At 70.9% G+C, this 57,223-nt stretch carries 47 protein-coding genes and 2 pseudogenes (1 of these 49 cut by a window edge); 18 read left to right on the top strand and 31 right to left on the bottom strand.

Annotated features, from left to right (window positions below):
• The 4 genes from ACA361_RS26400 to ACA361_RS26385 all read right to left on the bottom strand — a co-directional run.
• Positions 1-295 carry the 5' portion of a hypothetical protein gene (locus tag ACA361_RS26400; protein ID WP_375016085.1) on the bottom strand. Its footprint begins 86 nt before the window's first position, so 295 of the gene's 381 nt are visible here — the first part of the coding sequence; it begins with the start codon at positions 293-295; the stop codon falls past the left edge of the window.
• 214 nt (positions 296-509) lie between these two features.
• Positions 510-1,562 (bottom strand): MarR family transcriptional regulator, encoded by a 1,053-nt coding sequence (locus ACA361_RS26395; RefSeq protein ID WP_375016083.1) that lies wholly within the window; start codon positions 1,560-1,562, stop codon positions 510-512.
• 781 nt (positions 1,563-2,343) lie between these two features.
• Positions 2,344-2,940 (bottom strand): ATP-binding protein, encoded by a 597-nt coding sequence (locus ACA361_RS26390; RefSeq protein WP_375016081.1) that lies wholly within the window; start codon positions 2,938-2,940, stop codon positions 2,344-2,346.
• A 117-nt stretch (positions 2,941-3,057) separates the two neighbouring features.
• A complete protein-coding gene (locus tag ACA361_RS26385) occupies positions 3,058-3,459 on the bottom strand; it encodes an ATP-binding protein (RefSeq protein ID WP_375016076.1) in 402 nt (133 codons plus the stop codon).
• A 152-nt stretch (positions 3,460-3,611) separates the two neighbouring features.
• Here ACA361_RS26385 and ACA361_RS26380 point away from each other — a divergent pair, with 152 nt between their 5' ends.
• Complete coding sequence (locus ACA361_RS26380) at positions 3,612-4,424, top strand: Scr1 family TA system antitoxin-like transcriptional regulator (RefSeq protein WP_375016074.1); 813 nt, start codon at positions 3,612-3,614, stop codon at positions 4,422-4,424.
• On the top strand, positions 4,415-4,597 hold the full coding sequence (locus ACA361_RS26375) for a DUF397 domain-containing protein (RefSeq protein ID WP_375016073.1): 183 nt from the start codon (positions 4,415-4,417) through the stop codon (positions 4,595-4,597). The genes ACA361_RS26380 and ACA361_RS26375 overlap by 10 nt, the downstream gene beginning before the upstream one ends.
• A 112-nt stretch (positions 4,598-4,709) precedes the next feature.
• On the opposite strand, the gene ACA361_RS26370 is transcribed toward ACA361_RS26375, so the two are convergent.
• The 3 genes from ACA361_RS26370 to hisS all read right to left on the bottom strand — a co-directional run bounded on the left by ACA361_RS26370 (position 4,710) and on the right by hisS (position 8,640).
• On the bottom strand, positions 4,710-5,555 hold the full coding sequence (locus tag ACA361_RS26370; RefSeq protein ID WP_375016071.1) for a BTAD domain-containing putative transcriptional regulator: 846 nt from the start codon (positions 5,553-5,555) through the stop codon (positions 4,710-4,712).
• Positions 5,556-6,682: 1,127 nt separating this feature from the next.
• Positions 6,683-7,294, bottom strand: coding sequence for a hypothetical protein (locus ACA361_RS26365; RefSeq protein WP_375016069.1), 612 nt, complete (start codon positions 7,292-7,294; stop codon positions 6,683-6,685).
• A gap of 23 nt (positions 7,295-7,317) precedes the next feature.
• Positions 7,318-8,640 carry a histidine--tRNA ligase gene (hisS, locus tag ACA361_RS26360; protein ID WP_375016067.1) on the bottom strand — a complete coding sequence of 441 codons (1,323 nt, stop codon included), beginning with the start codon at positions 8,638-8,640 and terminating at the stop codon, positions 7,318-7,320.
• 444 nt (positions 8,641-9,084) lie between these two features.
• Between hisS and ACA361_RS26355 the strand changes: the two genes are divergently transcribed.
• The 5 genes from ACA361_RS26355 to ACA361_RS26335 all read left to right on the top strand — a co-directional run bounded on the left by ACA361_RS26355 (position 9,085) and on the right by ACA361_RS26335 (position 18,252).
• Positions 9,085-10,548 carry an ATP-binding protein gene (locus ACA361_RS26355; RefSeq protein WP_375016065.1) on the top strand — a complete coding sequence of 488 codons (1,464 nt, stop codon included), beginning with the start codon at positions 9,085-9,087 and terminating at the stop codon, positions 10,546-10,548.
• A gap of 2 nt (positions 10,549-10,550) precedes the next feature.
• The gene (locus tag ACA361_RS26350; protein WP_375016465.1) at positions 10,551-13,370 is read left to right on the top strand and encodes a Z1 domain-containing protein; all 2,820 of its coding nucleotides are present in this window, start codon (positions 10,551-10,553) and stop codon (positions 13,368-13,370) included.
• 29 nt (positions 13,371-13,399) lie between these two features.
• Complete coding sequence (locus ACA361_RS26345) at positions 13,400-14,359, top strand: PD-(D/E)XK motif protein (RefSeq protein WP_375016063.1); 960 nt, start codon at positions 13,400-13,402, stop codon at positions 14,357-14,359.
• Positions 14,356-16,092, top strand: coding sequence for an AIPR family protein (locus ACA361_RS26340; protein WP_375016062.1), 1,737 nt, complete (start codon positions 14,356-14,358; stop codon positions 16,090-16,092). The genes ACA361_RS26345 and ACA361_RS26340 overlap by 4 nt, the downstream gene beginning before the upstream one ends.
• A gap of 279 nt (positions 16,093-16,371) precedes the next feature.
• The gene (locus ACA361_RS26335) at positions 16,372-18,252 is read left to right on the top strand and encodes a DNA cytosine methyltransferase (RefSeq protein ID WP_375016060.1); all 1,881 of its coding nucleotides are present in this window, start codon (positions 16,372-16,374) and stop codon (positions 18,250-18,252) included.
• Here ACA361_RS26335 and ACA361_RS26330 read toward each other — a convergent pair.
• From ACA361_RS26330 to ACA361_RS26315, 4 genes and pseudogenes are all read right to left on the bottom strand, one after another.
• A complete protein-coding gene (locus tag ACA361_RS26330) occupies positions 18,246-18,737 on the bottom strand; it encodes a very short patch repair endonuclease (protein WP_375016058.1) in 492 nt (163 codons plus the stop codon). The two genes, ACA361_RS26335 and ACA361_RS26330, sit on opposite strands and share 7 nt — an antisense overlap.
• A 775-nt stretch (positions 18,738-19,512) precedes the next feature.
• Positions 19,513-19,866: a hypothetical protein gene (locus ACA361_RS26325; RefSeq protein WP_375016055.1), complete on the bottom strand. Its 354-nt coding sequence runs from the start codon at positions 19,864-19,866 to the stop codon at positions 19,513-19,515.
• A gap of 147 nt (positions 19,867-20,013) precedes the next feature.
• On the bottom strand, positions 20,014-20,283 hold the full coding sequence (locus tag ACA361_RS26320; RefSeq protein WP_375016054.1) for a hypothetical protein: 270 nt from the start codon (positions 20,281-20,283) through the stop codon (positions 20,014-20,016).
• Between the two features lie 146 nt (positions 20,284-20,429).
• Positions 20,430-20,956 (bottom strand): annotated as a pseudogene (locus ACA361_RS26315) (transposase family protein); the annotation flags it as partial.
• Between the two features lie 90 nt (positions 20,957-21,046).
• On the opposite strand from ACA361_RS26315, the gene ACA361_RS26310 reads away from it, so the two are divergent.
• Positions 21,047-21,574 (top strand): GNAT family N-acetyltransferase, encoded by a 528-nt coding sequence (locus ACA361_RS26310; RefSeq protein WP_375016051.1) that lies wholly within the window; start codon positions 21,047-21,049, stop codon positions 21,572-21,574.
• 153 nt (positions 21,575-21,727) lie between these two features.
• Here ACA361_RS26310 and ACA361_RS26305 read toward each other — a convergent pair whose 3' ends face one another.
• From ACA361_RS26305 to ACA361_RS26295, 3 genes are all read right to left on the bottom strand, one after another.
• Positions 21,728-22,693 carry a YbgA family protein gene (locus ACA361_RS26305; RefSeq protein ID WP_375016049.1) on the bottom strand — a complete coding sequence of 322 codons (966 nt, stop codon included), beginning with the start codon at positions 22,691-22,693 and terminating at the stop codon, positions 21,728-21,730.
• Positions 22,690-23,190 (bottom strand): RNA polymerase sigma factor, encoded by a 501-nt coding sequence (locus ACA361_RS26300; RefSeq protein WP_375016047.1) that lies wholly within the window; start codon positions 23,188-23,190, stop codon positions 22,690-22,692. The genes ACA361_RS26305 and ACA361_RS26300 overlap by 4 nt, the downstream gene beginning before the upstream one ends.
• 115 nt (positions 23,191-23,305) lie before the next feature.
• A complete protein-coding gene (locus ACA361_RS26295; RefSeq protein WP_375016045.1) occupies positions 23,306-24,244 on the bottom strand; it encodes a MerR family transcriptional regulator in 939 nt (312 codons plus the stop codon).
• A 251-nt stretch (positions 24,245-24,495) separates the two neighbouring features.
• On the opposite strand from ACA361_RS26295, the gene ACA361_RS26290 reads away from it, so the two are divergent.
• The 4 genes from ACA361_RS26290 (at position 24,496) to ACA361_RS26275 (ending at position 29,649) form a co-directional block, all read left to right on the top strand.
• On the top strand, positions 24,496-26,010 hold the full coding sequence (locus ACA361_RS26290) for an SDR family oxidoreductase (RefSeq protein WP_375016043.1): 1,515 nt from the start codon (positions 24,496-24,498) through the stop codon (positions 26,008-26,010).
• A gap of 162 nt (positions 26,011-26,172) precedes the next feature.
• Positions 26,173-27,648 carry a phytoene desaturase family protein gene (gene crtI / locus ACA361_RS26285; RefSeq protein ID WP_375016042.1) on the top strand — a complete coding sequence of 492 codons (1,476 nt, stop codon included), beginning with the start codon at positions 26,173-26,175 and terminating at the stop codon, positions 27,646-27,648.
• Positions 27,645-28,562 (top strand): phytoene/squalene synthase family protein, encoded by a 918-nt coding sequence (locus ACA361_RS26280; protein WP_375016040.1) that lies wholly within the window; start codon positions 27,645-27,647, stop codon positions 28,560-28,562. Before crtI ends, ACA361_RS26280 begins: the two co-directional genes overlap by 4 nt.
• Before the next feature lie 148 nt (positions 28,563-28,710).
• A complete protein-coding gene (locus tag ACA361_RS26275) occupies positions 28,711-29,649 on the top strand; it encodes a phosphate acyltransferase (RefSeq protein ID WP_375016463.1) in 939 nt (312 codons plus the stop codon).
• 5 nt (positions 29,650-29,654) lie between these two features.
• Here the strand turns inward: ACA361_RS26275 and ACA361_RS26270 are convergent, their stop codons facing one another.
• Positions 29,655-30,386: a spheroidene monooxygenase gene (locus ACA361_RS26270; RefSeq protein ID WP_375016038.1), complete on the bottom strand. Its 732-nt coding sequence runs from the start codon at positions 30,384-30,386 to the stop codon at positions 29,655-29,657.
• On the opposite strand from ACA361_RS26270, the gene ACA361_RS26265 reads away from it, so the two are divergent.
• Positions 30,361-30,957: a glycerol-3-phosphate acyltransferase gene (locus ACA361_RS26265; protein ID WP_375016037.1), complete on the top strand. Its 597-nt coding sequence runs from the start codon at positions 30,361-30,363 to the stop codon at positions 30,955-30,957. The two genes, ACA361_RS26270 and ACA361_RS26265, sit on opposite strands and share 26 nt — an antisense overlap.
• On the opposite strand, the gene ACA361_RS26260 is transcribed toward ACA361_RS26265, so the two are convergent.
• From ACA361_RS26260 to ACA361_RS26250, 3 genes are read right to left on the bottom strand one after another with little or no spacing between them, the layout of a single operon-like run.
• Positions 30,908-32,086 carry a glycosyltransferase gene (locus ACA361_RS26260; RefSeq protein ID WP_375016035.1) on the bottom strand — a complete coding sequence of 393 codons (1,179 nt, stop codon included), beginning with the start codon at positions 32,084-32,086 and terminating at the stop codon, positions 30,908-30,910. The genes ACA361_RS26265 and ACA361_RS26260 overlap by 50 nt on opposite strands.
• The gene (locus ACA361_RS26255; RefSeq protein WP_375016033.1) at positions 32,083-33,552 is read right to left on the bottom strand and encodes a phytoene desaturase family protein; all 1,470 of its coding nucleotides are present in this window, start codon (positions 33,550-33,552) and stop codon (positions 32,083-32,085) included. The genes ACA361_RS26260 and ACA361_RS26255 overlap by 4 nt, the downstream gene beginning before the upstream one ends.
• Positions 33,540-34,334, bottom strand: a complete 795-nt coding sequence (locus ACA361_RS26250; RefSeq protein ID WP_375016031.1) for a carotenoid biosynthesis protein — start codon at positions 34,332-34,334, stop codon at positions 33,540-33,542. The genes ACA361_RS26255 and ACA361_RS26250 overlap by 13 nt, the downstream gene beginning before the upstream one ends.
• 300 nt (positions 34,335-34,634) lie before the next feature.
• On the opposite strand from ACA361_RS26250, the gene ACA361_RS26245 reads away from it, so the two are divergent.
• Entirely contained in the window at positions 34,635-35,759 is a 1,125-nt protein-coding gene (locus ACA361_RS26245; protein WP_375016030.1) for a tryptophan dimethylallyltransferase family protein, read from the top strand.
• Positions 35,760-35,817: 58 nt separating this feature from the next.
• Entirely contained in the window at positions 35,818-37,251 is a 1,434-nt protein-coding gene (locus ACA361_RS26240; protein WP_375016028.1) for a tryptophanase, read from the top strand.
• Here the strand turns inward: ACA361_RS26240 and ACA361_RS26235 are convergent.
• The 5 genes from ACA361_RS26235 to ACA361_RS26215 form a co-directional block, all read right to left on the bottom strand.
• A complete protein-coding gene (locus tag ACA361_RS26235) occupies positions 37,215-40,349 on the bottom strand; it encodes an AAA family ATPase (protein ID WP_375016026.1) in 3,135 nt (1,044 codons plus the stop codon). The genes ACA361_RS26240 and ACA361_RS26235 overlap by 37 nt on opposite strands.
• A 129-nt stretch (positions 40,350-40,478) precedes the next feature.
• Positions 40,479-42,041 (bottom strand): alpha/beta hydrolase, encoded by a 1,563-nt coding sequence (locus ACA361_RS26230; protein WP_375016024.1) that lies wholly within the window; start codon positions 42,039-42,041, stop codon positions 40,479-40,481.
• A 151-nt stretch (positions 42,042-42,192) separates the two neighbouring features.
• Positions 42,193-43,878, bottom strand: a complete 1,686-nt coding sequence (locus tag ACA361_RS26225; protein WP_375016023.1) for a serine/threonine-protein kinase — start codon at positions 43,876-43,878, stop codon at positions 42,193-42,195.
• On the bottom strand, positions 43,871-44,449 hold the full coding sequence (locus tag ACA361_RS26220) for a hypothetical protein (RefSeq protein WP_375016021.1): 579 nt from the start codon (positions 44,447-44,449) through the stop codon (positions 43,871-43,873). Before ACA361_RS26220 ends, ACA361_RS26225 begins: the two co-directional genes overlap by 8 nt.
• A 75-nt stretch (positions 44,450-44,524) precedes the next feature.
• A complete protein-coding gene (locus ACA361_RS26215) occupies positions 44,525-45,139 on the bottom strand; it encodes a TetR family transcriptional regulator (protein ID WP_375016020.1) in 615 nt (204 codons plus the stop codon).
• Positions 45,140-45,235: 96 nt separating this feature from the next.
• Here ACA361_RS26215 and ACA361_RS26210 point away from each other — a divergent pair, with 96 nt between their 5' ends.
• Positions 45,236-46,054 (top strand): NmrA family NAD(P)-binding protein, encoded by an 819-nt coding sequence (locus tag ACA361_RS26210; RefSeq protein WP_375016018.1) that lies wholly within the window; start codon positions 45,236-45,238, stop codon positions 46,052-46,054.
• 49 nt (positions 46,055-46,103) lie between these two features.
• Here ACA361_RS26210 and ACA361_RS26205 read toward each other — a convergent pair whose 3' ends face one another.
• The gene (locus ACA361_RS26205) at positions 46,104-48,251 is read right to left on the bottom strand and encodes a serine/threonine-protein kinase (RefSeq protein WP_375016016.1); all 2,148 of its coding nucleotides are present in this window, start codon (positions 48,249-48,251) and stop codon (positions 46,104-46,106) included.
• Positions 48,252-48,262: 11 nt separating this feature from the next.
• A complete protein-coding gene (locus ACA361_RS26200) occupies positions 48,263-50,305 on the bottom strand; it encodes a PQQ-binding-like beta-propeller repeat protein (RefSeq protein ID WP_375016014.1) in 2,043 nt (680 codons plus the stop codon).
• Between the two features lie 279 nt (positions 50,306-50,584).
• Here ACA361_RS26200 and ACA361_RS26195 point away from each other — a divergent pair, with 279 nt between their 5' ends.
• Both ACA361_RS26195 and ACA361_RS26190 read left to right on the top strand, forming a co-directional pair.
• A complete protein-coding gene (locus tag ACA361_RS26195; protein ID WP_375016013.1) occupies positions 50,585-51,604 on the top strand; it encodes a hypothetical protein in 1,020 nt (339 codons plus the stop codon).
• 9 nt (positions 51,605-51,613) lie between these two features.
• On the top strand, positions 51,614-52,300 hold the full coding sequence (locus ACA361_RS26190; RefSeq protein WP_375016011.1) for an SMI1/KNR4 family protein: 687 nt from the start codon (positions 51,614-51,616) through the stop codon (positions 52,298-52,300).
• A 3-nt stretch (positions 52,301-52,303) separates the two neighbouring features.
• Here ACA361_RS26190 and ACA361_RS26185 read toward each other — a convergent pair whose 3' ends face one another.
• The 6 genes and pseudogenes from ACA361_RS26185 to ACA361_RS26160 form a co-directional block, all read right to left on the bottom strand.
• The gene (locus ACA361_RS26185; protein ID WP_375016009.1) at positions 52,304-52,837 is read right to left on the bottom strand and encodes a hypothetical protein; all 534 of its coding nucleotides are present in this window, start codon (positions 52,835-52,837) and stop codon (positions 52,304-52,306) included.
• A gap of 122 nt (positions 52,838-52,959) precedes the next feature.
• Positions 52,960-53,756 (bottom strand): IS5 family transposase gene (locus tag ACA361_RS26180; protein ID WP_375016462.1). Its coding sequence is split into 2 segments (ribosomal slippage): positions 52,960-53,418 and positions 53,421-53,756, totalling 795 coding nucleotides; the frame shifts between segments, so codons are not numbered across the junction.
• Between the two features lie 27 nt (positions 53,757-53,783).
• Positions 53,784-54,218, bottom strand: a pseudogene (locus ACA361_RS26175) (Tn3 family transposase); the annotation flags it as partial.
• Between the two features lie 360 nt (positions 54,219-54,578).
• Positions 54,579-55,811: an acyl-CoA thioesterase/bile acid-CoA:amino acid N-acyltransferase family protein gene (locus tag ACA361_RS26170; protein WP_375016007.1), complete on the bottom strand. Its 1,233-nt coding sequence runs from the start codon at positions 55,809-55,811 to the stop codon at positions 54,579-54,581.
• Between the two features lie 370 nt (positions 55,812-56,181).
• Positions 56,182-56,718 (bottom strand): hypothetical protein, encoded by a 537-nt coding sequence (locus ACA361_RS26165; RefSeq protein ID WP_375016005.1) that lies wholly within the window; start codon positions 56,716-56,718, stop codon positions 56,182-56,184.
• A gap of 96 nt (positions 56,719-56,814) precedes the next feature.
• Positions 56,815-57,223 (bottom strand): transposase (locus tag ACA361_RS26160; RefSeq protein WP_375016003.1); only part of this gene is annotated, 409 nt, incomplete at its 5' end.

Raw genomic sequence — 57,223 nt, 5'->3', positions numbered from 1 at the left:
ACTCCTGCTCGATCGGGCACGCATGACGCGGAATCACGTGATCGAGCAGCGCGCGGCGGGCGGCATCCCGCGTCCGCACCAACGCCTCGGTAGCGTCCGCGCCCTCGCCATCGATCAACGAGACGGCCCGTTGCCACCACCCGGCCACCGCGCGCGCTGACACTACGGCCACCACGGCTATGGCTTCTAGCGGGTCGCCGTTGTCCAGCGTCGCCACCAACCGCGCCTCGGCCTGACCGCGCGCGTCAGCAGCCTCGTCCGCACGGTCACGTACGTACTCCTCATACACCGGCATTCCGGTGCCTCCTGTCTGGCGTTGCGATGTGTGATCGGGGTGATCGGCCCGGCCCGTTCGCCGGGCGTTGGGGGCCACCACGGCGCCCGTGGTGGCCCACACCCTGTGTCGGATCACCGTTGGTGCCGGAGCGCCGTGGCGGCCGTTCGATGGCCGTACGGGGCCGTGACGCCGTACGGGCGGGACCGCGCCACCGGCCCGCCCGTACGTCCCGTCAGGCGCTGTCAGACGCGCCTGCGTCAGCGGCCGCACCGGCCCCGGTGCCACCGGTCGCACCGTCCGCCGGGGCGCCCGTGGTGGCGCGCGGGGCGATGCGGTAGCGGGCGGGACGATCATTGGTCAGGACGGCCTCACCGTTCTTGACCAGGGTGTCCAGGGCGTTGGCCACGGCACCGGAAGACCGGTCCAGAACCTTGGCGATCTCGCCCGGGGTGAACTCCGCGTCCGGGTAGGCGTTCAGATGCGCGATCACCTCCGGCCGCAACGGGCGCGGCGCGGCCCGGTGCCCGCCATTACCAGTGCGGCCGGTTCCGCCACCGTTGCCCGTGGTGCTGCGGGCGGGGGCGGCCTTGGACGCGCGCCGCACGTTGCCGGTCTCGGCGAACACCCGCTCCAGACCGGCCTCGGTGGCCGCCTCGTCTCCGGCCACCACCGCCGCGTACGTGGTGGTGACCGCCGCCAGAAGGTCGGCCAACGCCCGCCGGGTGTCCTCGGCGGTCCGGCGCTGCGCCAGTTCGGCCAGCACCTTGGCGCGCCGCGCCTCCTCCTCGGCCACCGCCGCGCGCAGCTCGGCCTCGGCGGCCGCGCGCCGTTCGGCCTCTTCCTGCATGATCCGCATCGCCTCGGCGATCGCGTCCGGCGACACCCCCGCACCCACGTCGCCGGTACCGTCCGTACCGGCCTCATCCGGGGTGGCGACCGGAGCCCACGTGTCGGCCATGGCACGGCCGTTGGCGCCCTTCCCGCCCTCCGTACGCGCGAGATGCCCGAGGGCCTCCAACGAACCGAGTTCCGACTTCACCACCGCGCGCGTGAGTCCGGTGGTTTCGGCGATCTTCGCCACGGTCGCACCCGGGTCGGACGCCACCACGCCCCACACCGTCACGGACGCCCCGTCCAGTCCGGCGGGGGCGGCGGGGACCGTCGCGACGGATACGACGCCGTCAGCGGCCACGGTGGGGGCGGTGGCGGTGGGGGCGGTGGCGGTGGCGTTCACGTCCACCGGGGCGGTCGCGTCAACGGCGGGGGCGGCGTTCTTCGTGGCCATTTCGTTCTCCATTTCATCGGTCGCGGCGGCGGCATTTTTGCCGCTGGGTTTTCGGTGCCGCGTTCGGTTGCGTTGTCACCACCATTTCTCCGATAGCAATGGCACTCAAGCCCCACGCTCTGGTTTTTACGTCACCCCAACGGCTGAACAGCCTCACCACATCGCCGTTCAAAACAAAACCCGCCAACCAATTTCCTAGTAAACTTGACTTCTATCGCGCTTCGGAAACGGAATGGGAAGGCGCTGGCCGCGCATCGTTCCCACGGTCCCGCCAGCACACGGGCGAGGCCCGGCACTTGTCGCGACATCAAGACCCGCCGCACTGGGGATCTGGCACTGGACACTCCATGCCGATCACCGCAGAGGAGAGCCGGCATCTGGAGGGGATGGGCGATGGGCACTTGGGCGCAGTGGGCAGCGCAGCGTGAGGAAGGCATCCGAGCCGGAAGCTCGCATCACGCCCTATTAGGAGTCACCTGTGGGGGTGAGTCGGCCCCATGGGCCGCATACCCGGCCAGCACGCTGACCTGCGGAGATCCAGGCAGGAGAGCGTCCTCTCCACAGAGAGGAGACCGAAGAGGAGACGGACCAGGAGCACGAGGAGGAGCCCGGAAACAGGGACGGACGAACCATCTCAGCTCACCTCGCATGTAGCGCAGCGGGCATCTCGGCTCATGAAGAAACCCCGCCCGTCTCCAGCGAGACGGGCGGGGCCTTGGCGCCACGGGTTCACCTATCCTGAACCCGAGGGGCCAGCCTGGTTGCATCAGGCTGGGCCCTCCTATGACGCCAGGGTGTTCTCCTCACAGCCGACCTTGTCCTCGCCGGTGTCGAGAAGGCTGACGTCGGCCCAGACGGTGTGTCCCGTCCGGACGCTGCCGTGCACGCCGATCGACACGGCGAGCTTGGAGACGATCACCAGCCCCCGCTTGCCGCACTCGAGGTCCGAGCCTGCGGGTTGCGGGCATACCGTGGGAACGCCGCCACCTCCCAGGTCGGTGACGCTGATGTAGGCCAGCTCGGCGAGGGTGACTTCCAGTCCGAACCACCCCCGGTACTCACCCGAGCGCGTGTGCCGCACGGCGTTGGTGGCCAGTTCCGCTACCACCACCGCCACATCTTCCTCGCGCGCGGTTCCGGCGAAGAGCGACGCCGCGAAGACCCGAGCCGCGGTCACCTGGTCTGGCCGTCCCGAGTACGTACGCCGCCACCGCATCGGCTCCGGCGACCACAGCCACTCAGCCGCAGAGCCCTGCCGCCATTCTCCCTGTCGCATTTTCCTGTTTCCTCCTTGTCGTCGCCGCACGCCGCCGATATCGGCCCTAATGACACGCGCGGCCCGACGACCATGAATCATCACCTTGTCCAGCGAGGTCAAGTCCAACACGACTCCACAACTCGCTACGTCGGTCGACGTTATTGGAGCAAAACCCGCCTCCGAATACCTCCCCCAGAGAGGCGAAGGCCAAGAAGGCGAGCAGGTGCTCCAGAACCGCTAAACGGCCGGGACTGGCTCCAGTTCCGCCCAGACGACCTTTCCTCCTTCCACCAGCGGGCGAGTCCCCCAGCAGGGAACGAGTTGATCCAGGAGCAGGAGTCCTCGCCCTGACTCGGCCGCGAAGTGCTCCGGCCGGACTGCGGGGAGCGCATCGCTGCGGTCCCACACCTCGACGACGGGCCGGCCGCCCAGGAGGTACGCGCGGACGATCACAGGGTCACTGTCAGCCGAGCCGTGCCGGACGGCGTTGGTGGCCAGCTCACTGACCACCGTCCTAGCGATGTAGTCCTCCAACCCCCACGCTCCGAAGGCCTTCGCCACGAAATCACGGGCCTGCTTGACCGCCTCGGGGACGGCCGGGATCACGATTGACTGCGGTGCCGCGGATGTCTCGATCATGAGGAACCTTCGGTCGGTCGACTCTCGACGACCATTCAGTCACCGGACTCATGCTCTGCGTCACAAAGCGCTGGTGACGCACGACAACCTCGCCGGGGCCAACCTCCGGTACTTGGTAGCCAGTTGACTACCGCTTGAGGGACGATGGCGCCATGGCTCCCCGTCGCAACAAGGCGAAGGTCAGTCCCACGCTGCTGGCGTTCGGCCGGCGGTTCCGCAAGTACCGCGAAGCGAAGGGTTGGTCCCAGGAGAACGTCGCCAGGCGGGCCAACGACGGGCAGGGTGTGACACCCCAGTACGTCGGCATGATCGAGACCGGGCGGACGCGCTGCACCCTCGAGTTCGTCCAGACCATGGACCGCGAGTTCGGGGCCAACGGAGTCCTGGTGGACCTGTGGGAAGACCTGGTGAAGGACGCTGCCTTCCCGGTGTGGTTCGACTGGCCCAGCATCGAAGAGACGACCGAGGAGCTGGTCTCCTACAGCCTGTCCCTAGTACACGGCCTGCTCCAGACTCCCGAGTACGCCAGCGTGCTGCTGTATGGAGATCAGGAGGCTGTGGAGGCCCGCATGCGACGGCAGGACATCCTCACCAGGAGGGATCCGCCCCCGCCGGGCTGCACATTCCTCATCGATGAGGGCGTTCTGCTGCGGGAGGTCGGCAACCCCAAGATCATGCGGGAACAGCTCGATCACCTGGTGGTCGCCTCCCAAGGCCCCGTATCGGTGCAAGTCGTACCTATGCGGGGGGACCACCTCGGTAACATCGGCTCGTTCACGATCGCCTACCTGGATGACCTGCGGGAAGTCGCCTACGTGGAGAGCGTGGCGCGCGGCTTCACCATGGAGGACAGCGAGGACCTGTCCACGATGCGGCGCGCGCTCCGAGAGATTCGCTCGCAGGCACTCCCCACGAACATGTCGATAGATCTGATTCGCAGAACGGCGGAAGAACGATGGAGCTGACCAACGCCCGTTGGCGCAAGAGCAGCCACAGTGGCGGCAACGGCGGCGAGTGTGTGGAAGTGGCCGACCTCGCCGGCGTGGTCGCCGTGCGCGACAGCAAGGACCCCGACGGCCCCAAGCTCGCTCTCGACCGGACCGTCTTCCGGGCACTCGTGACGCGCATCAAGAAGTAGTCCCCGCAGCGGCGAGGAGTAAGGCACGCCGCGGGGCCTGAGTCGCCGACGTGGGCGCCACCGGGGCGGCACGGCGCCACAGCACAGGACGCCGCCGCTTCCCCCGGGTGCATTACTGGTCGCCGCTCAGCTGTCGGTAGAGGCCGATCGTCTGTCGGTCGGGTTTGGCCGATCGTGCCTTGAGGACTTCCGACAGCTCGTCGAAGCAGTGATGGACGTCCGTGGTCCTGCCCAGCTCCGCGTACAGCTGCATCCGGGACCGGTACAGGTGCTCTGCGGTCTTCTCGATGCCCGTTGCCCTCTCGAGGTGCGCCAACGCACGTTCGCGGTCCGGTTCGGCGGCGGCCAGCTGGCTCAGTGCCCGGACCACTTCCTTCGCAACTCCGCGCGAGGCCGCTTGCGCCCAAGGATGCGGAAGCTCAGCCAGATACGGCCCGGTATACAGCTCGACTGCCGCCGCCAACTTCGCTTCCTTCTCGCCGGGGCCGGCCATGCTCGCTTCGCCCAGAAGGTCGCGGAACTCCCACACGTCGCACGTGAACAGCCCCGGATTCAAGCGGTAGCCATTGGTGGCGATGTTCTGGAGTACGTACTTGCCGTCTCCGGTCGCGCGGCCGAGAGCCTCGCAGAGGCGGGCTCGCGCATCCTTGAGCAAGTTGGGGAACCGATCCGGACTGAGCTGCACGCCAGGCCACAGCCGATCCTGCGCATGGGTTCGGGTGACCAGCGTCCTGCGGTTCTCCGCCAGCAGCCCGTACAGGGCCCGTAGATCCTCACTTCGGGCATGTGCCAGCCCGTTGGGCCCCTCGATCAAGTGCGCGCCCATCAGACGGACACGCCCAGGCAGCTGGCGCTCCGCCGTGGCCGCTTCAAGCTTCGCCCCCTCCGCCCCATCGTCGACAGCACTCATCTCGTCACGGTCGACAACGGCCAGCGGCACGCCCTTCTCCGCAGACACCTTCTGATCGGCCTGCGGGGGACAGGGGACGAGGCGAGCCCCCGGTTCGGCTTCCGAACTCGCTAGCTCTGGCTCCGAAACCGGGCCAGCTTGATCGGTGAGAACCTCGGGCCCAGTTGGAAGGCGCCGACGTCGCGCAAGGCCGCCGAACGCGAGCGAGCCCCGAGAACTGAGCAGCAGCCAGCTCCCCATCACCGCAATCAGGCCAACCACCGCGGCCCGCCCAAAGTCGGAGGCTGTCCCGTCCCTCAGCGCCGAGATCGGCCCTAGCCACTTCACTCCTGGACCGTCATCCGCCCTACTCCCATGGCTGGGAGTACGAGCCGGAGCCGGAACAGAAGGAGCCTGGACCGGCCCTGGGGACCGGGACGGCGAGGCTGAGGGCACCTCGGCCGCTTGGCCTCTGCCGCGTCGATGCGTCTCCTTCTCACGATGTCCATGCGCGTGGCCGTGAGCCGCAGGCATGCCGCGCCGGCCCTCTCCGATCGCCTTGGAACGCTTCGGTGAACGAGAACGCCTCATCCCCGATGCGTGCTGAGAGCTGCCCGAAGCACGCTTGGCAGTAGACCGGCGGGGCTGCCGGACCGAGTTCTTCGTTGCTGCGGCGTAGTTCGGTGGCCTGCCGGTCTGGTAGCTCTTCTTGGTCTCCCGGTCCAGGTTCCGGCACAGCTTGTCCCGGTCATAAATCTTGGCCGACGTATCCCCGATGTCCGGGCAGACGAGCCTGGTCCCCGTACCTGCCTCCACGGGGGGCACCGCGAGACACAGCACGGTGCCGCTGGCCACTACCCAGGAAAGCCGCTTCGCTCCAACGATGAGCTGCACCCGGACCCCAGCCCTCCCGTTCCCATCGAGGCGGCCACTGCCCGCTTCTGCGGGAAGCCGTCCCGAACCCAAGGTCACTACAGAGGGTTAGCTTCGCCAGGTCTCCTCCCGGGCGGACGAGACGACACACCTCGCACAGGCCAGCAGTGAGCAAACTCCCGGCAGAGGCGAGCGGGCGCGCTCCCTCAGCGGCTACAGGGTGTCACTATCTAGGGCGCCTGCCCCCGCGGCCCGCAGGCGAGGCAGTTCCCACCGAAGCCCACGGGCCGCATAGGACCCAGCGACGATCCCTCCCTCGACAGCTACCCGTCGAGGTAAATCAGCGCTGCGATGGTCTTCTGGCAGATGTCGCAGTGCATCGGGGCTTCTTCGGAGGCCAGGTCACATTCGACGGTGGTGAGCCGGTCGACGACCCCCGTCTCGGTCTCGGCCTTCCATGCCTGGGCCCAACGCTGGGTGTTGGCGTACAGGTCGTCGACGTAGGTGGAGGTCATCTCGTAGAACGCGCGGACGCCGTGCTGCTTCATGTAGCGCCAGTTGAACTGGAGCGACAGCAGTCCGATCGGGAAGGGGTGCTCGACGAGTCCGCGAGCCCATCGCTCGGACACGTCCTCGATGTCCAGTCGCGCGGCGCGCTCGTCAAGCAGCTGCCACATGCCGTTCTGGTCGTACTGGGCCAGGACGTCATCGAGGAGCTTGCGGGCGGCGGTCAGGTTGTCAATCTTGAGCCGGAACAGCTCATCGACCGTGGCCGTGGATTGAAAGTCGGTTCCCGTTCGGGCGGTCTCGATAGCCTGCTTGAGCTGGACGGAGTAGGCCGACTCCCACGACAGGCATTCCCCGAAGTCCGACCAGGGGTCGGGGAAACCGCGCTGCTTGATCTCAGCGAAGATGCGATCGCCTTGCACACCCATCGGTCACTGACCTCCTGACAGATCTACCCTTCCGGCGCGCACCTCCGGGTGAGGTACGCGGCAAGCTCGCTGGCGGGGACCTGCTCCTGCTCACCGGAGTCCAGGTCCTTGACCGCCACAACCCCCGCTTCCTTGTCGGCCGCCCCGTAGATGACCGCGAACCGCGCCTGCCGGTCGGCGGCCCACTTGAGCTGCTTGGCCAGCTTGCGGCTGGCCGCCAGATACACCTCGGTGCGCAGGCCCGCGTCCCGCAGTGCCGTGGCGAATCCCATCATCTCGGCGGCGGTGTCTTCCGCGATCAGCGTCAGCGCGACATCCGTCCGCTCGGTCTGCCCAGCGTCATCGCCCAACAGCCCGATGATGCGCTCCACGCCCAACGAGCCGCCGCAGGCCGGAACGTCCGGGCCGCCCAGCGCCGAGATCAGGCCGTCGTAGCGGCCGCCGGAGGCGATCGAGCCGGGCATGCCCTCGGCGACCACCTCGAAGATGACGCCGGTGTAGTAGTCCAAGCCGCGCACCAGGCTGGGCGTGAACGCGATCCGTGCCTCGCCGACCTTGGGTGTCACGAGGTCAAGCAGCCGGTCGATCTCCTCCAGCCCAGCCCGGCCGTCCTCGCTGTCCCGCAGCGCGGCCCGCATCCGCTCCACCGCGTCCTCCGCGGTCAGGTCGTTCACCAGCGCCTTGGCGATGTCGGCCGGCAACGACCGTGCCTCCACCAGTTCGGCGGCCACCTTCTCCGGGGCCAACTTGTCGAGCTTGTCCAGGGTGATCAGCACACCCCCGCCCAACTTCTCTGGGACCCCGTAGGCCTCCAGCAGCCCCGACAGCGCCCGCCGCGAGTTGACCAACACCCTGAATCCGCGCACACCAACCGCGTCCAGCGCATCGGCCAATGCGCACACGATCTCCGCATCCGCCAGCGGGGACGCCGACCCGACCACGTCCACATCACACTGGGCGAACTCGCGGAACCGCCCCCGCCCCGGCCGGTCGGCGCGCCACACCGGACCCATCACATACCGCTTGTAGGGGGTCGGGAGCTGCGAGCCGTAGTTGGCCACCACCCGGGCCAGCGGCACGGTCATGTCGTACCGGAGCGCGAGGTCGGCCTCCCCGGTCGCCTCGTGCTCACCGCGGCGCAAGATCTTGAAAATCAGCTTGTCGCCCTCGTCGCCGTACTTGCCGGTCAGCGTCTCCAGCCGCTCGAACGCCGGCGTCTGCAACGGCTCGAACCCGTACCGCTCGAACACCTCACGGATCCGCGCGAACACATGCTCACGCGTCCGCAAGGCTCCCGCGAGGAAGTCACGGGTGCCCGACGGGGGCTCGAACTGCTGGGACGCCATAGGAACTCCTGACCACCGTAACCGCGTGACGTGAGAGCGACTGTCATGGAACCGGTCCACTTCCGGACGCTCAGCGCACATGGACCATCGCCCTCCGATGGTATCTACGCTGTTGGCGGCCCTTGCGCTGAACCGCTACAACGTCGAAGCCCGCGCACACCCAACAACCGCCTTTACGGCATATCACCGGAAGGCAAGGTGGGCGACCGCCACCGACCGACTTTGCGAAGTATCGCGGTAGGGACAGAGCCCCGCTGCCGCAGGACCTGGCTCACCAAGCAACGGGAGCTCACCCCCCCCCAACGCGATCTTGTACTCAAGGAGGAAGGATCTACTTGACCCTGGGCTCCCCTTTTGCACTTCGACTTACCCCTGTCGACTGTCAGAGACTCCCTCTACCCTCGACTGTGTGCAGGAGGCACACGGGGGCTGACGGAGGTGCAGGTGCCCGAGGGAGAACGGCTCGATCCGTACGCTGGGGACCTCGTCGAGTCGTTGCGCGCCCTGGCATACGACCTGCCCACAGCGCTCGCCGATCTGATCGACAACAGCATCACAGCCAAGGCCTCGACAGTATGGATCCGCTACTGCTCCGATCCCGGACAGTCGTGGGTCGCAGTGATAGACGACGGCCACGGGATGGACGATGCGCAGCTACGGGAAGCGATGCGCTTTGCCCGCGCCCCCACCAAGGAGCGAGCCCGGGGAGACCTCGGGCGGTTCGGGCTTGGGCTGAAAACGGCCTCCCTCTCCCAGGCCCGCATGCTGACTGTCCTGTCGCGTGGCTCTTCCGGGTCTTTGGCGGCGCGCACCTGGGACATCGACGAGATCGCGAAGCGTCAGGAGTGGTACGTACGCTCCGACATCGATCCCGAGGCCAGGATGATCCTCGATCAATTGGGATTCACCGGCGCGGGCACCGTCGTCCTATGGCGCAGGCTGGACAAGCTGGACGAGGGCTCCGCGCTCCGACGCCGGATCCAGGTAGCCTCACGAGAACTCTCATTGCTGTTTCATATCTACCTGGAGCGAGGCAAACTCAAGCTGATCGTTGGCAACACCGCGCTGCAGCCGGCCGACCCCTATCTGCGAGGACACTCAGCCACCCAGGATCGAGGGTCCGAGGTACTGGAGCACGACGGTCACCGAATCGTCGTCAATCCTCTCGTCCTGCCCCACCCCTCACGGCTCAGCCCCAGAGATGTTGAGAAGGCCAGGCTGCCCGGCGGCTTTCTCGACCGGCAGGGCTTCTACATTTACAGAGAGGAACGATTGATCCTCGCTGGCGGATGGCTGGGTTTCTCTGGCATGAATAAATCCAACCACACGCGGCTCGCGCGTGTCGCGGTGACACTTCCGCCAGGAGCTGATCTGAGCTGGGAGGTGGATGTCCGCAAATCTTTTGTCCGGCCGCCCAATCAGATCTCTCAACGTTTGGCTGAACTGGCTGAGGACGTGCGGGATCGTTCGACCAGGGTGTTCACTCATCGCGGTACACCGGTCGATCCCCGGCGCACACTCGAAGGCATTGCCCCGGTATGGCAACAGGTAAGGCGGCTCGGGCGGTTGGAGTATCGGATCAACCGGGGACATCCCGTCGTTGCCGCACTTCTGACAGGAGCAGACGCCAAGAAGGTCGAGGGCCTTATGCGGCTCGTGGAGACCTACCTACCCGCGGACCTCATCATGCGCGAAGTGAGCGATCCCGTTCCCGGCGCGGAGCCGGAAAGTCTTACCGAGGAGGCTGAGCGCACCCTGGCCGGATTCCGAGAGATTCTGCAGGGCCTTCCGTCCGATCCAGTCGAACGAGCGGCGCTCGCGGACTTACTCGCCCAATCCGAACCCTTCAGCCGCTACCCAGGCCTCGTACGCGAGATCATCGATGCTGACTTGCAGAAAGAGACGTGACCATGCTGGACCTCCTCGAGGCTGCGCTCAACCTGGCCAAGCCGATGGTGCTCAAACTGGAGAAGCAGGACCGTACTCCCGAGCGGTTCGCGGAGATCGCCGAAGAGGTCGCCACCATGCTGTCAGCAGCGGGGATCGTGGATGCAAAAGAAGTGTCACGACGCCTGGAAGCTGAATTCGACGTCTGGGTTCCACAGGCCATCGTGGTCACGAACCCTGTCGACCATCTGCCATGGTTGGAGGACCGCAAAGGGCAGATCGATTTTGCTTACTGGAAGCGCTACCGCACATGGCTGGGAAACAAGTTCAAATCAAATGCACTGGAGGCACTGGACGAGACTACGGAGCAGATCCTGGGGCTATTGGAGGACCCTAAACGTTCCGGCACTTGGAAAAGCTATGGCATGGTGTATGGCCAGGTCCAGTCGGGGAAGACCGCCAACTACACCGGAGTGATCTGCAAAGCGGTAGACGCAGGCTACCGATTTGTGGTGGTGCTCACCAGCCAGCACGAGAGCCTACGGCATCAGACTCAGGCGCGTCTCGATACGGAGTTTCTCGGTTTCAACAGCAAGGTTTCGCGTGAGCGTGACACTGACGCCTCCGCCGACATCGGCGTGGGAAAGCTGCCGATGAGGACATCGACTGTCTGCATTCCCGTCACAACGCAGGCCAGTGACTTCACAACCGCCCAATTTCAGGGCTCTCCGGTCAACATTCACGAAGTAGCCGTGCTGGTGGTAGCCAAGAAGAACGCTCGCATCCTACGCAATCTGAGGGACTGGCTCACTCCTTTCACGGAGGCTGTTGGCGACCGCAAACTGGTGCACGACGTCCCCATGCTGCTCATCGACGACGAGGCCGACTACGCGTCCGTCGACACTAAACGGCCGGCCAGAGGAGGGTCTTACAGCGACCCTGAGCACGATCCGACTGCGATCAATAAGGCCATCCGCGAGCTACTCGAACTTTTCGAAAAGCGAGCCTACCTCGCCTACACCGCAACCCCGTTTGCCAACATCTTCATCTCTGACCAGACACACCACCTTACCTATGGGGCGGATCTTTTCCCCAGAAGTTTCATGATGGCTCTTGAGCCGCCATCGAACTACTGCGGCCCCGAGGTTGTTTTCGGCTTGGAAGATCCGAACGCGGCTGAAATCCGTGAACCGCTTCCCATTATCCGCAATGTGGAAGACCACCACCTATGGATGCCAGACGGGCACAGGAAGGGACACATTCCGCCGAACCAACTCCCGGACTCCCTTGTGGAGGCCATCGATGCCTTTGTATTGTCTACCGCCGTACGTCGTGTCCGTGACCGGCAGTTTGACGAGGCTGGCGGACACAACACGATGCTAATCCATGTAACACGATTCACCGATGTCCAACGAGAGGTGGCCCGCAGGATCGCCGAGCACCTCAAGGACATGGCCGCCAGCTGGGGCGAACTGGGGCAAGCTGGACGAGAGATTCAACAGCGGCTGCATGACCTGTGGATCGACGACTTCATGGAGACCTACAAGGAAATGGCCGGAAGAAGTGATCTCGACGGGCAGGTCGGGCCGCGCATCGATTGGCACCAAGTTGAAGAGCAGATAGCGGAAGTACTGGGCGAGGCTGCCTCCAACGTCAAACAGATTAACGGCACGGCGGAGGATGTACTCGATTACGAGTCCTCTACGCCGGTCACTGTGGTGGCTGTAGGAGGTGACAAACTATCGCGAGGGCTGACTCTCGAGGGTCTGACGGTCTCTTACTACCTCAGGACGTCCAGAACGTACGACACACTTCTACAGATGGGCCGTTGGTTCGGCTACCGACCGGGATACCTGGACGCGACGCGCCTGTACACGACCACTCAGCTCGTCAACTACTACGTCCACATCACGCGCGCCAACCGTGAGCTGATGGATCTCACTGCCTCGATCGCGCGCGCGAAGCTCACTCCAAAGGATGTTGGCCTAAAGGTGCTCGATGGCGGTCCTGGAAATCTGCAGGTGACCGCAAACGCCAAAATGCGGTCGTCGCGAACGATGTCGATCAGCCTTGCCGGCACCAGAGCCGAGACCCTGGTCATGCGAACTGACGGTACGGCGATGCGCACGAACGCCGATAAGCTGAACCGGCTGGTTGAGTCGATCATGCCCTTCTCCCTTGTCCCTAACGAACGCGCGGCAGGAGCCGGCAGGCGGGGCCTGCTCCGAGAAAACGTTCCGGTCGAGATCGTTCTAGAATTTCTCAACGGATTTATAGTATCTCCTCGAGTTCTCACCGCCAGCCCTGTCAATCTCATCCCCTACATCCAGCAACAGCTAGGAGAGGACGAGCTGGTTCGGTGGACAGTGGCGATAACCGGCGGCAGTTCGCGCGAACGGCTCGCATACGACGGAGTAGATATCCCGATGGTTCGTCGCAAGACGATCACCCATGCTCGGGTGCCAGACGGTGAGTGTGAGGTCGGTGTCCTTGTCAGTCCATCTCATGAGGAGATCGGTCTGCCCCCCTCGGCAGTAGAGCGCGCGTTTGCGATGACGGTCAGCGACTTCCGTGCAAGCGGCCGTGCGCAATCTCCAGCGCGAGCAAGCGGCGATTCGCTGAGAAAGATGCGGGATCCTCGCGAGGGACTCTTGATGATCTACCCGGTCGATCCAGTGATCTCAAAGATTGGCGTCGCCGCGGCAAACACCCCGGTCATCGGCTACTCCATTGCATTTCCGGATTCTACAAACGCGTCACCTGTCACCTATCGGGTAAACCAGGTATTCATGAACGAACTGATCCGGGAGCTCGACGAAACCGCTGAAACCGAGGACGACTGATGCCGTACCCAACCCCGGAGGAGCTGGAGATGTCTTTCCGCTCCGCCGAAGCCATCGCAAGCGGGCACGGCGCCGTTCGTCGCCGCTTGCTCCCGGAGCTGCCGGTGGACGTCTTCACCGAGGTCCGCCTGCCCAGCAGGGAATGGGCCTTGGTGGTACAGGGGAACGGGACATCCCCTGACCGGGACTTGGTGGTGGCGGCAGGTGTCACCTGCCGGATTCGTCATGGTCGGCTGGAGGTCGTGTCAGGACCGGAGACCGACAGAGCGATCTTCTGTATTCTGCTGGCTGATCTCGTCGAGCGCCTCGAGTCACCTGGCCCAGCTCGTACCGCAACTCTGGTTCGGCGGTTGGAATCTTGGCGGAGGATGCTCGGCCGCGGCTTCCCCGGTGTGCTTGGCATCGAGGCTAGGTTCGGCCTGTTCGGGGAACTGCTTGTCCTTCGCGAAATCATCCTTCCTGCACTCGGCCCTGCGGCCGTGGGTGCCTGGCTGGGACCGGACGGAGCGCCGCGCGACTTCCAACACCAAGACACCGCCGTCGAGGTCAAAGCAGTCGGACCACGTAATCCCGATCTCTGCCGGATCAGGAACGAGCGACAGTTGGATGCCACCGGACTCTCCAACTTGTTCCTGGTCCACCATGTCATAGGCCAGTCCACGTCCGGGAGCACCCTCGGAGAGCTACTGGACGAACTGCGGTCGCACTCCGATGTCCATGCAGACTTGGCTGAGTTCGAGAACCGCCTGCTGGAGCTGGGTTGGTTCGACAGTCACCGTTCCCAGTACCCCGAACGTTTTGTGATGGCCCGCCGCCGCTGCTATCGAGTCGCCGGTGATTTCCCTCGAATCACCTCTGGCGATACACCTCCAGGTGTGTCTCGCGTGTCATACCTTGTCGATCTGTCGGCCTGCGAGCAACACCTGGTCGACGTGGCGTTGGTCCGTGGAGCGTTCTCTCAGGGAGTCGGAGGGGTGTTGGAGCAGTGAACGCAGTCGAGGAGTTCGGCGTCGACCTTGAGAGGCAGGTCACCGAACGAGTCGAGCAAGAAGACGGCTGGTACAAGCGCGACGCATTCGTGCGGATTGTGGCTGACCACTTGCGCGAAGACGGTTCCCTGGAGGATATTCACGTCTGCTATCACCTGGCCCAGTACGGCCGAAGCCGGATAGAGGTTGCGGGCTACTATTTGAGTGACGAGGGCCATGTTTTGGACCTAGTCGCCGTGGACTATCCACTGGGAGGGCAGACAATACTCAGAAATCAGGTGGCTCAGAGCCTTCGGTGGACCCGTAATTTTGCCCAAGCATGCCGGGACGGCCGGCACCTCCAGATGGAGGAGTCCACTCCAGAGTTCGATATGGCACAGACGATCAATGCACATTGGTCGCAAATTGATAAGATTAGAATCTTTCTTTTTACAGACGGCCGCTCGACGCTGACCAGCCTCGAAAACGACGACCTCGATGGCATTTCGGTCGTCTATGAACTTTGGGATATCGAGCGCATCCGCCGTCTTGCCACCTCGGGACGCCAGGAAGAGCCCATAACTCTGAATATGCTCGAATTCGGCTCCCCGATCCCTTGTCTCCCGGCCACCAGTGACGACAGCGAGTATCATTGCCTAATGGCAGTGTTTCCCGGAAAACTTCTCGCTGACATATACGAGCGCCACGGGGCTAAGTTGCTCCAACGCAACGTTCGTGCGTTTCTTCAGGCGCGGGGGAAGGTTAACAAGGGGATCAACGAGACGATCCGCACACAGCCTGACCGATTTCTAGCGTACAATAACGGCATCTCTGCGACAGTCACCAATGTGGAAGTCGAAGAGGGGCCAGGCGGTCCCCATATTGTTCGGTTCCACGACTTCCAGATCGTCAACGGCGGACAGACCACCGCCTCACTCCACCACGCAGTCCGGCGCGACGATGCGGATCTGCGTCGAGTCCAGGTCGCCGCGAAGATCACGGTGGTTCCGCCCGGGCTTTTGGACGAGCTGGTCCCTCGGATTTCGCGCTACGCCAACTCACAGAACACCATCAACGAGGCGGATTTTGAGTCCAACAGCCCGTTTCATATCCAGCTGGAACAGCACTCACGCAGTGTCTGGGCTCCAGCGCCTGCAGGCTCTACCCGTCAGACTCACTGGTACTATGAACGGGTACGCGGCCAGTACGACGTTGCCAGATCTAGGTTCTCGGCTACGAAGCTCCGCAAGGCATTCGAGCAGGACTTCCCCAAGAGCCACAAGTTCACCAAGACTGATGCTGCCAAGTACGAAATGACCTTTCAGCAACAGCCTCATGTTGTGAGCCTGGGGGCTCAAAAATGCTTCAATGCCTGGACCCTTCAAGTACTTGCGGGGGCCGATCTGCCAACCATCAAGCGCTTCCAGGATCTGGTCGCCAAAAAGATCATTTTTGACCGAGCCCGCAGGGAAATCCAGCTACTCCATCCAAAAGCTGGCTACCTGGCCAACGTGACGACCTACACCGTGGCCCGGTTGCTCAACGACCTGGATGTGGACCATGCGCTCGAGTTGGTCTGGCGGGCGCAGGCTATGCCAGAAGTTCTACTCCAAGCCGTCAGGGAGCTCTGCGGTCCGGTGCGGAAGGTGCTCCTCGCGGCCCCGGGCTCGGGGAACGTGACCGAGTGGTGCAAGAAGCCTGAGTGCTGGAAGCTCGTCCATGACATGTCATGGCATGGCGTACGGCTGTCATAGGCATCCACGAGGCCAAATCGCTTGACGTAGAGTCGATATTGTGTTCGAATCGTCACTGTGAGCACAGGAAGAGCAGCACACGCCCGGTCATAGCCGGGGGCGCTCAGTGCGCCATTCAAGGGCACCGGTAAAATTTTGGTGCCAACGCGGCGGAACGAGCGAAACGGGATGCCAGAGGCGGCAGGGTTGGTGTCCACCACCTACGCGGAGGAGTTGCGAACTCGCGCCGTACGTGTTGTCCTGGTGGCGGTTGTCAAGCTGTGATCAGGGAGGCCAGGGGTGTCGTACTACGGGGTGAAGCTGCACCGCAGTGACGTACTCCGGCTACCCATACATCCTGATGCGATCGACGAGGCGTCGTTCGCGGAGTGGTGCCGCCGACGTGTCCAGGCCGGCGACCGCCTCGCAGTGGACCTTTTCTCGGGTGCAGGGGGTCTGAGCCTCGGCCTGGAGCAGGCAGGCTGGACCGTAGCAGCCTCTGTAGACTCCGATGAGCGGGCGTTGGAAACCCATCGGGCGAACTTCCCCGGTCTCGCTCTCAACGTCGACCTGGCTGATGTCGACGCGCGTCAGCAGCTGATCGAGCTACTGACTGAAGCCGAGATCGACATGATCGCTGGCGGTCCTCCTTGCCAGCCTTTCAGCCGGGCAGGTCGAAGCAAGATTCGGAGCTTGGTCGACGCCGGAGTCCGCGACAGGCTCGATCTGCGTAAGGAGCTGTGGCGCTCTTACCTGGAGATTGTCCTGCAGGTGCGCCCCCGTGCCGTCCTGATGGAGAACGTCCCCGACATGGCGCTGGGCGACGACTTCAGAGCGGTTCGCCACATTGTGGACGAACTGGAACGTGTCGGCTACTTCACACAGGTCAACCTGGTAGACGCCTGGAGGTACGGCGTTCCACAACACCGCAAGCGCCTTATAGTGCTTGCGCGGCGCGACGGCGACAAGTTCCCTTGGCCTGCGTTCTCCGGGCCGGTGCACCTACGCCAAGCTATCGAAGACCTCCCTGCGCTCCCCGAGGACGACCCAGTTGGCGATCGACGACTGCCGTACCGGCCGCAATCCAAGGTGTCCGACTACGCCCTTGACATGCGTAGGGAAGCTACCGAGTCGGACGTGGTTTACGACCACATGACCAGGCCGGTGCGTGACGACGATCTTGAGATCTTCAAACTCATGAATCATAAGACGCTGTACTCGGAGATACCCGATCACCTGCGTCGATACCGGGCGGACCAGTTTGATGACAAGTACAAGCGCCTAGATTGGAACGACTACAGTCGCTCCATCACAGCCCACATCGCCAAGGACGGCTACTGGTACATCCATCCTGAACAGCACCGAACTTTGACCGTTCGTGAGGCTGCGCGCATCCAGACTTTCCCGGACCACTTCCGGTTCGCTGGCACCCGCAGCGATGCCTTCCGACAGATTGGCAATGCCGTTCCTCCCCGGCTCGGTCATGCGGCTGCCTCCGCCCTACTTCCTAGTGGCGACAGTGCGCTCAAAGAGAACCGGTGGCTGGAAGTCCACCACAGTCTTACGGAGTGGGCGGACCGGCAGCGTCAGGGACGCTCCTGGTACCTGTACCCCGGCGAGCACGTCGACCAAGCCGTCGCCCTGGTCGTAGCAATGCTCGGCCCATCGCGGGTCGAATCGCGCAGTATGGAGTGGGCCCTCAACAACCTGCGCGGACGGGTAAAACTGCTCAGGAAGGACCTGGATGAACTCCATGCAGCCGCCTCAGATGACGCACGTATACTGAAGCGGCTGTCTGGGATCGAAGACCTCACCGCACTGCGCAAGATCTGGAATGACAGCGTCGCGCTGATCGGTAAGCTCAAGCTGAAGCCAGCTGAGAAGTCGCTCTTCATGCTACTGATGGGCGAGGACATCATGCTGGCCTCTCAGGGGCCACTACGCGTCGCAGCACGCGTGAACGGCAGCACCTCACACATGCAGAACCGTCTCACCGAAGGTCGAGTTGAAATCGCCCGGCTCATCGGCGGTGGCAACGAGGCACCAGTCAGAATGGCCGCTCTTCGCCACCTGTCGATGACTAACTGTCTGCCGGGTGACGAGCCGTTCTGCGCAACTTGTCCGCTCCAGCGCTGGTGCCAGTTCGCGGCGGGAAAACGGGACGAGGCCAGACTTTACTGACGTCCGTACGCACGGAGATCCAGGTTACGGGCAGTGGTCGCCACCCGACCTGCAGCGTCCTGGAGATCAGCCTTGATCTCACACTCCCAGACACGGAGAACACGCCATCCTGCCTCCGCTAGAAGAGCGTTGTTGCGCTCATCACGAGCACGGTTGACGGCTAGTTTGTGTTCCCATTTCGCCGCGTTAGGACCTCTGAACTTTGTGGGTGAGTGTTTCGGGCAGCCATGCCAGAAACATCCGTCCACGAACACAGCCAACCGCCACCGCGGTAGAACAAAGTCTGGGGTACATCTACCTGCCAGTCTCTGGTGAAGCCGAAACCTGAGGCCGAGCCCATGCACGGCCCGCCGCAGCTCCACCTCTGGCTTGGTGTCGCGTGTGCGTCTCCCACGCAGATGCGCACCCTCGGCTGTCGGAATCCACGCCTCCGCCGTCACCTCTCGGGGTGCAACGCCGCGTTGCTTTGCGCCTGAACCGGACATAAAACCAGTGTCCCAGAAACAGCAGCATGTGCTGCATCCCGGTCCCACAAGCGCCAACCACCCGTCCAGCAGACCAAGCGGTGACCTTCGGAGATCCGGCTGCGCTCGCACGCCCAGTCCTGCTGTCCTGATTTCCCAGTCGGATACTCCAGCGACTCCCGTAATCTGCGGCATGGTCGTTGCGCCGAGTCGGTCGTCCACCGGTCGGGCTCTCCCGGTCTGCTGATCCCTTAGTCTTGACAAGCATGAGGTCCCCTGAGCAGTTGCTGGAGATCTTGGGCCGGGTATGCGCAGACGTACGCGATGCGGCCGTTGGCGCGCCAGACGTACCGGAACGTCTCATCGTGGTTGCGTCGGATACCACGTCAGTGCGCCACGCCGCCGGCCTTGACATCTTCGATCGCGGCGTGATCGCCTTCATAAACGACTCCGGCGTCCCGTTCGTCGAGCAATCGGAACCGCTTACCGCCAAAGCATCGAGATTGAATCCTGAAGCGGTGCTACTCGGAGGCTCGGCTTTAACTGGGCCCCTAGGCGGACCATTCCGCCGAGTGCTGGCTGTGCAACTGTTCTCCAAGCTTCACACAATCCGAGTAGCACGGATCGCCGATATTACTCCACCAGAAGGGACGATACGTTCCATCGGACCGTGGCGAGAGGTCAAATCAGGACCTCGCGTCTGGGCAGAAAATATTCTGCTATAGATCCAGGCAAGCAAATTCCGAGAACGAGCTTCAACAGCCGGACGGGCCCGTTTCCACTAGTTCAACTATTGTCAGAATCGGGGCCCATTCACCTCAACGACCATGAATATTCCAGGGCCCTGGATCGGGTCGCCTACATCGTCGTACGCCAAGAGGCCGCCTGCACCATCCAAGTGGAGCGTGAACCCATCCACGGTGCGGAGGTGCTCACGTCCATCCGCAAGCCGTTCGATGACGCCGGACGGGATTTCAGCGGCTGGAAAGCGGAGCAGTTCGCCTGTGAAGGCACTGGTTACAGCAATTGAGGACCATGACTGCATAGCGTCCCCAGTGATCCTGTTGGCAGCCGACACCGTGATGATCCGCAAACGATGCTCAGCAAATGGATTCGGCTCGGCATCGCCGCGTCCCACAGTGTCAGCCATGGAGCATACTATATCGTGCGGGCATCGATTCTCGGAAGCGTACAGACCGCAGTGGGCTGCAATATCTTGAGATAGATCGAGCGGAACAGTAGCTAAAGACCGCACTGCTCTATCGTGGTGCACACCTCTTACACGCGTACCTAAGGCTCAACCAGCCGACTTTTCGTCAGTATTTGAGCCGGAGTTAACGGGTCCTTCAAGCTCGCCACAGATCCGGCATGCACCTACTTCGAGTTCGCCATCGACTTCATGAGTCATCGGGCATTGACCTCGGGTGAGCTTCTCCAGTGCCTCCTCAGCCGACTCGACCGAAGACCAATAGCCGAGTCCTGGAATTTCGATGACCTCGACACCTGCCAGGTGATGGCTTTTTCGCACAACGACCTCCGGTATGATGCCGTCCTTGTTAAGTTTCACGCCCCTCCCCTGTGTTTATTTCCAGCCCCATATTATTCGGTTCCATCCTACGTCAGCGCGCCCCTGCGCCTGCAGTCGGCTCCGTACCCGGCGTACCTCAAATCAGGCCAGCGGTCCCGGCCGATGCCGTTTGGCGTGGAGAGCCCCGCGATCACTACGGCCTTGCCGACGGCGGCCTTGGCGCCGGACGGCTCCCATGCCTTGCAGTCGTTGCGGTTGCCGGGCAACGGCTGGCCGACAGCGATGACGAGCCGAGTGTCTGCGTCAATGACGACCTGATGATTCGTGGAGTACCGATAGTTCTTCGACTGCTCGGCGACGGTGTGGTCACGGGTGGGGACCAAGGTGCCGTCCACGATCAGCACAGTGTCCCTGCGAAACCGCTTGCGCGGCTGGAGTGCGAGCGAGGGTGCCAGGTGGTCGATGATGCGGCCGGCGGCCGACTTCGATACCCGAACAGCGGCGCCAGCTGCCTTAGAGTCAAGTTCGTCCGCCAGTACGCGGCGACCAGCAGAACCCGGTCCTCCAGCGGCAGGCTCCACGGTCGCCCCCTGCGGACCTCATCCGCGCCTTCGCGTCGCAGTGCTGTCAGCAGCTTGCTGAACTGCCGCGGGCTCAGCCCGGTGAACGGAGCCATCCAGGACGACTCCGACGCCGTGATCACACCAGCCACACCAAGATCACCCCCTGTGGTGGAGCAGCGCTGCGCGATGTCCGGCGGAATCGGATGGTGTGGCACGGCTCCGGCGTCGAGAATCACCGAATGCATGAAGTGAAGCTGTCCGACGGGATCATCACTCTGTCCCCGCTGCGCCTGGACGATGTGGAGGCGCACCTCACGGGGGAGGACGAGCTGCTCGTTCGCTGGCTCAACGGCGGCCCCGGGACACGCGAGGGCATCGAAGCGTACTTTCGGCACTGCCAGCAACAGTGGGAGACGGCCGGGCCGCTCCGCGCTTTCGGCATACGCGCGGGCGCCGACGAGGTGCTCGCGGGGACGGTTGACTTGCGGTTCGCGGGAGAGGGACTGGCTCCCGGACAGGTGAACGTCGCATACGGCCTCTATCCGTCCTGGAGGGGACGTGGTCTGGCTACCCGCGCGGTCCTCCTGGCGTCCCAGTACGCGGCGAACGAGGGCGGACAGGAGGCGGTCATTCAGGTGGAGCCAGAGAATCCCGCATCGGCCGCAGTCGCGCAGCGGGCAGGGTTCACCCTCGGCAAGCAGACGCACAGCAAGGACGGCACACAGTTCAATTGGTACATCCGGGGGCTACACGTCACTACCCAGTGACGAGCGGCAATTACGGGACAGCCCTTAGCTCAGTCCATGGCGAAGGTACTGACGATCGTGGTACTGCACCCGGGGGCGTGGCCCTGAGTGGTGCAGCCGTCTGTGATGTACCCCCTAGGGGGTACACGAACTTCTTTCCCCGCGCGCGTGCTGTCAGAGGTGGTGGCGCAGCATGAGGTCGGCGGGGTACGGGTCCAGGTAGGTCTGTTCCGCCAGGTAGTCGTGGTGCTCGCCCTCCGCGTGGTGGCGCAGGAGGGCGACCGGGACGCTGAGGGGCGTCTCCCCTCGCCGGTAGGACTCGATGGCGGCCACGATGTCGTGCCGCCGGGCCTGGTCGAGGCGGTCGCTCAAGGGGCCGAGGACGTGCATGAGCGCGTTGGTGTGGCGGCCGCGCCTGGCGCGGACGGCCAGGCCCTCGCCGAAAGCGCGGCGGTAGTCGGCTTCCAGGTCGTCGCGGTCCCGGGTGCCCGCCCGGGCGACGATCCGGCCGGTCTCCCGGTAGGCGGCCGGGTGGTGGGCGAGGATCTGCAGCTTGTGCCTGCTGTGGAAGGCGACGAGGTCGCCGGGGCGCCACTCCCCGTCGAAGAGCTCGCGCAGCCTCGCCTGGGCGAAGACGCGCTCGACGAAGTGCTCGCGGAGGACGGGGTCGCGCAGGCGCCCGTCCTCCTCGGCCGGCAGGAGCGGGTACGCGTCCCGTACGGCGCCGGCCCACACGCCCCGGCCGCCGCGGTCGACCGGCTGCCCGTCGGTGCGCTCGCCGGGACGTCCGGACGCGTACCGCGGCAGGCCGCCCAGCCCGCAGCTGGGTGAACGGGACTTGAGCACGTACCCGTCGAGACCGGTGAGGCCGGGGATCCGGTCCCGGGCCAGGCCCATCATCGCTTCGGTGTGGTCGGCGGTCCGGTCCTGGGTGACGATGCGCCCGGCGGTGAGCAGGTGCAGCGTGGCCCGGGGCGCGCCGAGGCCGATCTCCATTTCCGGGCAGACGGGAACCCAGTCGACATGGCGCGACAGCCGGTCGGTGAGGAAGCGGTCGCGGCTGTGGCCGCCGTTGTAGCGGACCGGGGCTCCCAGCAGGCAGCTCGATACCGCGAGCCGGGGGCGCGGGTGGACGCTCACAGGAGGGTGCTCAGGCGGCGCAGCCCGCGGGTGGTGCGCGCCTTGACGGTTCCGAGCGGGACGGCGAGCCGGTCGGCGATCTCCGGCTGGGTGAGCTGCTCGAAGTGGGCGAGGACGAGCGCCTGGCGCTGCACCTCGGGCAGGGCCGCCAGCGCCTTGCGCACGTCGCACGCGGCGTCGACGGCCACGGTCTCGTCGCGCTGCGTCCTGGGGAGGTCGTCCAGCGGCACCGTCCGCCGGGAGTGGCGGGCTTCGGCGCGGAGCTTGTCGATGGCGCGCCTGCGGGCGATCGCCAGCACCCAGGGCTCCAGGTTCCGTGCCGGGTCGAAGCGCCCGCGCGACTGCCAGACCTCCAGGAAGACGACCTGGACGACGTCGTCCACGGCATGGCCGGGCACGAGTTTCGCGACGAGCCGGCGGACGAGCGGGGCGATCGCCCCGTAGCACTCGGTCAGCGCGGTCTCGTCGCCCCGTGCGAGCCGCTCTCCCAGAGTCATCCGCGCCCCTCCGATGAAAATCGCTTCAAAACTTGTTCATAGTCGGAATGTGGGGGCGCGCGCAACCGAGAGGGCGCAAAGGAAGGACTAAATCCGGGCCGGTCAGGGGCGCGGATCAGGACGGCCCGTACGCGGACCCCAGTTCGGTGACCGCCTCGGACAGGGTCGCGACGACGCGGGCGGCGGCCGGCAGCCGGTCCCGCGCCCAGCCGGGCCCGCCGACCACGAGCGGAACGGCGGGACGGGCCCTGGGCAGGCCGTCCAGCCAGCCCGGATCGCCCGTCTCGGCGATCCGCGACCAGACGAACACCGCGCCCGGGCCGGTACGCCGGATCGCGGCGGCCAGGGCCGGCGCCGGGACCCGCGCCCCCAGCAGCCGGACGGCGATGCCCGCCTCCGCGAGCGCGGCGGCGAGCGCGTGCACCGGCAGGCTGTGCTGCTCCTCGGGGGCGCATGCGAGCAGGACGGGTCGCGCGTTCAAGGGCCTGGCCGGCGGCGGCACCTCGGCCAGACGGCCGAGAAGCACCGTGGACAGCAGGTGCTCGACGTCCACGCAGTCGCCGGTCGCGGCGTGCTTGCGGCCGATCCCGTCCAGGACCGGGACGAACAGCCCTTCCCAGGCCCGCACGACCCCGTCCCGTTCGAGCGCCGCCCGGACGGTACGGGCCATCGCGGGAGCGTCCAGCGCCATCGCCGCCCGGGCCAGGCCCCGCACCTCCGCGGACATCGCACCGGACTCCGCGGCGGCCCCGCCGACGGGGACCCGGTTGCCGCCCGCGCCATGGGCCCGGGGCGCGGGCGCCTCACCGGGCTCGCCTCCCACCGCGACCCGCGCGGCCTCCGCCGGCGGGGCCCCGGCGAGGATCATCCGCTGCATCGTCTCCAGCCGGACGATGTCCGCCGGGGCGTAGCGCCGGTGGCTGCCCGCGCTGCGGCGGCTGGGGCCGATGCCGTACCTGCGGTCCCAGGTGCGCAGCGTGGAGGCGGCCACGCCGAGGCGCTGCGCGACCGCGCCCACGCTCAGCCCGGCCTCCTGGTCCGGCGGCCCGCTCATGTGCCTCCTGCCCGCTCGTTGCTCCCCGGCCGCAAAGCGTACGATCTACCAGGTCTTCGCAGGGAACTTAGCGCCGGTTGCAACCGGCGGCGGGCGCCCGGCCACCCGCCCCCCGATCGTCGATCCGGAGTGACCGGCGCGGCGGGTTTGGCCGCCGGCCGCCCCCCTCCTCTCGTTCTGGCAAAGTCCGCGCGGGCGCGTGCTTGCCCAGGTCAGCGGCGGGTACGAGCGGTCCCTGGAGGGGGCGGGGGATGAGCGAGCGGTCGTACCTGGTCACCGGGGCCAGCGGCTACATCGGCGGCCGGCTGGTGCCCGAGCTGCTGGACGCCGGCCACCGGGTGCGGTGCATGGCCCGTTCGGCCCGGCGGCTGCGGGACCATCCCTGGGCGTCGCGGGTGGAGGTCGTGGAGGCCGACGCCACCGACCCGGACGCGACCCGGCGGGCGCTGGAGGGCGTCGCCGTCGCCTACTACCTCATCCACGCGATCGGCGGCGGGAGCGGATTCGCGGAGACCGACCGCCGGGCGGCCCGCACCTTCGCCGCGGCGGCGCGGGACGCGGGGGTGCGGCGCCTCGTCTACCTCGGTGGCATGAATCCCGACCAGGAGCTGTCGCCGCACCTGCGGTCCCGCGCCGAGGTCGGCGAGATCATGCTGGACAGCGGCGTCCCGGTGACGTGGCTGCGGGCGGCGGTGATCATCGGGTCCGGTTCCGCGTCGTTCGAGATGCTGCGCCACCTCACCGAGCGGCTGCCGGTCATGGTCACGCCGCGGTGGGGGCACACGCGCATCCAGCCGATCGCGATCCGCGACGTTCTGCACTACCTCGTGGCGTCGGCCGCGCTGCCCGGCGAGGTGAGCCGCGGCTTCGACATCGGGGGCCCGGACGTCCTCACGTACGAGGAGATGATGCGCCGCTACGCGGCCGTGGCCGGGCTGAGGCGGCGCCTCATCGTGCCGGTCCCGGTGCTGAGCCCGTGGCTGTCGAGCCTGTGGGTGGGGGCCATCACCCCGGTGCCCGGCGGCCTGGCGCGCCCCCTGGTGGAGTCGCTGCGCAACGAGGTGGTGTGCGCCGAGAACGACATCGCCGCGTACGTGCCCCCGCCGCCGGAGGGGGCGACCGGCTTCGACCGCTCGGTGGCCCTGGCCCTGCGCCGCGTCCGGGAGACCGACGTCGCGACCCGCTGGTCCTCGGCCAGCACCCCGGGCGCGCCCAGCGACCCCCTACCGACGGACCCGGACTGGGCGGGCGGCAGCCTCTACACCGACGAGCGGACCCGGCGCGCGCACGCCCCGCCGGAGCGGCTGTGGGAGGTCGTCGAGGGCATCGGCGGGGAGCGCGGCTGGTACTCGTTCCCCCTCGCCTGGCGGGCGCGCGGGGTCATCGACCGGCTGGTGGGCGGCGTGGGGTTGCGGCGCGGGCGCCGCGACCCGCGGCGGCTGCGGGCCGGGGAGGCGGTGGACTTCTGGCGCGTCGAGGAGATCGAGCCCGGTCGCCTGCTGCGGTTGCGCGCCGAGATGCGGCTGCCCGGCCTCGCCTGGCTCGAACTGCGCGTGGACGGGGACGACGGGGACGACGCCCGCGCCCGCCTCACCCAGCGGGCGCTGTTCCACCCGAGAGGGCTGGCCGGGCACGCGTACTGGTGGGCGTTCCGCCCGTTCCACGAGGTGGTCTTCGGGGGGATGAGCCGGGGCATCGCCCGCGCCGCCGAGCAGGACACCGTCACCGCGGGGCACCGTGCCAGCGCAGCGCGCCGCGAAGGCTGACCGCCCGGGGACGGGGCCGCGCCCGTTCCTTTTGCTCGGGATGCAACCGATCCGCCGTCCCGTCCCGAAGACCTGGGCGAGGGATCGGACGGCGGCGACGGAGGTGACGGTGATCCCCCATCGTGGCGGAGCACGGGGCCGCGCACCGGGCGGGTGGCGCTGATGGCCGCGGCCGCGACCGGCCCGGTCGTCGTGGTCGGCGCCGGGCTGGGCGGCCTCGCGGCGGCGGTCCACCTGGCGGCGGCCGGGCGCGAGGTGGTGGTCGTCGAGGCGCTCGACGAGCCCGGCGGGTGCTGCGGCACCGCGAGCATCGGGCCGTACCGGTTCGACACCGGCCCTTCGGTGCTCACCATGCCGGGCGTGCTGGCCGAGACCTTCGGCGCGGCGGGCGAGGACATGGACGGCGTGCTGCCGCTGGAGCGGCTGGACCCGTACTACCGGCTGGCCTTCCATGACGGCTCCCACCTGGACGTGGTGGCCGGCGAAGAGGAGATGGCCGGCAACGTCCGGGCGCTGTGCGGGCCGGCCGAGGCCGAGCGGTACCGGCGGTTCCGGCGCCGGCTCGGCGCGATGTTCGAGGCGGAGTGGCCGGCGTTCATCGACGCGGACATGACCCGGCTGCGCGGCATGGCCCGGCCGTACGCGCTGCTCCGGCTGGCCGCCGCCGGCGGGTTCCGGCGCCTGGACCGCTTCGTGGCCGCGCACCTGCGCGACGAGCGGCTCGTCCGGGCGCACACGTTCCAGGCGCTGTACGTCGGGCTTCCCCCGCACAAGGCGCTGGCCGTCTATGCCGTCGTCGCGCACATGGACACCGTCGGCGGCGTCTACTTCCCGTCCGGCGGAGGGATGCACGCCATCCCGCGGGCCCTGGCGGGCGTGGCGGAGAAGGCGGGCGCCTGCTTCCGGTACGGGGTGCGCGCCGAACGGGTCGAGACCGACGGCTCGGGCGTGGTGGCGGTCCGGCTCGAAACCGGTGAACGGGTCGCCGCGAGCCATGTGGTGATCGCGTGCGACCTGCCCCGGGCCCACCGGGGGCTGCTGCCGGAAGCGGCCCGCGACTGGCGGCTGCGCAAGCCGCGCTACTCGCCGTCCTGCCTGGTCGTGCACTTCGGGCTCGACCACCGGCCGGCCGGGCGGGCGCATCACACGCTGCATTTCGGCCGCTCGTGGACCGGCACGTTCGACGCCCTCGCGGCCGGGCGCCCGCAGCCCGATCCCAGCCTCCTGGTCACCTGCCCGCAGGCCGACGGGACCGCCGCCCCCGCCGGGCACGCCACCCTGAGCGCGCTCGAACCGGCGCCCAACCTGGCGGGCGGAGCCGACTGGGAACGGCTCGCGCCGCGCCTCCGGGAACGCCTGCTGCGCCGCCTGGAGGCCCTCGGATACGGCGACCTGTCATCGGCTCCCCAGACGGTCCTGGACCCGCCCGCCTGGGAGCGGATGGGCCACTCCGCCGGCACCCCGTTCGCCCTCGACCACCGCTTCCGCCAGACGGCATGGTTCCGGCCCTCGGGGAGGAGCCGCCGCGTTCCCGGCCTGCACTACGCCGGGATGTACACCGCCCCGGGAGTGGGGGTCCCCCCGGTGCTGATCTCCGGCCGGCTGGCCGCCGCCCGGATCCTGGAAGGCAGCCGATGACGCTGACCGCGAGCTACGAGCGATGCCGCCGCCTCAACGCCGACCACGGCCGCTCCTACTACCTGGCCACCCTGCTGCTCCCGCCGTGGAAGCGGCGGCACGTCCACGCGCTGTACGGCTTCGCCCGCTACGTAGATGACATCGTTGACATTGACGACGTCGACGACTCGTCGGGCGGCACCGCCGGGCGGGCCGCGGCGCTCGACGGCCTCACCGCCGCGCTGGGCGTCGCCCTGGACGGCGGGCCGGCCGAGGGGCCGGTGCTGCCCGCGTTCGCGCACACCGTGCGTTCGTTCGGGATCGAGCGCGCCGACATCGAGGCGTTCCTGCGCTCCATGCGCACCGACCTGGCCGTCACGCGGTACGACACCTACGAGGACCTGCTGGTGTACATGGAGGGGTCGGCCGCGGCGATCGGGCTGATGATGGTGCCGGTGCTGGAGACGGTGCCGGGCGCCGAGCAGGCGGCCCGCGAACCCGCGCGCGAGCTCGGCCGGGCGTTCCAGCTGACCAACTTCCTGCGGGACGTGAGCGAGGACCTGGCCCGCGGCCGGGTGTACCTCCCGCGCCGCGACATGGCGGCGTTCGGCGTGACCGAGGACGACCTCGCCGGTCCCGCCGCGAGCGGGGCGCTGAGGGAGCTGGTGGCGTACGAGGCCGGCCGGGCCCGCGACCACTACCGCCGGGCGCTGGCGGGGGTGGAGCTGCTGGCGCCGTCCTCGCGGCCCTGCATCCGCGCCGCGTACGAGCTGTACGGCGGCATCCTGCACGAGATCGCCGCGGCCGGCCACGACGTGCTGGCCGGCCGGGCCCGGGTGCCGCGCCGGCGCCGGGCCGCCATCTTCGCGCGGCACCTGAGGGCGGCGTCGGCCGCCCGCCGGGCCGAGCGGCGCGTACCTGCCGGGGTGCGGTGACATGACCGTTTCCCGCGACGCGAAACGGACGGCCGGCGAGACGGCCCGCGCCGAACCGCACGGCACGGGCAGAACAGACGGCACAGGCGGGGCGGGCATCACGGACGGCGCGGGCGGGGCGGGTCCGGTGGGGGTCGTGCTGGACGCGATGGGCGGCGACCACGGCCCCGCGGAGACGGTGCCCGGGGCGCTCGCCGCGCGGCGCGAGCACGGCGTGCCGGTGACCCTCGTCGGCAGGGCCGGCGAGCTCCACCGCGAGCTGCGGCGGCATGGCGCGGCGGGCGAGGTCGGCGTGCTGCACGCCGGGGACGTCGTGCCCATGGCCGAGCGGGGCGCGGGAGCCGCCGCCCGGCCCGGGTCGAGCCTGATGGTGGGCTGCGAGCTGGCCCGCAGGGACGGGGCCGCGTTCGTCTCGGCCGGGTCCACCGGAGCCGTCGTGACGTGCGCGGTCCGGGTCCTCGGCCGGCGGGAGGGCGTCCTGCGGCCGGCGCTGGCGGTGGCGCTGCCGTCGCTGACCGGCGCCACCGTCCTGGTCGACGCCGGGGCGACCGCCGACCCGACGCCGGAGATGGTGGCGCAGTTCGCGCTGCTGGGCGCCTCCTACGCCCGGAACGTGCTCGGCGTCGGCGACCCGTCCGTGGGGCTGCTGTCCCTGGGGTCCGAGCCCGGCAAGGGCAACCGGCTCGCCCGCGAGGCCGCCCGGCTCCTGCCGGCCCTGCCCGTCCGCTTCCACGGCAACGTCGAAGGGCACGACGTGCTGGCGGGAACGGTCGACGTGGTGGTGACCGACGGATTCACCGGCAACGTCGTGCTCAAGAACGTCGAGGGCTCCGTCCGGACGACCCTGGAGCTGGTCGCCCGGGCCGGTATCGCCGCCCCCGAGCGGCTGCGCGAGGTGGGGCGGCTCTACGCCGCCGAGACCCACGGGGGCGCGGCGCTGCTGGGCCTGGCGGGGACGGCCGTCGTCGCGCACGGCTCGTCGAGGTCGGCCGCCATCGCCCGCGCGTGCGTGGTGGCGCGCGACCTGGCGGCGGAGAGCGCCCCGGCCCTCGCGCGCGGGCCCGCCGGTCCCGGGCCGGTGACGTGACCGGCTCACGCCGGCCCGCCGCGCAGCGGGTCGCGGCCGTCCCAGGTGCCCTCGCTGCCGTACGGGGCGAAGCGCGCGAAGAGCTCCTCGGAGTACCAGCCCTCGCCGCGCACCCGGCCGATGACCGAGCGGTGCGCGGCGCCGCCGTGGGCGAAGCGGGCGATGGCGGCCTCGTCCCGCCACAGCGAGAACGTCGCCTGCCGGGCCAGCGGCCATTCCCCCACCCCGACCGAGGCGAGGCAGCCCTCCTGGCAGCTCAGCAGCCGGTCGACGTCCGGAATCGACCGGTAGAACGCCACCAGCCGGGCCGGCCGGATCGAGGCCCTGGTCAGCACCGCCACCGGCGCGCGCGGCCGGGCGCGCCCGCCCGGGGTCGGGAGGGCGCCCGCCGTCCCGAACGGGTCCCGGCCGCCCCACGAGCCGCGCGAGACCAGCGGCGCCAGCCGCACCTGCCAGCTCTCCGCGGCCTCCTCCCGCCAGCGCGCCGCCACCGGCGAGCGCGCCAGGAACCCCGCCAGCGCCGGCTCGCCGTCCCAGACCGCGAACAGCGCCCAGCGGCGCAGGTCGGCGCCCAGGCTCATGGACCGGCCCCGGCCCGTCCCGAGCAGCCGCCAGAACCGCAGCCCGGCGGTGCGGCGCAGCACCGGCCGGTCGAACGCCATGTAGCGCATGGCGTCCGCACCCGCGTACCTGACGAGGTGGAACGAGGCGATGACTTCAGTGCTCGTGGCGATCATCGGCGGCTACCTGCTCGGCTCGGTGCCGGTCGCGGTGCTGGTCGGCCGGGTCCGCGGATTCGACCCGCGCGAGACCGGCGACCGCAATCCCGGCTTCTGGAACGTGATGGAGCTGGCCGGGTGGCGGGCCGCCGTCCCCGTCTTCGCCGGCGACATGCTCAAGGGGACGGCGGCGGGGCTGGCCGGGCTCGCGGCGGGCGGCGGCGAGACGGGACCCCTCGGCGTGGTGGCCGGGGCGAGCGTCCTGCCCGTGTACGCGGCGGTCGCGGCGGCGATGGCCGGCCACGCCTGGCCGGTGTTCGCCGGCGGGCGCGGCGGGCGCTCGATCCTCGCCTTCGCCGGCGGGTTCGCCGTGATCTGCCCGCCGGCGTTCGCGCTCGGGATCGCGCTGCTGGTCGGGGTGAGTCTCGCCCGGCGCTCGTTCGCGCTGGGCACGCGGGTGGCGGTGTTCTCGCTGCCCGTGCTGCAGCTGTTCTTCATGCCGGCGACGCGGGTCGCCGCGACCGGAGCGCTGATGTGCCTCATCGGCTGGCGATTCGGCCAGGCCGCGCTGGCCGGCCGCCGCGCGTGACCGCCGCTCCGGCGCGTTCCGCCGCCCGCTCCGCGCGGCGGCCGGGGGCGCTGACCGCGTCGCGGCCGTACGCGCGGCCGCGCCACGTGCGCGCCGGCCGTACGGCGGCCTGCGTCAGGCGTACCGCGGCCGCCGCGTCGAGCAGCGGTGAGAGGGCCAGGCCGGCGCCCGGCCGCGCGTAGCTGCCGCGCAGCGCGGCCACCAGCAGCAGCCGCTGCGCGAGCAGCGCGGCGTCGAGCGGCGTGGGCCTCCCGGCCGCCAGCCGCAGCACCGGCAGCGCCGCGGTCAGCCAGATCACCGCCAGGTCCCCGGTGAGCCGGCCCCTGCCGGTCACGTCCCGCAGCGACAGCGAGCGCCCCCACTCCCGCCACACCTCCGCGGCGGACGCGTGCATGTCGACCTCCAGCAGCGCGCCGGCGTCCCGGAATCCGACCCGCCAGCCGTCCCGGGCGAGCAGCCGGCCGAGCGCGACGTCGTCGGTGAGATGGCGGCGGACCCGGGCGAAGCCGTCGGCCTCCACCATGCCGGACTTCCGGAAGGCCATGCACTGGCCGTTGACCAGGAGGCGGTCCGGGGACGGGGCCTCCGGCCCGATCGGGCCGAACCGGTAGACCAGGGTGGCCAGGAACGAGGCGTGCAGCGCCTGCTCGGCCGTGCCGTCGCAGACGAAGCGCGGCCCGGCCGTCACCAGGTCGTGGTCGTCCAGCAGCTCCGCGAGCGCCCGGCACAGGCCCGGCTTGGGGCGCGTGTCGGCGTCCAGGAGGACCACGACGGGGCCGGCGGCGGCCGCCACCCCCTGGCGCAGCGCCCACTGCTTGCCGACCCAGCCGTCCGGCGGCGGAGTGCCGGCGACGACCGTGGCGCCGAGGCGGGAGGCCAGGCGCGCGGTCGCGTCGCGCGACTCGTCGTCCACGACGATGACCTCGGCGACGTCCGGGTCGGCCAGCACCGGCTCCAGGCAGCCGGCGATGCGGGCCTCCTCGTCGCGGGCGGGGATCACCACCGAGATCGGCGGCGCCGGGGGCCCGGGGGCGGGCGGGGCGAGCGGCGCCGGACGGTTCCGCCCGCGCGCGAGCCGCGCCGCCACGATCGCGGCGGCCACCGCCTGCGCCGCGGTGAGCGGTCTCACCGTGCTCCCCTGGCGGCCCGGGCCGGGCGCGGCGCCCCGCGCGGGAAGTCCTCCTCGACCAGCGAGGCGACGATGCGGCCGCCCATCGCGACCAGCGGCAGCCCGCCGCCCGGGTGCGCCGACCCGCCCACCAGGTACAGCCCCCGCCGCGGCCCGCGGTTGCCCGGCCTGCGGAACGGCGCGAACCGGCCCCGGTAGGCCGTGCCGTAGATCGCCCCGCCCCACGCGCCGTACCGGTCGCGCAGGTCCGCGGGAGTGAACAGGTCCACGAACCGCAGCCGCCCCGACAGGTCGTGCCCGCGGCGGGCCAGCAGGTCCAGCACCAGGTCGCGGTAGGACTCGGGGGACATCGGCCAGCGGCCCGGATCCCCGGCGGGAACGTTGACGAGCATGGTCCAGTTCTCCGCGCCGGCGGGGGCCTGGGACGCGTCGTCGACCGCCGAGCAGCCGATGTAGACGGTCGGGTCCCGCGGCGGCCGCCGCCGCTCGAAGATGTCGGCGAACTCCCGCCGGTAGTCGGCCGAGAAGACGACGGAGTGGTGGGGCAGCCCCGCGGTCCGGCCCTCGACCCCGGCCAGCATCAGGAACGCCGACGAGGACGGGCCGAGCCGGGCCAGCCGGCGCAGCCGCCGCCCGTCGGGCAGCAGCCGGCCGTACAGGGCGGCCGCGTCGGCGTTCACCACCACCGCGTCGGCCGTGTCCCGCCCGCCCGACGCCAGCACCACGCCCGACACCGCCGTACGGCCGGCGACCACCTCGGCCACCTCGGCGCCGGTGCGCACCTCCACCCCTGCGGCGGCCAGCAGCCCGGCGAGGTCGGCGGCGATCCGCGGCAGCCCGCCCGGCACGTACCAGCCGCCCTCGCCGTGCTCGATCGCGGGGACGCAGCCGAGCGCGGCCGGCGCCGTGTACGGGCTCGATCCCGCGTACGTCGCGTACCGCCCGACGTACTGGCGGAGCCGCGGATCGCGGAAGAAGCGCCGCGCGAGCCCGTTCAGGGTCCGTCCCGGTGCCACGGCGAGGAGGTCGCCCGGCCTGGCGTGCTCCGGCGGGCGGCCGAGCGGCCCGGCGAAGAAGGTGCGCCGCGACGCGTCCAGGCACCGCCGCGCCCAGCCGTGGAAGGCGTGCCAGGCGGCGCCCTGGCCGGGGGCCAGCCGGTCGACCGCCCGGGCCATCGCCTCCGGGTCGCGCCACGCGCGCAGCTCCGACCCGTCGGCGAAGCGGTACCGGCACAGCTCCTCCAGCTCCACCAGGCCGCGCTCCACGCCCAGTTCCCGGAAGATCCCGGGCAGCGTGAGCAGCGACGGCCCCAGCGAGAAGGCGAACCCCTCGCGCTCGTACTCGGCCAGCTTGCCGCCGAGCCGGTCGAGCCGCTCGTACAGCCGGACCTGATGGCCGCCCCGCGCCAGCAGCAGCGCGGCGACCATCCCCCCGACCCCGCCCCCGACCACGATCACCTCGGCCATCGACGCCTCCCGGCCAGCACCACGAACGTCCCCATCGCGACTCCACCGGCGACCGCCACCAGCCGGTCCGGCGGTTCGAAGACCGCCGCGAACGCCAGCGTCTCCATCGCGGCCATCACCGCGTAGAGCGCGACGAGCCCGCCCGCCGCGGCCGCGGCCGACCGTCCCACGATGGCATCGATCACCACCATGACCAGCGCCGACACCGCCAGCCACCCGAGGAAGTTGCTGACCGGCACGCCCCGGTACGGGCCCGGGTCCGCCCACGTCCACAGCCCGAGCCGCAGCATCTGCGGATCCAGGAACAGGTCCCACGCCGTCAGCGCCAGTGCCCCCACCGCCACGCGCGGCGGCCCGCCGCCGGGGACGATCGCGGTGGCGACCGCGTGCGCCGCCAGTCCCATGCCGCCCCAGGCGACCGCCACGATGACCGGCACGCCGCCCGGCTGCGGCCACAGCACCGGGGTGTAGTCGTACTCCCCGAACGGGACGCCCGTGCGGACGCCGACCCACTCCGCCGCGTACCCGACGGCCACCACGGCGCCGAAGGCCCCCGCCGCCCGCGCGGGGCCGTGGCGGGCCGCCAGGAACGCCACGGCGCTCGCCGCCAGCAGCACGACCACGACGCTCGTCAGCCGGAGCTCCTCCGGCCGGACACCCGACAGCACCTGCGCCATCACCATCGCGACCAGGAGGCCGGTCCCGATGACGACCGGCGCCCTCGGCCGCGGCTTCGCGAGCCTCTCCCGCCGCCCGACCTGCCCGCCGCGCACTTGCCCCATACAGAGTCCTTCGGAGGAACCGGCGCATCGGATGCACCCGATCCGTAGGCCGGCGGATCGGAGACCAGCGGACCTGAGACCAGCGGATCAGAGACCAGCGGACCTGAGACCAGCGGATCAGAGACCAGCGGACCTGAGACCAGCGGATCGGAGACCGGCGGATCAGAGGCCAGCGGATCAGAGGCCGGCGGATCTTCAGGGGCGGGCGCCACATCGGGTGCGGCGGGCGCCACATCGGATGTGGCGCCCCTGGGAGTACGACCCCCGTGCCGTCCCATCGGCCCGATCCCTGGAGCGATCATGACGATCGGTCTTCCCGGTCCCAGCGGCCCGCCCGTCGCCCGCGCGCCCGAGACGGTCACTCTCGGCGCGCATCTCGCGGGGTGCCTCCAGCGCCTCCGCGCCGCCGCGGGATACCCCGTCACCGGCATCGAGGACATGCGGGCGCTGCACGAGCTGCTGGGGGCGGCCGGTTCGCTGCCGCTCGGCGGGCAGCCGGCGTCGGCGTCGTTCGTCAGCGACGACCACACTCCCGCGGAGCTGTCGGTGTCGTTCCCCGGCGGGGGTGTCCCGTCCGTGCGGGTGCTGGTGGAGCCCGGCTGCGTCGCTCCCACGCTCGCCGAGAGCGCCCGCGTCGGCCGGCGCGCGGTCGAGCGCCTCGCGGAACGGTGGGGCTGCTCGACCGGGCCGCTGCGCCTGGTCGAGGACCTCTTCCTGCCGCCCGCGCCGCGCGGCCGCTTCGCGCTGTGGTGCGCGCTGGAGCTGCGCTGCGGCGGAACGCCCGGGATCAAGGTCTACCTCGATCCCCTCGCCCGCGGCCCGGAGGGGGCCGCCGCGGCCGTCGGGGAGGCGCTCGGCCGGCTCGGCCACGGCCGCGCGTGGCCCGCCCTGCTGGAGAGCGCCGCGTCCCGGCCCGGCGACGAGCTGATGTTCTTCTCGGTGGACCTGGGCGACTGGGCGGCGCCGCGCGTCAAGGTCTACGTGGCGCACCGGGGCATCTCCGCCGAGGGCGCCGGCCACATCGCCCGGCTGGCGTGCGGCGGCGGCCGTCCGGGTGTGGCGCGGTTCTGCCGGGAGGCCGCCGGGACCGGCATGTTCGACCGCAGGCCGCTGGTGTCCTGCTTCTCCTTCACCGGGCGGGACGCCGCGCGTCCCACGGCCCACACCGTGCACGTCCCCGTGCGCGACTACGTCCGGGACGATCGGGAGGCCCGGGACCGCGCCGCCGCCCTGCTCCTGCGGCGGGGCGTGCCGGCCGCGCCGCTCGACCGCGCGCTGGCCGCGATGACGTCGCGCGACCTGGGCGGCGGGGTCGGGCTGATCTCGTACCTGTCCCTGGTGCAGGCGGACGGCGCCGAGCCCCGGCTGACGGTCTACCTCTCGCCCGAGGCGTACCGGGTCCGCGCGCCGCGAACGAGCGGCTGACCGGGGACGCGCGGCACGCGGCCACGAACGACCACAGGACACGGCCAGAGGAGGCCCCGTGGAGCCCTACCGGATCAAAGTCGTCGAACCCATCCCGCGGACGACCCGGGAGCAGCGCGAACGCGCGCTGGCCCGCGTCCACCACAACCTGTTCGGCCTGCGCGCCGGCGAGGTGACGATCGACCTGCTCACCGACTCGGGCACCGGCGCCCTGTCGGCGGCCCAGCTCGCCGCCGCGATGACCGGCGACGAGTCCTACGCCGGCTCGCGGTCGTTCGAGCGCTTCCACGCGGCGGTGCGGGACCTGACGTCGTACCCGCACATCCTCCCCGTCCACCAGGGGCGGGCGGCGGAGCGGATCCTGTTCTCGGCGCTGCTGCGGCCGGGGCAGGTCACGCTGAGCAACACCCATTTCGACACGACCCGCGCCAACGTGGAGCTGGCCGGCTGCCGGGCCCGGGACCTGCCGTGCCCGCGGTCGCGGGACCTGTACGGGGACGACCCGTTCAAGGGCGGCATCGACCTGGACGGGCTCGAAGCGGCCCTGCGCGGGCCGGACGCGTCCCGCACCGCGCTGGTGATCATGACGCTGACCAACAACGGCGGCGGCGGGCAGCCGGTGTCCATGGCCAACCTCGCGGGCGCCGCCGACCTGTGCCGGCGGCACAGCGTCCCGCTGTTCCTGGACGCCGCCCGGTTCGCCGAGAACGCCTGGCTGGTGACGCGGCACGAGCCCGCCTACCGGGGCCGCACGCCGCGCCAGGTCGCCGAGGAGGCGTTCGCCCTGGCCGACGGCTGCCTCATGAGCGCCAAGAAGGACGGCATCGCCCACATCGGCGGCTTCCTCGCGCTGCGCGATCCCGCCCTCGCCGAGCGCTGCGAGCTCCTCCTCACCGCGACCGAGGGCTTCCCCACCTACGGCGGGCTCGCCGGCCGCGATCTCGACATGATCGCCCAGGGGCTTGAGGAGGTCACCGACCCCGCCTACCTGCGGTCCCGCGCCGACGCCGCCGCCCACCTGGCCGGCCTGGCCCGCGCCGCCGGCATCGCCCTGCTGGAGCCGCCCGGCCTGCACGCCCTCTACCTCGACGCCGGCCGGCTCCTGCCGCACATCCCGCCGCACCGCTTCCCCGGGCACGCACTCGCCTGCGCGCTGTACCTCGAAGGGGGCATCCGGTCGGTCGAGCTCGGCTCCCTCTACCTGGGCAAGGAGGACGAGAACGGCGAGCCCGTCGAGTCCGCCCCGTACGAACTGCTGCGGCTCGCCCTTCCCCGCCGCGTCTACACCGCCGGCCACCTCGACCACGTCGGGGCGGTCCTGGCGGAGACGGCGCGGAACGCCGGCCGCGTCCCGGGCTACCGCATCGTGGAGGCGCCGCCGATGCTGCGCCACTTCCGTGCCCGGCTCGAACCCGTACCCGGTCCCGGGCCGGACGCCGGACCGGCCGCGGCGGGTCACAGGCGCCAGGCGATCTCCCGGTCCGGCGCGTAACGGCACGCCGCGCCGGTCGACACGGACTCGCGGAGATGCGCTCCGAGCTCCGGATGCCGGTCCTCGATCCGCCGCAGCGCGTTGCGGACGCGCGCCGTCACGGTCTTGCGGGCGCGCTCGCCCGCGTCGCCGAGCCGGCGCGCGCGGCCCGCGAGCCCGGCGGCGCGGCGCAGCTCGCCGATCAGCGCCTGCCGCTCCCGGTCGTACTCCGCCGCCTCGGCGTCCCGCCCGAGCTCCACCGCGCGGTCGACGGCCTCGTCGAGCAGGTCCAGGCGGCGCCGGTAGCGCGCCTTCGCCTCATCGTCCAGGACGGCGTCGGCGCCCATGGACGCGGCCGTCTCGACCGCCGCGTCCACCGGGTTCAGCAGCCGTACCGCCGCCACGTCGCGGCCCGGGGCTCCCAGCAGGCAGTGCAGGTCGCGCATGCCCTTGGCGTCGGGCAGGTGAACGGTACGCCCGCCGTAACTCAGCCGCCAGACGGCGCCGTCCCAGGTGAACTCGTCCGGAACGCCCGCGGCGCCGTGCCCGGGCGGCTCGCGGGCGGAGCGTCCGGCGCGCTCGGCCAGATGCGCCATGCCCAGCCGGGACGCCTCGTCCGCCGCCTCCGCCAGCAGCGCCGCAGCGGTGGCGGCGTCCTCGCCGGTGCCGCGGGCGGCCAGGGCCGCCGCGAGTTCGAGACCGGCGCGCACCGCCCAGGGGCGGGCGTGCAGCCGCTCCGCGGACCGCCGCGCGCGGGACAGCTCGTCCACCGCCGCGTCCCAGCGCCGCAGCGCCGCCTCCAGGACGCCGGTCCACAGCGCCACCGGGCCGCTGATGCTCCAGCCGTAGAACGAGACGAGCCACTGCCCCCGGTACGGTGCCAGCGCCTCCAGCGCCCGCTCGCACCGGGCCGCGTCCCCCGACAGCGCGGCGGCCTGCGCCTCGTACCGCAGCCACAGCGGGACGACGCCGCGCTGCAGGACGGTGCCGCCGTCCCGCGCCGGCCGCGGTACGGGATGCGGCGGCCGTTCGCCGCGTTCCAGCGCCGTCACGGCCTCCAGCAGCTCCAGGTGCGGATGGCCGTGCGCCCCCATCGCCCGCACGACCTCGTCCAGGCCGTCGAACCGGCCCTGGAGCAGGGACAGCGCCCAGCGCTGGTGGAGGGCGAAGAGCAGGAAGTACCGGCCGTGCCGGTCGCTCAGCGCGAGGGTCTCGGCGAGCAGCCGCTCGGCCTCGTCGAACCGGCCCAGCAGCGCGCACACCACCCCGCGGTCCATGATCGAGGCGAAGCCCACGCGGGGCGAGCGGTCCGCGCCCGCGGCCCGTGCCACGGCCTCGAACCGCTCCAGGAACTCCGGGTCGCCGTTCTCCAGCAGCGCCGTCCACCGCATGCCCATCGCGTCGAGCTCCATCGCGCGGTCGCCCCGGCGCCGCGCCGCCTCGGCCAGCTCGGCCGCCGCGGCGGTCCGGCCGGCCACCGTACGCGGCCCCCAGCCGGCGATCATGCCCGCCCACAGCCCGAGGCACAGCGCCTCGTCGTCACCGGCGGCGCGGGCGGCGGAGGCGACGCGGCGGGCGACGGCGACCGCGAGGTCCGCCTCGCAGTCCGGCACGTCCCCCTCCTCTCCGGCCGCGTACGCCTCGCGCAGGACGCGGGACTTCAGGCCGGTCCGGTCGCCCTTGGAGTTCGCGGTCAGGACGGCCAGGGCCACCCGCCCCAGCGCGTCCGCGTCGCCGGCGTCGCGGGCGGCCGCGGCGGCGCTCCCGAAGGCCAGCCAGGACCGGTCGTGCTCGCCCACGAGCTGCAGCTCCGCGCCCAGGAACAGGAGGAGCCGGACGCGCTCGCGGACGGCGCCGCCGCCGAGCCGCTCCAGGGCGTGCTCGTAGTGGCGCACCGCCTCCGCGCAGGCCATCCTCGCCGACGCGTGCTCCGCCGCGTCCACCAGCAGCCCCACCGCCACGGCCGCGTCCAGCTCGCCGCCGGCGAGGCGGGCGTGCCGGGCCAGCGCGGCCGGCCGTTCCGGATCCGGGACCCCGGCCGTCCCCAGCAGCGCGCGGACGGCCGCCGCGTGCAGGCGACGCGCCCGCGGCGCCTCCAGCGAGTCGTAGAGCGCCTCCCGTACGAGGTCGTGCCTGAACACGAACTCCCGGCCGCCCTCCCGCCCCACCAGATCGGCGTCCACCGCCTCCTCCAGCAGCGCGGCGGCGCGGGTCTCGCTCTCGCCCGCCGTCCCCGCCAGCGCGGCGAGCCCGAACCGCCGCCCCAGCACCGCCGCCGCCGCGAGCAGGCCGGCGGCCGGCTCGCTCAGCAGCGCGATCCGCCGGCGCAGCGCGGCCCGCACCCCGGGAGAGATCCGGGTGACCGGCTGCCCCGCCGACCACAGCCGCGCCGTCTCCTCCACGAAGAACGGGTTGCCGCCCGTACGGCGGTGCACCTCCTGCGCCAGCCGTTCCGGGGGCCGCCGCCCCGCCGCGCGGGCCATCAGCTCCGCCACGCCCTCCGGCGCCAGCCCGCCGAGCCGGACGGTGGCCGCCCGCATGGCCAGCGGCCGCAGCGCGCCGCCCAGGGGATGGCTGGGCCGCTGGACCTCCACGTCCCGGTACGTCGCCACCAGCAGCAGCCGCTCGAACCAGGCGTGCTGCGCCGCGAACTCCAGCAGGCCGAGCGACGCCGCGTCCGCCCAGTGCAGGTCCTCCAGGACCACCAGCGCCGGCCGGTCCCGCGACGCCGCGACCAGCACGCCGGTGACCGCGTCGAACACCCGGAAGCCGCCGGCCGCCGCGCGCTCGGGCCCCTCGCCGAACAGCACCGGCAGCACCTCGCCGGCCTCCGCCGCGGCGCGCGCCCACTCGTCCCCGGTGCTCAGCCGCCGCAGCGCGCGCAGCGCCTGGGTCCACGGCCACAGCCCCGGGGCCACGTCCGAGTCCCAGCAGGCGCCGCGCAGGACGCGCATCCCCCGCCGCGCCGCCTCCGCCGCCGCGCCGCACACCAGCGACGTCTTGCCGATCCCGGCCTCGCCGGTGACGAGCACCAGGCCGCCATGGCTCGTGACCGCCCGCTCGATCCGCGACCGCAGCATGCCCAGGGGCGCGTTCCGTCCGATCAGCGCCGGCTCCACGCGGCTCTCCTCCACCCGCCGACACGGTCACGCGGAGTTTACTCGCGACCACTGACAGCGATACGCCGTTCGCCGGAGAAGCCACAGGGATGGCCGCCGGCGCCCGGCCCAGCAAGGAGAGGACGCGCCTCAGCGTCCCCCGGCGGGGCAATAGAGGTCGGCGGCGGGCAGCGTTCCGGTACGCAGGTAGGCGTTGACCGCGCCGTCCGCGCAGGGAACGGCCGTCAGGCCGTCGGCGCCGCGCCCGTACACGCCGTGGGAGCGGACGTCGGCGGTGACCATGCGCGATCCCTTGAGCCGGCGGTGCATGGCCACGGCCCCGGCGTAGGGGACGTTGTTGTCGCGGGTGGCCTGCAGGAGCAGCAGCGGGACGCGGTTGCCGAGCTCGATCCCGGGCTCGCGGGGCCCGGACCTCCAGAACGCGCAGGGGAACACGGCACTGGCCGTCGCCGCGAAGACCGGCTGCGTGTCGCGGGCGCGCTGGGCGTCGCGCCAGTGCTGTTCGGGGTCGGCCGGCCAGCCCCCGGCGGGCCAGCCGCCGTCGCCGCAGAAGAACGCGTTGCCGCTGTTGAACTGGTTGTCCAGCTCCGGGCTCGGCCGGCTGAACAGGTCGAGCCACATGCGCAGCTCGGGGACGGGCTCGACGTCCTCGCCGGCCGCGGCGTCCACCAGGTTCCGGACGGCCTGCGCGAGGGCGGGGTCGCTCTCCTGGTGCGCGACCATCTGGCGCAGGAAGAGACCGAGCGTGGCGGCGTCGATCGTACGGCCCCCGATGGGCAGCGGGCCGCGGTCGACGCGCGCGGCCAGGCGTTCGACCGTCCCGCGGACCTGGCGGGGCGTGGACCCCAGCCCGTACCGGGCCGGGTATTGCGCCGTCCAGGAGGCCCACTCGTCCAGGCCCCGCTCCTGTGCCCGGCCGGCGGCCCGGAAGTTCTCGTACTGCGTCAGCGCCGGATCGGTGACGCTGTCGATCACGATGCGGTCGGCGCGGCGGGGGAACATCTGGGTGTAGGCGGCGCCGAGGTCGCCGCCGTAGGACACGCCGTAATAGGACAGCTTGCGCTCGCCCAGGACGGCGCGGATCAGGTCCATGTCGCGGGCGACGTTGCGGCTGGAGGCGTGGGGCAGCAGCGCCGCGTTGCCGGCGTGCTCGAAGCAGCGCCGCGCGGTGTCGGCGGCGTTCCGCACGGACGCCTCGAAGGCCTCCCTGCGCGAGTGCGTCGCGGGCGCCGGCGGGGCGGTGCCGCAGTGGATCGGGGTGCTGCGGCCGACGAACCGCGGGTCGAACCCGATCAGGTCGTACCGGTCCGCCACGTCCTTCAGCGTGGAACGCAGCGCGGCCGCGAACTCCAGCCCGGGGCCGCCGGGCCCGCCGGGGTTGGCCAGCAGGATCCCGCGGCGGCGGGCCCTGTCCTTCGCCTCGACCCGGGAGATCGCCAGCTCGATCGAACGGCCGCCGGGGTCGGCGTAGTCGAGCGGCACGTCGATCCGCGCGCACCGCGCGCCCGCCTCGCCCAGTTCCGCGGCGTCGGCCGGGCACGGCCCCCAGTCCACGCGCTGCGCGAGGTAGCGCGAGAGGCCGGCCGGGGGAGTCCCCGGCCGCGGTCCCGAGGCGGGCGCGGGCCCGGCCCATCCGACGAGCGCGGCCGCGCCGAGCGCGGTCACCACCATCACGGCACGAGAGAAGAGCATCCCCCTACCCCATCGATTCCCACGCCCGCTTCCAGTGAGGCCACCCACCCACCTGAGGTAGTGCCAGCCCCCGCTCAGGAGGCGGCCAGGTCCAGAAGCCGCCGCTCATGACGGCGCCGCGCGCGGTCGGGCGCGTCGTTTGGGTGATGCTTTATGGGGCTTCGACGGTGAACGTGTCGAACGCGGCCGCCGCCTCCGGGACGTCGCGGGCATGGGTGATCACGCCCACGGCGCCCGGTCCCAGCGGGGCGGACGTGTCGGTGGCGGTCGCGGCGTGCCGCCCGTTGACGGTCAGGGTCAGGCGGACGCCGCCGCCCGGCGCGTTCCGGCAGCGGGCCTCGATGTGGTTGGTGGAGGCCGGCGTGAAGGCGCGGCGGAACGGCACCAGGTCGGTCCCCTGGCCGGCCGGCGCCCGCTTGACGATCGCGGCCTCGCCCGTGCCGGTCACGTGGAACTCGTACTTCGCGGTCGGCCGCCTGGGCGGGTTGCCGCGGCACCACACGCCGTACGCGCCCGTCCCGCTCGCCCTGGCGGACACGAGGACGTCATCGTGGCGGGACGTGTCGACGTTGGCGGAGGCGGGCAGGTTGCCCTGGCTCGCCACGGTCAGCCGGTAGCGCCCGTCGGCCAGTTCGGCCGACGCGGTGACGGGGCTGGCGTACCGCCCCTCCGGCCACCAGTACCGCCCGGAGAAGTCGTCATGGCGGACGAGCCCCCGCTCCGCCGCCGCTTCCGGCCACAGGAGGAACGCGGCCGCCACCGCACCGGCCGCCGCGACCGCGACCGCGCCGAGTGCGAGCACGCTCCGCCGCGGCCACCGGCGGCGGCCGGCCGTCTCCTCCTGCTGTGCCACGGTGAGCCCCGGCCCGGCCGCGCCAGTGTGGACGGGCGCGCCTCCGGAGGCCGGCGGCCGCGTCCTCTCCGTCGCGGTACCCGGCCGCCCCGGCGGCCCGAACGCGGCGCCCACCGGCACCGGTTGCGGCGCGTGCGGCGCCTCGCTCCCGCCCTCCCCGTCCGGTGGCCGGGGCAGGTCGGCGAGGTTCATCGCCTGGGTGATCTGCAGGCCCGAGCCCGTCATCTCGTCCAGGAGCTCGGCGATCGTCGGGCGCGCCGCCGGGTCCGGTGCCAGCGCCGACCTGACCAGCGGCGCGAGCCGCACGTCGAGGCCGTCCAGGTCGGGCGGCCGGTTGGTGCTGCGGTAGTGGACGACCTCCAGCGCGCCGCTCCCGTACGGCCAGCGCCCCGTTCCGGCGTACGCGACGACGCAGCCCCAGGAGAAGACGTCCGAGGCCACCGTCGCCCGGTGCCCCTCGAACCGCTCCGGCGCGATGACCGGCGGCGTGCCGAACACGAACGGTCCCGTCCGGCCCTCGGTGTTCTCGATCTGCGCGATGCCGAAGTCGATGACCTTGGGCCCGTACGGCGACAGGATGATGTTGCTGGGCTTGAGGTCGCGGTGGACGATGCCGGCCCGGTGGATCGCGCCCAGCGCCACGGCCGTGCCGACCGCGACCGACTCCAGCCGCCCGCCGTCCAGGACGCCGTCCCGGACCAGCGCGGCGGACAGCGTCTCGCCCTCGATGTACTCGGTGACCAGGTACGCCGGTTCGCCGAACGAGGCGTCCAGCACCGCCGCGGTGCAGAACCGCGCCACCCGCCGCGCCGCCTCCGCCTCGTCCCGGAACCGTTCCCGGTACTCGGGGTGCGCGCTCCATTGCGCGTGCATGACCTTCAGCGCGACGCGCTCGCCGCCGGGCCCGCGGGCCAGGTGGACGACGCCCATGCCGCCGCTTCCGAGGAGCCGTTCCAGCCGGTACGGCCCGATCCGCTCATCCACCGCTGCTGAGCTGCTGTAGCCCGGACTTGAGCGGGACCTGCTCGCCGCCGATGGTCACCGTTGCCTGGCCGGGCTTGATGGGCGGGGCTGGCTGGTTGACGCCGTTCCGGGTGGCGACGCCGACCTGGTCGCCGTTCGGCAGCAGCACCCAGCCGGCGACGAGCTGCCCGTTGGCCGACTGCGCCCGGTACAGCCCGGCGGTCTTGTCCACCGGCGCCGCCTTGAACGTCCGCAGCCGCCCCTCGATCCAGAACGTGCCCTCGCCCTGGAGGCTGTTGAAGAAGCCGGCCGGCTTCCGGTCCTTGGCCGCGAGGAGCGTCACCATGCCGCCCTCCTTGGCCACCGAGCCCTCGAACCACGCCTCGTCCTGCTCGTCGCAGACGAAGGCGCGCGCCTTGCCGTCGAGGACCGCGACGGCGAGGAAGTTCCCGGTCTCGTTCACCACTCCGGCGTATCCGGCGAAACGCTCGGCCGCCGAGACCTTCGCCGTCTGCCGCGACGGCGGATCGGCCACGCAGCCGGTGATCATCATCCCGGTCGCGACCGCGGCGACCAGCAAAGAGCGGTGCATGACACTCCCCGTGAGAGATAACCCGTTACTACTTAGATGCGGGCACTCACCGGAAAGATGCACTCCTCACCATGGTCAACACGGACCTCGGCGGCCGGACAGGTGGCGGGCGATCCGGCGCAGCTGCTCCGCGTACCGCTCCCTGAACTCCGGCGAGTCCGGGTCGAGCCCGTACACCGCGCGCACCATGTGCGGCATCACGGTCGGCATCGTCACCATGGACATCATCATCAGCATGACGGCCTCGGGCTCCAGGTCGTCCGCCAGCTCGCCGTCGCCCTGGCGGCGTTCCAGGTCGGAGAGGTCCTCGCGCGGCACGTCCGCGATCTCGGCGGGGTCCTCGGTGAGCCCGCGCCAGACGTTCAGCCGCCCGCCGCGCGGATCGGCCTGCGCGTCCTCCAGGTAGCGCACCCAGACGCACTCCAGCGGGACGTCCGGATCGTTGATCTCCTCCTCGCGCTCCAGCCAGCGCCGGCCGATCTCCCGGTACAGCCCGGCCTTGCCGCCGAAGTAGTAGCTGATGAGCTGCTTGTTCACCCCGGCCCGGTCGGCGATGTCCTGGACGCGCGCGCCCGCGTACCCCTTGGCCGCGAACTCCTCCAGCGCCGCGTCCAGCAGCAGCCGCCGGGACCGCTCGGCGTCCGTCTTGCGCTCGTCACCCCGCGGCGACCGCCGCGTCGTCCTCTCCACGCCCCTCATCGTAGCCACGCATTCATCCATCCGGTTGTTTGACAATTTCATCCAGTTGGATGAAACTGGCGCTCCCGACCGCCGAAAGGAAAAGTCATGATCTTGGTGACCGGAGCCACCGGAACCGTCGGCCGCCCCCTCGTCGAACGGCTCGCCGCCGCGGGCCACAAGGTCCGCGCGCTGAGCCGCACCCCCGCCACCGCCCGCCTCCCGGCCGGCGTGGAGGTCGCCCCCACCGCCGACCTCCCCCTGGACGGCGTCACATCGATCTTCATCAACCCGGCCGCGTTCTGGACCGGCCTGGGCGACCTGCTCCCCCGCGCCGCCGGCCACGGCGTCCGCCGCGCCGTCCTGCTGTCCTCGCTGGCGGCCGCCGACGACGACCCCGCCAACACCATCGGCCTGCACCACCTGGAGGTCGAGCGCGAGATCGAGGCGTCCGGCCTGGAGTGGACGTTCGTCCGCCCCGGCGCGTTCGCCTCCAACACCCTGAACTGGGCCGCGCAGATCCGCGAGACGGGCACCGTCCGGGGCCCGTACGCCCGCTCCCACACCAGCCCGATCCACGAGGACGACATCGCCGCCGTCGCCTTCGAGGCCCTGACCACCGACGCCTTGCTGGGCGCCAAGCCCCTCCTGACCGGCCCCGAGTCCCTGACCCAGTCCGACCAGGCCCGCCTCATCGGCGAGGCGATCGGCCGCCCCGTCCCCTACGAGGAGATCACCCCGGAAGAGGCCCGCGAAGCCATGACCGCCGGCCACATCCCCCCGGCGGTCGCCGACTCCCTGCTCCGCATGCAGGCCGGCTCCGTCGACCGCCCCGCCGAGGTGAGCCCCGAGGTGGAACGCATCACCGGCCGCCCCGCCCGCACCTACGCCCGGTGGGCCGAGGACCACGCCCCCGACTTCCGGTGAGGTCCTGAACGATCGGGACGGCTCCGGGAGCGCCCCCGGAGCCCGCTCGTCAGGTGGCCGCGGGGATCGCGAAGGCGCCGTCCAGATTGCGCCAGTAGAGGACGCCGTTCGCCGTCGCCAGGTTGGTGGCCAGCAGCGACCGGTGCTTCCGCAGCAGCTTCCCCGTCCCGAGGTCGAAGGTGTGCACGGCGCTGCCGCCCGCGAAGTGCACGGCGCCGGCCGCCAGGACGGGCCGCTCGTAGATCTGCCGCAGGCCCCGGTCGTACGACCACCGCAGCCGCCCGGACGCGAGGTCGACCGCGTACAGCACGTCGGCGATGTGGAAGAACGCCAGCCCGCCACCCGGCACGATCATCGGAACCTCCCGGTTCCGGCCGGCGCCGGCGGGCAGCGCGAACGTCCACAGCGGCCTGCCGGTCGCCGACTCGTACGCCTTCACCGCGCCGCCCGACGGGACGAACGTCCTGCCTCCGGCGACGGTGACGGCCGGCGAGCCGGTGTGCCCGGCGGCCTCGACCCGGGCCTGCCACCGGGTGCGCCCGGTGGCGGCGTCCAGGGAATGCAGGGTGTCCCCGGCCAGGACGTGGAAACCGCCGTCGCCCGCCACGTGCGGCCACAGGTCCTGGGGGCGTTCGGCGAGGGTCCGCCGCCAGCGCGGCTGCCCGGTCGCGGTGTCGAGCCCGTAGCCGGTCCCGTCCTCGGCGAACACGAACACCGTGCCGCCGAGCACCACCGGGTTCCCGAGGATCCGCTCGGACGCGTCGAACCGCCAGCGTTCGGTGCCGGTGAGGGCGTCGTAGGCCACCAGCCAGTCGCCCGACTCGATCCGCTCGCCGACCGTGCCCACGATGTGGACGAGCCCGCCGCCGAGCACCGGCCTGGAGTCGCCCGCCCGGTCGTACGACACCGACCACCTCGACTTCCCGGTGGCCAGGTCGAACGCCGTGCACCTGGAGAGGCCGCCCGTGAGACCGACGCCGCCGTGGCCGGCGACCTCCCACCGCTGGACCCCGGCGCTGGTCGGCAGCGCGGCGGACCAGCGCTTCTCGCCAGTACGGGCGTCCAGCGCCGTGACCATGCCGCCGGAGCCGCCCTTCCCGACGAGCACGAGCCCGCCGGCGACGGCCGGGCCCTTGCCGAACCCGCCGCCGTCCTCCGGAGCGTACGACCAGGTCCCCTCTTCGGCGGCCGTCACCGTCCGGACCGTCAGCAGGGCGGCGGTCCCGCCGAGGGCGAGCAGCGCCGCCCCGGCCGCACCCGCCTTCAGCACGCCCCGCCGCCCGGCGGCCGCGGCGTCCAGCGTGGGCGGAGGCGGCGGCGGCAGCGTGGCGCGCTCGGTGATGCCCGCCGCGACCGGCCCGGGCAGCCAGCCCGTGCCGTGCGGCGCGGCGGGCATCGCGGCCGCCAGCCGCTCCAGCACCTCCTCCGGCGCGGGACGCCGCCGCGCGTCCTTGTCCAGGCAGGCCGCGACGAGCTCGCGCAGTTCCGCGTCCGGGACGGCGTCCAGCGACGGCGGCTCGTGCACGATCCGGTAGGTCAGCTCGTGCGCCTCGCCCCGCCCGAACGGGCCGGCCCCGGTCGCCGCGAACGTCAGGACCGCGCCGAGCGCGAACACGTCGCCCGCCGGGCCCGTCTCCTTCCCCTCGGCCTGCTCCGGCGCCATGTAGCCGGGCGACCCCACCGTCATGCCGGTCCGCGTCACGGCGCTGGCCTCGGCCGCCCGCGCGATACCGAAGTCGATGACCCGCGGCCCCTCCCGGGTGAGCAGCACGTTGGACGGCTTCAGATCCCGGTGCACGACCCCCGCGCGATGGACGGCCAGCAGCGCCTCGGCCAGGCCCGCGCCCAGCACCCGTACCGCGCCGGGCGCCAGCGGCCCGTACCCGCCGACCGCCTCCTGCAGCGAGAGCCCGGGCAGGTACGCGGTGACCAGCCACGGCGCCGCCGCCTCCGGATCGGCGTCGATCACCGGCGCGGTGAACGCCCCGCTCACCGCCCGCGCCGCCGCCACCTCGCGCCGGAACCGCGCCCGGAACCCGGCGTCCCCCGCCAGCGCCGCGTGCACGACCTTGACGGCCACGCTCCGCCCCGCCGGCGACACGCCCAGGAAGACCCGGCCCATGCCGCCCGACCCCAGCCGCGCCACCAGCCGGTACGCCCCGACCCGTGCCGGATCTCCCGGCCGCAACGGTTCCATCGCGCGCCTCCTCAGGCCCCGAGCGCCAGAGCGGTGAGGTGGTAGCGCGAACGCTCGACGGCGTCGACGTTCAGATCACCGCTGCTGAAACAGACCGCGCCGCCGGCCACGACCACGTCCGAACGGGTGTTCTCGGCGGGCTCGTACTTCCACCTGCCGCGTCCCGTTCCCGCGTCGACCGCCCATACCGCCTCCCGCCCGGCGAAACAGACGAGCCCGCCGGCGGCGACCGGCCGCCCCGCCCCGCCGTCCCCCGCGGGGAAGCGCCAGCGGACCCGGCCGGACGCGGCGTCCAGAGCGACCATGTTGGCGCTGCCGTCCGCCACATAGACCGCGCCGCCCGCGACGGCCGGAACCCCGATCCCGGAACCCCCGAGGAACCTCCAGCGCCTCGCCCCGGTACGGGCGTCGAACGCGACCAGCTCGGCCCCTTCCGCACGGCAGCAGACCAGACCGCCCTGCACGGCCACGCCCAGCGCGTCCTTCTCCGCCACCGCCCGCCGCCACCGCGTCCTGCCCGTTGCCCCGTCCAGGGCGTGCAGCTCCTTGCCCGTATGCAGGAACACCAGCCCGTCGGCCGCCGCGGGCCGCGCCCCCTTGAGCCGCCGCGACCAGCGCCGCGCCCCGGTGGCCCGGTCGATGGCGTGCAGGACGTCGTCCCGGCTGCCGACGTACACCGTCCCGCCCATCACCACCGGCAGCCCCTCGGCCGCGTTCGGCACCGGATACCGCCACCGCACCGCGCCGCTGCGCGCGTCCAGGGCACCGAACGCGTCGTCCGCGAGCCCCGTGTAGACGAGACCGTCCGCGACGACCGCGCCCGTCCACGCGGACGCCGTACCCTCGCGTTCCGCCCGCCCCCATCGGCGCTTGCCGGTACGGGCGTCCAGCGCGACGTACGCGCCCGAGGTCCCGTTCGCGAACACGATCCCCGCCCCCGCGCCGGGGTCCTCCTCCAGCAGGTAGGACCTGGTCTCGTAGTCCCAGAGCACCTTCGCCTCGGCCGGCGCGGGCGTGCTCACCGGGGACGCGCTCGCCCCCGGCGTCCGCGCGGCCGCCCGCGGCTCGCCGCGTCCCGCCAGCAGGACACCGCCACCGGCCGCCGCCGCGACCGCCGCCACCGCGCCCCCGCCCGCCAGCAGGACCCGGCGCCGCCCGAACGCACGCCCGGCGTCCTTCGGGCTCCGCTCGACAGCCGCCGCGATCTCGCCGGGCAGCCAGCCCGTCCCGCGCAGCACGGCGGCCTCCGGCGCCCGCGGAACCAGCCGCCGCAGCAGCGCCTCCGGCCCCGGCCGCAGCGCCGGGTCCTTCGCCATGCACTCCGCGACCAGCTCCCGCAGCTCCGCGTCCGCGACCCCGTCCAGCCGAGGCTCGTCATGGACGACCCGGTAGATGAGCGCGTGCACGTTCCCGCGCCCGAACGGTCCTTCCCCCATCGCCGCGAACGCGAGCACCGCCCCGAGCGAGAAGACGTCCCCGGCCGGACCCGTCGGCAGCCCGCGAGCCTGCTCCGGCGCGAGATAGCCGGGCGACCCCATGACGGCGCCCGCCCGGGTCAGCGCGATCCCCTCGGCCGCGTGCGCGATCCCGAAGTCGATCAGCCGCGGCCCGTCCGGCGCCAGCATCACGTTGGACGGCTTCAGATCCCGGTGGACGATCCCCGCCCGATGGATGGAGACGAGGGCCTCGGCCAGGCTCGCCCCCAGCGCGTACACCCCCGGCACGGGCAACGGCCCGTGCTCCGCGACCGCGTCCTGCAACGACAGCCCCGGCAGGAACGCGGTGACCAGCCACGGCGCCGCCGCCTGCGGATCAGCGTCGATCACCGGCGCGGTGAACGCCCCGCTCACCGTCCGCGCCGCCGCGACCTCCCGCGCGAACCGCGCCCGGAACCGCGGATCCGCGGCCATCTCGGCATGCACGACCTTGATCGCGACCGGCATCCCGGTGGCCGACCGGCCGAGGAACACCTGCCCCATCCCGCCCGCCCCGAGCCGCCCCACCACCCGGTACCCACCGATCCGCCGCGGATCCTCCGGCAGCAACCCCTCCATACCGGACCGACCCTCCAAGAACACGGGCACCCCGCCGACCGATCACCCGCAGAACGGCCACGCACGGCACCCCTCCGCGTTCGCAGAGGAACCTTATAGCGCCACCCCAAAGCGCGACGCCGGAATCAACTCAGGCGGTGCACGGGCTTCGCTGAAGCGTCTCCCGGCATGCAGAAGCACCCTCCCCGCGGACGACGGACACCGCAGTGGCCTGCCGCTTGGGGACGCCCTGACCGCTTCGACTGACAGGTCCGATGTCCGGCTGCGAGACTCCCGGCCATGCTCGACGCGGACGTGGCGTGGTACCGGCGGCTTCTCGAAGAGGCACCGGACATGTCGGAGCTGCTGCGCTGGACGGTCGTACAACCGCTGACCGGGCCGGTGACCGTGGCCGATGCGGTACGACGGCTCGGCGCCGACCCGGCCGGCATCGAGACCCGGACGGGTCGGGATGACGACGACCTCCCGGTGGTGCACCTCCACCAAGCGGGACCGGCCGTACTGCTCGTGGAGACGTTCGAGGCCCAGGGCGTCCGTGAGGAGGTCCTGCGGTGGCTGTCGGACGGCGCGGTGGTGCACGGCTCGTGGTGGGCCGACGCCAACGGGCGCAGCCTGCTCTGCTACGCCGCGTTCGGCAGGCTGCTGACCCGACTGGAGTATCTGGACGATCAGCAGCCCGGCGGCGAGCAGCCCACGGCCCTCGACGAGGACCGCGCCGCGCTGCGCGATCTCAGCGGCGATCTGGACCATCCGGCGCAGCTGGCCCTGGTCGAGCGGCGCACGGGCGTCCGGCTGGACACCGCCTGGCTGGGACGGCCGCATCCGACGGTGGTCCTGGACGACCCGATCCCGGACGATCCGCGCCCGCCGGGCATGCTCGCCGCGGCGGACCCCGACCTGGCGGCCGTGTTCCTCATGGCCGACGAGCCGACGCGCCGCACCGTCCTCCACCGGCTACTCGGCCGGCTCGCCGACGAGCAGGACCTCCGCAGCGAGCCACTCATCGGCGCGGTACTCGACGCGTTCGCGGACGGCCGACCGCCCGGAGACACACTGGCGCGCGACTCCCATGCGATGAAACTCCGGCTGGCTCAGGAACTGGATGCCGCGCCCGGCGGTTCACCTGAACGCACACGGCGTTACCACCGAATGCGCGCGGCCGAGGCATTCGCCGCGGCGGTGGGCGACCGAACGGAATCGGTGGACACCTTGTGGTACGCCCAGCAGGCAATGCAGGAGCGGTGGCCCCGCATCCGGACAGAGCTGTGGCGGGCCATGCGGGGACAGGCAACGCTCTAAAGTCACCGCATGCCCCTGGACGCCGACTTCCTCCGCCGCTTCGCCGCAGACTGGTCGACCCCGCTGTCCCCCGCCGACGGCTGTAGCGAAGAAGACCTCTCCGCGGCCGAGGAGCGCCTCGGCGTCCGCCTCCCCGCCTCCGTACGCGACTTCTACAAGCTGCTGGGACGGCGCCCCGATCTCACGAGCAACCAGGACCGCCTGCTCCCTCCGGCCGGACTGCACTTCGACGAGTCCGGCCAGGCCCTCGTCTTCCGCGACGAGAACCAGGGGTGCGCGCAATGGGGCATCCCCGTCCAGGACCTCCACCTGCCGGACCCACCCGTCGTCTTCCAGCTCGACGCCCCGTACATCGCCCCGGAACCCTGGCGCCCCTTCCTCGACCGCTTCTCCCTGACAGCCGCCGAGATCGTTCTAAGCGAGAACCTGTTCAGAGAGAACGCGTACAGCGACAACCAGGAGCCATCCGACGCCACCCTGAACGCCCTGGAACTCCGCTACACCCGCCTGCCGCTGCTCCCGGACTACCCGATGTGGGCGACGCCCGAGGACCCACCGGTCCGCTGGTTCACCGCCCCGGACGTCCTGATCCGCGACGACTCCGACGCCTGGCTCTGGGTACGCGCCCGCACGGAACGCGCCCTGGACGAGACCCGCCGAGCACTCCCCGGCGACTGGCAGCTCGCCCCGACGTGACCCTCAACCACCCCACCCAGGCAAGATCGGCGGCAGGTCCGAGAACGGCGAATCCGGCGGCTTGGGCGCGCTCATCTCGCCATCATCCCCGTCCCATCGCCGGGCGTACTGATCCGGGATATCGCCCCACCCCCAGTAGGGCACGGGCCGGCCGGGCATCACTCCGACCGTCTCCACAGGGTCGATCCGCTCTTCCCCGACCGTGCAGATATGCGTCCAGTCGTCCCCCATGTCGAAGACGTACGCGAACCGTTCGCCCGACTTCAACCGGCTGAGATTCGTCAGATCGCTGTCCAGCGCCCCGTCAGGCGCCTCCCCGTCCCACATCGCCGTGTGGGTGAGGCACGTCCCGCCGTCCAACGTGAACATGTGCAGATGCCCCATGTCCCACCGCGCGAACGCGACATCGATCGCCTCGCCGAGCTGCGCGAACGTGTGCGACCGAGCCGCCGCGAACACCCGCCCCGGCCGAGGCCAGAACGCCTCCCCATGCCCGGACACCAACTCCACCCGGATCGACAGCCAAGAACGCGCCACCGCCGGCTCTCCCTACCTCCAGCAACCAGAACCGCACCCAACGCTAGCCCGTACGGTCACCTCTGACCCACGCATGCCAAACCGCAGGTCGAAGGCCGTGCTCGCTCTCCTTAGACGTCGTCTCAATTGGTGAGTCGGCGGTGGCAGATCAGCGTGGCGGCGATGGCGACGAAGGCCAGGAAGTGTTCGGGTTTGCGTTCGTAGCGGCGGTGCAGGCGGCGGCAGCCGTTCAGCCATGACACCGTGCGCTCGACCACCCAGCGGTGCCGGCCCAGCCGGGCCGGGGACTCGATCCCGCGGCGGGCGATGCGCGGGGTGATACCGCGTCCGCGCAGCCAGTGCCGCAGGTCGGCGTAGTCGTAGCCTTTGTCGGCGTGCAGCTTGGTGGGACGGCGCCTGCGCGGGCCGCGCCGTGAGCGGATCGGTGCGATGCCGCGCACGAGGGGTTGCAGCGCGAGCTTGTCATGGGTGTTGGCCGCCGAGATTCCGACAGACAGCGGCAGTCCGGCACGATCGACGAGCAGATGGATCTTCGACCCGTTCTTGCCGCGGTCGACAGGATTCGGGCCCGTCAGCTCCCCCCTTTGCTCGCGCGGACGCTGACCGAGTCGATCGCGCACCGCGACCAGTCCAGCTCCCCGCGCCCGCCCAGCTCGTCCAGCACCAGGCGGTGCAGCTTGGCCCACACCCGGGCCTTGCTCCACTCGGTGAAGCGGCGGTGCGCGGTGGGCCCGGACGGGCCGAACACCGGCGGCAGCTGCTGCCAGGTGCAGCCGGTGGTGGCCACGAAGATGATCGCCGCCAGCACCTCACGATCACCGTGCCGACGCCGGCCGCCACCTTGCGGCCGCGTCGGTGCAGGTGGCACCACCCGCTGGAACAACTCCCACAACTCCTCGGGCACCAACCGCTCGACCATCTCCACGACCGCAGGCTACAGCTCATCCGCCAAATGAGATGACGTCTTAAAGATCCGCCCGTAATGGGCGAACGCATCCCCCAGCCCGGTGGGGCGACCGTCGCGCGACAGCATCCGGATCAGGTCGTAGGCGCGGACCTCGCCGGTGGTGAGAGAGCCGGCGACGCGGAGCATGTCGTCCCAGTGCGCGCGAATGCGGTCCAGGCGGACGGTGTGGCGGGATATGTGGTCCAAGGGGCCGTAGGTGGCGCGGGTGTTGGTGCGCCACAGCCGGGTGTCGCCCAAGTCGGCGATGCGCGGGGAGAACTGGTAGCCGCAGATCGCGAACACCCCGAACACGATGTCGGAGTAGGACGCGGCGTCGGTCACCACCGTCTCGGGGCGCGGCCCGCCGTCGACGGTGAGGATGGCGTCCAGGATGAACAGCGAGTCCCGCAGGGTTCCTGGGACCACGACGCCGCCGTAGCGGCCTTCATCGAACGAAATCCACACGTCCCTGCCCCAGGCACCAGCTACTGCGCGGCCGGACGATCCCTTTCTGGCGTATTCCGGCTGCACCCCTGAAGGGTCCCCAGCTGAAGCCGACCGTAAGACCGGGCACCCCGGCTTCCCGAACAACACCGTCCCGACCTGCTCTGGACCGGTGGACGGCGGTAACTCCGCTCAGCCCGGCTCGCTAACGCCATTGGCCGATCAGTTGCCGCTCAAGGGCCGAGCACCCGCCGCCCCTGGCTGGAGGGGTTTTGGGTCTTTTGGGCCGCACTCACGGGCGCGCGAGGCGGGTGTCGGGGTCTTGTGGGTGCTGTGTCAGGCGCGGGGACGTCAGCGTTCGAGGGCGGCGAGGAACGTCAGGATCCTCGACCAGGCCTGCGCGCGGGCCGCGGCGTCCGCGGGCCTGCTGCCGCCCATGGCGAGCGCGTCGCCGGTGACGGGGTGCGGGATGCCGGTGCCCTGGGGCAGGTACGGGACGTTGCAGATGCCGTGCCCGGCGCCGGGGTAGACCGCCGCCTGGTGCGGGAACCGGTCGCGCGTCCCGGCGAGGCCGTCCATGATCTGCCGGGCGGAAGATGCCGAGCGCCACACCCGGTCGTCGGTGCCCGCGATCGCCAGTACCGGACCGCTGATGCCGTCGAGCGGTATGGTGCCGCCGGGTACGGGCCGACCGCCGCGCGTCCAAGCGTCCCCGCCGCGGGGGAACCCTGGAAGCACGTCGGCCGAGGGGGCGCAGGCGATGACGCCGCGGACGAGGCCTGGGTAGTGCCGGCCCATCAGCAGCGCGGCCTCGCTTCCCCGCGAGTGGCCGCGCACCACCACGCGGCCGAAGTCGCCGACCAGAAGCCGGGCGGCGCGCGCGAAGTACTCCAGGGGGATGTCCTTCAGAGCCGCCGGCAGGCCCGGTGCCCTGAAGTAGGCCAGCACGAGCGCCGGGTGGCCGTTCGAGGCCAGCAGCGCGCCCTCGTATGGGCCGGTGTCGCCGCCTTCGGACCCGCCGATGACGATCACCGCCGGCCGGTGACGCCGCCCGTCCGGCGGCAGGAACAGCTCTCCGGAGACGCCGTCCTCGCCCGGCGTGAACGTCCGCCGCGTGACGCCGGGCGCCGCCAGCCGCCGGGTCAGCGTCCGCTGGGCGAGGCGGCGGCCGTCCGCCGTCACCGTCACCGTCACGTCGTAGGACGGCTCCGCCCCGGAGAACCCGGGATCGAACCAGGCTTCCTCGGCCTTACCGGCGGGCGGGCGCATCGACCAGAACAGGCCCATCCCGTCGACCCCGGAGTAGGTGCCCGAGAGCGGCCGGGCGCGGGCGAGATCGATCCGGCCGCGGCCATCGGCGCGGAACGTCGCGTGGCCGCGCCACCGCGCCCCTCGCGCGTCGGCCGCGGTGGCCGTCACGGTGACCTCGTCCTCGGGCGCCAGGCCGGAGACCGTCAGCCGGACGGGGCGGTCCGCGACCGCGGCCGGCGCGTCCGCGCCAATGACGGCGCGGGTGCTCTCGGGCCCGCCGCAGCCGGCGGCGGCGAGGAGCAGGGCCCCGGCGGCGACGCTCGCTGCGCGCATTCGGCCTCCCGTGCGGAGGCCTCATCGTCGATCTTGCGGACGCCCGGTGTCAACGGCCGCCCAGGGCGAGGGTCAAAACGTGGGAGCTTGCCGGCGGGGCGGCCCCGCGTGGACTTGCGCCGATGGTGGGGTAGGCCCAGGGCGGGCCCCAGTGCGTCCGCTGTGCCGGGAAGAGGCCGTCGACCAGCCAGGTGTGTTCTGGTCCCGCGGTGTGCTCGTCGGGTTGCGTCATCGGGCTGTGCTCCCTGTGGTCTGCAGACGGTCCGCCCGGGGCCGCGTTCGGGAGGTACCGCGCGGCCCTGGGCAGGCCGGAGGGTCAGAGCTTGCGGAGCAGGCCGTGCAGCGCGGCCCTGCGGGAGTTGGCCGCGGCCTACGGGCGGGGCCTCACCGACTCCACCCTCAAGACGAGGACCGCAGCTGGGTTCGGCACGACGCACCTGGCCTGCTCCTGGTCGCGATCGACCTCGCCCAGCACTGCACCACCCAGGCCAAAGGGAAATGCTGTGTACAGCAACGGTCGCTTACGGTGGCTCACTGAGCGCACGGCGGTACACATCGCGAGCTGGGCGGGGAGGCGTGACGGCCCAGGGGTGCCGGTGGTTCGCATCGAGAGAGTCGCCTTTATTATCGCGGGATTTGTGGTGCTGCGCTCGGGGCTGAGCAAGTCACCGAAGAACGCGGCGACCATGACGCTGGCGGCGGGCTTGTCGGCGAGCAGCTCATGGCCGCCGAACCGGTATACCTCGTACCCGGCGAGCCTCAGGCTGCGGTCTTCAGCGACCATCTCCGAGTACTTGGGCGACGAGGCGATGTAGCGGCGCCCCCGCGGATGGTCGGTGTCGAGCACGCCGTAGTGGTGCTGGCCGTCGACTTCGACGACGACACGGATGCCATTGGGCATCAGCATTAGAAAGTCCATGCGTTCGCGTTCGAGGACATCATCCTGCCCGGTGCGGTGACGCTTGATGTACCCCGGGTTCCGTGGTGTCGCGTTACCGGAATCTCATGCCAGTTGCTGGGCCGAATGCATCCTCTCGTACTCCCCCGGGGAGAGCATTCCCAGCGCGCTGTGGCGGCGTCGGCGGTTGTGGAAGATCTCCAGGTACTCGAAGATCGCATTCGCCAGTTCGATGCGGGTGCGCCAGCGTTGCCGGTTGAGCAGCTCGACCTGCATCCGTCCCCAGAACGACTCGATGACGGCGTTGTCGTAGCAGTCGCCGATCGAGCCCATCGAGGCGACCAGGCCGGAGTCCTTGGCGCGCTGGGTGAACACCCACGAGGTGTATTGCACGCCGTGATCGGAATGTATCAGCGTGCCAGGCGGCGGCTGCCGGTTCTGTATGGCCATCCCGAGAGCGTTGGTGACCAGGGTGGCGGTCTGCGCCGAGTCGATTGACCAGCCCACCACCTTG

This window comes from Actinomadura sp. 21ATH (assembly GCF_041951345.1).
Taxonomy (GTDB): Bacteria; Actinomycetota; Actinomycetes; order Streptosporangiales; family Streptosporangiaceae; genus Spirillospora.
Note: the sequence above shows the minus strand (reverse complement) of the source record. Positions and strands in the feature narration are given on the sequence as shown.

What these genes read in the sequence shown, in the direction of transcription:
- ACA361_RS26210 (WP_375016018.1), top strand. Translation starts at nt 45,236, where the DNA reads ATGATCTTGGTGACCGGAGCCACCGGAACCGTCGGCCGCCCCCTCGTC.
- ACA361_RS26365 (WP_375016069.1), bottom strand. Translation starts at nt 7,294, where the DNA reads ATGGGTGTGCAAGGCGATCGCATCTTCGCTGAGATCAAGCAGCGCGGT.
- ACA361_RS26270 (WP_375016038.1), bottom strand. Translation starts at nt 30,386, where the DNA reads ATGATCGCCACGAGCACTGAAGTCATCGCCTCGTTCCACCTCGTCAGG.
- ACA361_RS26250 (WP_375016031.1), bottom strand. Translation starts at nt 34,334, where the DNA reads ATGGGGCAAGTGCGCGGCGGGCAGGTCGGGCGGCGGGAGAGGCTCGCG.
- ACA361_RS26380 (WP_375016074.1), top strand. Translation starts at nt 3,612, where the DNA reads ATGGCTCCCCGTCGCAACAAGGCGAAGGTCAGTCCCACGCTGCTGGCG.
- ACA361_RS26350 (WP_375016465.1), top strand. Translation starts at nt 10,551, where the DNA reads ATGCTGGACCTCCTCGAGGCTGCGCTCAACCTGGCCAAGCCGATGGTG.
- ACA361_RS26245 (WP_375016030.1), top strand. Translation starts at nt 34,635, where the DNA reads ATGACGATCGGTCTTCCCGGTCCCAGCGGCCCGCCCGTCGCCCGCGCG.
- ACA361_RS26280 (WP_375016040.1), top strand. Translation starts at nt 27,645, where the DNA reads ATGACGCTGACCGCGAGCTACGAGCGATGCCGCCGCCTCAACGCCGAC.
- crtI (WP_375016042.1), top strand. Translation starts at nt 26,173, where the DNA reads ATGGCCGCGGCCGCGACCGGCCCGGTCGTCGTGGTCGGCGCCGGGCTG.
- hisS (WP_375016067.1), bottom strand. Translation starts at nt 8,640, where the DNA reads ATGGCGTCCCAGCAGTTCGAGCCCCCGTCGGGCACCCGTGACTTCCTC.
- ACA361_RS26165 (WP_375016005.1), bottom strand. Translation starts at nt 56,718, where the DNA reads ATGCTGATGCCCAATGGCATCCGTGTCGTCGTCGAAGTCGACGGCCAG.
- ACA361_RS26275 (WP_375016463.1), top strand. Translation starts at nt 28,711, where the DNA reads ATGGGCGGCGACCACGGCCCCGCGGAGACGGTGCCCGGGGCGCTCGCC.
- ACA361_RS26310 (WP_375016051.1), top strand. Translation starts at nt 21,047, where the DNA reads ATGCATGAAGTGAAGCTGTCCGACGGGATCATCACTCTGTCCCCGCTG.
- ACA361_RS26295 (WP_375016045.1), bottom strand. Translation starts at nt 24,244, where the DNA reads ATGAGCGGGCCGCCGGACCAGGAGGCCGGGCTGAGCGTGGGCGCGGTC.
- ACA361_RS26290 (WP_375016043.1), top strand. Translation starts at nt 24,496, where the DNA reads ATGAGCGAGCGGTCGTACCTGGTCACCGGGGCCAGCGGCTACATCGGC.
- ACA361_RS26385 (WP_375016076.1), bottom strand. Translation starts at nt 3,459, where the DNA reads ATGATCGAGACATCCGCGGCACCGCAGTCAATCGTGATCCCGGCCGTC.
- ACA361_RS26265 (WP_375016037.1), top strand. Translation starts at nt 30,361, where the DNA reads ATGACTTCAGTGCTCGTGGCGATCATCGGCGGCTACCTGCTCGGCTCG.
- ACA361_RS26195 (WP_375016013.1), top strand. Translation starts at nt 50,585, where the DNA reads ATGCTCGACGCGGACGTGGCGTGGTACCGGCGGCTTCTCGAAGAGGCA.
- ACA361_RS26255 (WP_375016033.1), bottom strand. Translation starts at nt 33,552, where the DNA reads ATGGCCGAGGTGATCGTGGTCGGGGGCGGGGTCGGGGGGATGGTCGCC.
- ACA361_RS26220 (WP_375016021.1), bottom strand. Translation starts at nt 44,449, where the DNA reads ATGCACCGCTCTTTGCTGGTCGCCGCGGTCGCGACCGGGATGATGATC.
- ACA361_RS26325 (WP_375016055.1), bottom strand. Translation starts at nt 19,866, where the DNA reads ATGGCTGACACTGTGGGACGCGGCGATGCCGAGCCGAATCCATTTGCT.
- ACA361_RS26330 (WP_375016058.1), bottom strand. Translation starts at nt 18,737, where the DNA reads ATGTCCGGTTCAGGCGCAAAGCAACGCGGCGTTGCACCCCGAGAGGTG.
- ACA361_RS26170 (WP_375016007.1), bottom strand. Translation starts at nt 55,811, where the DNA reads ATGCGCGCAGCGAGCGTCGCCGCCGGGGCCCTGCTCCTCGCCGCCGCC.
- ACA361_RS26200 (WP_375016014.1), bottom strand. Translation starts at nt 50,305, where the DNA reads ATGGAGGGGTTGCTGCCGGAGGATCCGCGGCGGATCGGTGGGTACCGG.
- ACA361_RS26345 (WP_375016063.1), top strand. Translation starts at nt 13,400, where the DNA reads ATGTCTTTCCGCTCCGCCGAAGCCATCGCAAGCGGGCACGGCGCCGTT.
- ACA361_RS26300 (WP_375016047.1), bottom strand. Translation starts at nt 23,190, where the DNA reads ATGACTCTGGGAGAGCGGCTCGCACGGGGCGACGAGACCGCGCTGACC.
- ACA361_RS26190 (WP_375016011.1), top strand. Translation starts at nt 51,614, where the DNA reads ATGCCCCTGGACGCCGACTTCCTCCGCCGCTTCGCCGCAGACTGGTCG.
- ACA361_RS26205 (WP_375016016.1), bottom strand. Translation starts at nt 48,251, where the DNA reads ATGGAACCGTTGCGGCCGGGAGATCCGGCACGGGTCGGGGCGTACCGG.
- ACA361_RS26375 (WP_375016073.1), top strand. Translation starts at nt 4,415, where the DNA reads ATGGAGCTGACCAACGCCCGTTGGCGCAAGAGCAGCCACAGTGGCGGC.
- ACA361_RS26395 (WP_375016083.1), bottom strand. Translation starts at nt 1,562, where the DNA reads ATGGCCACGAAGAACGCCGCCCCCGCCGTTGACGCGACCGCCCCGGTG.
- ACA361_RS26230 (WP_375016024.1), bottom strand. Translation starts at nt 42,041, where the DNA reads ATGCTCTTCTCTCGTGCCGTGATGGTGGTGACCGCGCTCGGCGCGGCC.